Annotated in this window: 51 protein-coding genes (2 of these 51 running past the window's edge); 17 read left to right on the forward strand and 34 right to left on the reverse strand. The window is 67.4% G+C overall.

Translation table 11 applies throughout. The features are described 5' to 3' along the window. Positions 1-116 carry the 3' end of a methyl-accepting chemotaxis protein gene (locus tag AC1RRP_RS05425; RefSeq protein WP_493034008.1) on the forward strand. The gene continues 1480 nt to the left of window position 1, outside the view, so 116 of the gene's 1596 nt are visible here — the last part of the coding sequence; the start codon falls outside the window, past its left edge; its stop codon occupies positions 114-116. Between the two features lie 25 nt (positions 117-141). On the opposite strand, the gene AC1RRP_RS05430 is transcribed toward AC1RRP_RS05425, so the two are convergent. From AC1RRP_RS05430 to AC1RRP_RS05450, 5 genes are all read right to left on the reverse strand, one after another. Beyond that, entirely contained in the window at positions 142-771 is a 630-nt protein-coding gene (locus AC1RRP_RS05430; RefSeq protein ID WP_493034011.1) for a hypothetical protein, read from the reverse strand. A 214-nt stretch (positions 772-985) separates the two neighbouring features. Beyond that, a complete protein-coding gene (locus tag AC1RRP_RS05435) occupies positions 986-3697 on the reverse strand; it encodes a hypothetical protein (RefSeq protein ID WP_493034013.1) in 2712 nt (903 codons plus the stop codon). A gap of 24 nt (positions 3698-3721) precedes the next feature. Next, on the reverse strand, positions 3722-5032 hold the full coding sequence (locus AC1RRP_RS05440; protein ID WP_493034015.1) for a hypothetical protein: 1311 nt from the start codon (positions 5030-5032) through the stop codon (positions 3722-3724). Further along, a complete protein-coding gene (locus AC1RRP_RS05445) occupies positions 5033-6634 on the reverse strand; it encodes a hypothetical protein (protein WP_493034017.1) in 1602 nt (533 codons plus the stop codon). It abuts the gene before it with no gap. Between the two features lie 307 nt (positions 6635-6941). After that, positions 6942-7874 (reverse strand): LysR family transcriptional regulator, encoded by a 933-nt coding sequence (locus AC1RRP_RS05450; protein WP_493034019.1) that lies wholly within the window; start codon positions 7872-7874, stop codon positions 6942-6944. A gap of 210 nt (positions 7875-8084) precedes the next feature. Here AC1RRP_RS05450 and AC1RRP_RS05455 point away from each other — a divergent pair, with 210 nt between their 5' ends. Then, entirely contained in the window at positions 8085-8585 is a 501-nt protein-coding gene (locus tag AC1RRP_RS05455; RefSeq protein ID WP_493034021.1) for a DUF4148 domain-containing protein, read from the forward strand. Between the two features lie 109 nt (positions 8586-8694). Here the strand turns inward: AC1RRP_RS05455 and AC1RRP_RS05460 are convergent, their stop codons facing one another. The 8 genes from AC1RRP_RS05460 to AC1RRP_RS05495 form a co-directional block, all read right to left on the reverse strand. Next, on the reverse strand, positions 8695-9840 hold the full coding sequence (locus AC1RRP_RS05460) for a GGDEF domain-containing protein (RefSeq protein WP_493034023.1): 1146 nt from the start codon (positions 9838-9840) through the stop codon (positions 8695-8697). A 43-nt stretch (positions 9841-9883) separates the two neighbouring features. Beyond that, a complete protein-coding gene (locus AC1RRP_RS05465) occupies positions 9884-11869 on the reverse strand; it encodes a diguanylate cyclase domain-containing protein (RefSeq protein ID WP_493034025.1) in 1986 nt (661 codons plus the stop codon). Positions 11870-11986: 117 nt separating this feature from the next. Then, complete coding sequence (locus tag AC1RRP_RS05470; RefSeq protein ID WP_493034028.1) at positions 11987-12961, reverse strand: Bug family tripartite tricarboxylate transporter substrate binding protein; 975 nt, start codon at positions 12959-12961, stop codon at positions 11987-11989. Positions 12962-13002: 41 nt separating this feature from the next. Then, positions 13003-14616 (reverse strand): bifunctional 3-(3-hydroxy-phenyl)propionate/3-hydroxycinnamic acid hydroxylase, encoded by a 1614-nt coding sequence (locus AC1RRP_RS05475; protein WP_493034029.1) that lies wholly within the window; start codon positions 14614-14616, stop codon positions 13003-13005. Next, positions 14613-15473: a fumarylacetoacetate hydrolase family protein gene (locus AC1RRP_RS05480; protein WP_493034031.1), complete on the reverse strand. Its 861-nt coding sequence runs from the start codon at positions 15471-15473 to the stop codon at positions 14613-14615. Before AC1RRP_RS05480 ends, AC1RRP_RS05475 begins: the two co-directional genes overlap by 4 nt. A gap of 19 nt (positions 15474-15492) precedes the next feature. Beyond that, positions 15493-16395: a VOC family protein gene (locus AC1RRP_RS05485; RefSeq protein ID WP_493034033.1), complete on the reverse strand. Its 903-nt coding sequence runs from the start codon at positions 16393-16395 to the stop codon at positions 15493-15495. Beyond that, the gene (locus tag AC1RRP_RS05490) at positions 16392-17420 is read right to left on the reverse strand and encodes an amidohydrolase family protein (protein WP_493034035.1); all 1029 of its coding nucleotides are present in this window, start codon (positions 17418-17420) and stop codon (positions 16392-16394) included. The genes AC1RRP_RS05485 and AC1RRP_RS05490 overlap by 4 nt, the downstream gene beginning before the upstream one ends. A gap of 11 nt (positions 17421-17431) precedes the next feature. Beyond that, positions 17432-17692, reverse strand: coding sequence for a heme-binding protein (locus AC1RRP_RS05495; protein WP_493034039.1), 261 nt, complete (start codon positions 17690-17692; stop codon positions 17432-17434). A gap of 76 nt (positions 17693-17768) precedes the next feature. Between AC1RRP_RS05495 and AC1RRP_RS05500 the strand changes: the two genes are divergently transcribed. Continuing rightward, on the forward strand, positions 17769-18674 hold the full coding sequence (locus tag AC1RRP_RS05500; protein WP_493034041.1) for a LysR family transcriptional regulator: 906 nt from the start codon (positions 17769-17771) through the stop codon (positions 18672-18674). Here the strand turns inward: AC1RRP_RS05500 and AC1RRP_RS05505 are convergent. The 5 genes from AC1RRP_RS05505 to AC1RRP_RS05525 all read right to left on the reverse strand — a co-directional run bounded on the left by AC1RRP_RS05505 (position 18671) and on the right by AC1RRP_RS05525 (position 22377). Continuing rightward, a complete protein-coding gene (locus AC1RRP_RS05505; protein WP_493034043.1) occupies positions 18671-19171 on the reverse strand; it encodes a molybdopterin-dependent oxidoreductase in 501 nt (166 codons plus the stop codon). The genes AC1RRP_RS05500 and AC1RRP_RS05505 overlap by 4 nt on opposite strands. Continuing rightward, positions 19168-19971 carry a molybdate ABC transporter substrate-binding protein gene (locus AC1RRP_RS05510; RefSeq protein WP_493034044.1) on the reverse strand — a complete coding sequence of 268 codons (804 nt, stop codon included), beginning with the start codon at positions 19969-19971 and terminating at the stop codon, positions 19168-19170. The genes AC1RRP_RS05505 and AC1RRP_RS05510 overlap by 4 nt, the downstream gene beginning before the upstream one ends. 15 nt (positions 19972-19986) lie before the next feature. Further along, the gene (locus tag AC1RRP_RS05515) at positions 19987-20799 is read right to left on the reverse strand and encodes an ABC transporter substrate-binding protein (RefSeq protein WP_493034046.1); all 813 of its coding nucleotides are present in this window, start codon (positions 20797-20799) and stop codon (positions 19987-19989) included. Then, positions 20796-21563, reverse strand: a complete 768-nt coding sequence (locus AC1RRP_RS05520) for an ATP-binding cassette domain-containing protein (protein WP_493034047.1) — start codon at positions 21561-21563, stop codon at positions 20796-20798. The genes AC1RRP_RS05515 and AC1RRP_RS05520 overlap by 4 nt, the downstream gene beginning before the upstream one ends. A 70-nt stretch (positions 21564-21633) precedes the next feature. Continuing rightward, complete coding sequence (locus AC1RRP_RS05525) at positions 21634-22377, reverse strand: ABC transporter permease (RefSeq protein ID WP_493034049.1); 744 nt, start codon at positions 22375-22377, stop codon at positions 21634-21636. Between the two features lie 317 nt (positions 22378-22694). Here AC1RRP_RS05525 and AC1RRP_RS05530 point away from each other — a divergent pair, with 317 nt between their 5' ends. Further along, positions 22695-23891, forward strand: coding sequence for a substrate-binding domain-containing protein (locus AC1RRP_RS05530; RefSeq protein WP_493034051.1), 1197 nt, complete (start codon positions 22695-22697; stop codon positions 23889-23891). Here the strand turns inward: AC1RRP_RS05530 and senA are convergent. Beyond that, positions 23837-25117 carry a selenoneine synthase SenA gene (senA, locus tag AC1RRP_RS05535; protein WP_493034053.1) on the reverse strand — a complete coding sequence of 427 codons (1281 nt, stop codon included), beginning with the start codon at positions 25115-25117 and terminating at the stop codon, positions 23837-23839. The two genes, AC1RRP_RS05530 and senA, sit on opposite strands and share 55 nt — an antisense overlap. Before the next feature lie 217 nt (positions 25118-25334). Between senA and AC1RRP_RS05540 the strand changes: the two genes are divergently transcribed. Beyond that, positions 25335-25937 (forward strand): TRAP transporter small permease subunit, encoded by a 603-nt coding sequence (locus tag AC1RRP_RS05540; RefSeq protein WP_493034056.1) that lies wholly within the window; start codon positions 25335-25337, stop codon positions 25935-25937. Further along, positions 25938-27740, forward strand: a complete 1803-nt coding sequence (locus AC1RRP_RS05545) for a TRAP transporter large permease (RefSeq protein ID WP_493034058.1) — start codon at positions 25938-25940, stop codon at positions 27738-27740. It abuts the gene before it with no gap. Positions 27741-27919: 179 nt separating this feature from the next. On the opposite strand, the gene AC1RRP_RS05550 is transcribed toward AC1RRP_RS05545, so the two are convergent. Continuing rightward, the gene (locus AC1RRP_RS05550) at positions 27920-28999 is read right to left on the reverse strand and encodes a TRAP transporter substrate-binding protein (RefSeq protein ID WP_493034060.1); all 1080 of its coding nucleotides are present in this window, start codon (positions 28997-28999) and stop codon (positions 27920-27922) included. 144 nt (positions 29000-29143) lie between these two features. Next, the gene (locus AC1RRP_RS05555) at positions 29144-30226 is read right to left on the reverse strand and encodes a TRAP transporter substrate-binding protein (protein WP_493034062.1); all 1083 of its coding nucleotides are present in this window, start codon (positions 30224-30226) and stop codon (positions 29144-29146) included. A 255-nt stretch (positions 30227-30481) separates the two neighbouring features. On the opposite strand from AC1RRP_RS05555, the gene AC1RRP_RS05560 reads away from it, so the two are divergent. Both AC1RRP_RS05560 and AC1RRP_RS05565 read left to right on the forward strand, forming a co-directional pair. Further along, positions 30482-31381 (forward strand): adenylate/guanylate cyclase domain-containing protein, encoded by a 900-nt coding sequence (locus AC1RRP_RS05560; RefSeq protein WP_493034063.1) that lies wholly within the window; start codon positions 30482-30484, stop codon positions 31379-31381. A 2-nt stretch (positions 31382-31383) separates the two neighbouring features. After that, on the forward strand, positions 31384-33168 hold the full coding sequence (locus AC1RRP_RS05565) for a serine/threonine-protein kinase (protein ID WP_493034066.1): 1785 nt from the start codon (positions 31384-31386) through the stop codon (positions 33166-33168). 36 nt (positions 33169-33204) lie between these two features. Here AC1RRP_RS05565 and dxs read toward each other — a convergent pair whose 3' ends face one another. From dxs to AC1RRP_RS05580, 3 genes are all read right to left on the reverse strand, one after another. Then, positions 33205-35103: a 1-deoxy-D-xylulose-5-phosphate synthase gene (gene dxs, locus AC1RRP_RS05570; protein ID WP_493034068.1), complete on the reverse strand. Its 1899-nt coding sequence runs from the start codon at positions 35101-35103 to the stop codon at positions 33205-33207. Between the two features lie 8 nt (positions 35104-35111). Next, a complete protein-coding gene (locus tag AC1RRP_RS05575; RefSeq protein ID WP_493034070.1) occupies positions 35112-36002 on the reverse strand; it encodes a polyprenyl synthetase family protein in 891 nt (296 codons plus the stop codon). 89 nt (positions 36003-36091) lie between these two features. Further along, positions 36092-36334 (reverse strand): exodeoxyribonuclease VII small subunit, encoded by a 243-nt coding sequence (locus AC1RRP_RS05580; RefSeq protein ID WP_493034072.1) that lies wholly within the window; start codon positions 36332-36334, stop codon positions 36092-36094. 510 nt (positions 36335-36844) lie between these two features. Here AC1RRP_RS05580 and AC1RRP_RS05585 point away from each other — a divergent pair. The 3 genes from AC1RRP_RS05585 to AC1RRP_RS05595 all read left to right on the forward strand — a co-directional run bounded on the left by AC1RRP_RS05585 (position 36845) and on the right by AC1RRP_RS05595 (position 40512). Further along, positions 36845-37966: an aromatic ring-hydroxylating oxygenase subunit alpha gene (locus tag AC1RRP_RS05585; RefSeq protein WP_493034074.1), complete on the forward strand. Its 1122-nt coding sequence runs from the start codon at positions 36845-36847 to the stop codon at positions 37964-37966. Between the two features lie 637 nt (positions 37967-38603). Then, a complete protein-coding gene (locus AC1RRP_RS05590; protein WP_493034076.1) occupies positions 38604-39491 on the forward strand; it encodes a DMT family transporter in 888 nt (295 codons plus the stop codon). A 163-nt stretch (positions 39492-39654) separates the two neighbouring features. Further along, complete coding sequence (locus AC1RRP_RS05595; protein ID WP_493034078.1) at positions 39655-40512, forward strand: sulfurtransferase; 858 nt, start codon at positions 39655-39657, stop codon at positions 40510-40512. Positions 40513-40521: 9 nt separating this feature from the next. Here the strand turns inward: AC1RRP_RS05595 and AC1RRP_RS05600 are convergent, their stop codons facing one another. Further along, on the reverse strand, positions 40522-41316 hold the full coding sequence (locus AC1RRP_RS05600; protein ID WP_493034080.1) for a MipA/OmpV family protein: 795 nt from the start codon (positions 41314-41316) through the stop codon (positions 40522-40524). Between the two features lie 144 nt (positions 41317-41460). Between AC1RRP_RS05600 and AC1RRP_RS05605 the strand changes: the two genes are divergently transcribed. Both AC1RRP_RS05605 and AC1RRP_RS05610 read left to right on the forward strand, forming a co-directional pair. After that, complete coding sequence (locus AC1RRP_RS05605) at positions 41461-42720, forward strand: putative Na+/H+ antiporter (RefSeq protein WP_493034082.1); 1260 nt, start codon at positions 41461-41463, stop codon at positions 42718-42720. 20 nt (positions 42721-42740) lie between these two features. After that, a complete protein-coding gene (locus AC1RRP_RS05610; protein ID WP_493034083.1) occupies positions 42741-43157 on the forward strand; it encodes a VOC family protein in 417 nt (138 codons plus the stop codon). Position 43158: 1 nt separating this feature from the next. On the opposite strand, the gene AC1RRP_RS05615 is transcribed toward AC1RRP_RS05610, so the two are convergent. The 4 genes from AC1RRP_RS05615 to AC1RRP_RS05630 form a co-directional block, all read right to left on the reverse strand. Next, positions 43159-43455, reverse strand: coding sequence for a hypothetical protein (locus AC1RRP_RS05615; RefSeq protein ID WP_493034085.1), 297 nt, complete (start codon positions 43453-43455; stop codon positions 43159-43161). 66 nt (positions 43456-43521) lie between these two features. Continuing rightward, positions 43522-44088, reverse strand: a complete 567-nt coding sequence (locus tag AC1RRP_RS05620; protein WP_493034087.1) for a restriction endonuclease — start codon at positions 44086-44088, stop codon at positions 43522-43524. 8 nt (positions 44089-44096) lie between these two features. After that, positions 44097-44918 carry a ZIP family metal transporter gene (locus AC1RRP_RS05625; protein ID WP_493034091.1) on the reverse strand — a complete coding sequence of 274 codons (822 nt, stop codon included), beginning with the start codon at positions 44916-44918 and terminating at the stop codon, positions 44097-44099. A 91-nt stretch (positions 44919-45009) separates the two neighbouring features. Further along, positions 45010-45909, reverse strand: coding sequence for a dienelactone hydrolase family protein (locus AC1RRP_RS05630; protein WP_493034092.1), 900 nt, complete (start codon positions 45907-45909; stop codon positions 45010-45012). Between the two features lie 107 nt (positions 45910-46016). On the opposite strand from AC1RRP_RS05630, the gene dbpA reads away from it, so the two are divergent. Then, the gene (gene dbpA, locus AC1RRP_RS05635; protein WP_493034094.1) at positions 46017-47408 is read left to right on the forward strand and encodes an ATP-dependent RNA helicase DbpA; all 1392 of its coding nucleotides are present in this window, start codon (positions 46017-46019) and stop codon (positions 47406-47408) included. 69 nt (positions 47409-47477) lie between these two features. Here the strand turns inward: dbpA and AC1RRP_RS05640 are convergent, their stop codons facing one another. From AC1RRP_RS05640 to AC1RRP_RS05655, 4 genes are all read right to left on the reverse strand, one after another. Continuing rightward, positions 47478-47720, reverse strand: coding sequence for a hypothetical protein (locus tag AC1RRP_RS05640; RefSeq protein ID WP_493034096.1), 243 nt, complete (start codon positions 47718-47720; stop codon positions 47478-47480). A 103-nt stretch (positions 47721-47823) separates the two neighbouring features. Beyond that, the gene (locus tag AC1RRP_RS05645; RefSeq protein ID WP_493034097.1) at positions 47824-48072 is read right to left on the reverse strand and encodes a DUF3297 family protein; all 249 of its coding nucleotides are present in this window, start codon (positions 48070-48072) and stop codon (positions 47824-47826) included. A 28-nt stretch (positions 48073-48100) separates the two neighbouring features. Further along, positions 48101-49117: an LLM class flavin-dependent oxidoreductase gene (locus AC1RRP_RS05650; RefSeq protein WP_493034099.1), complete on the reverse strand. Its 1017-nt coding sequence runs from the start codon at positions 49115-49117 to the stop codon at positions 48101-48103. Positions 49118-49174: 57 nt separating this feature from the next. Beyond that, positions 49175-49852, reverse strand: a complete 678-nt coding sequence (locus AC1RRP_RS05655; RefSeq protein WP_493034100.1) for a lytic transglycosylase domain-containing protein — start codon at positions 49850-49852, stop codon at positions 49175-49177. A gap of 218 nt (positions 49853-50070) precedes the next feature. Between AC1RRP_RS05655 and AC1RRP_RS05660 the strand changes: the two genes are divergently transcribed. Next, a complete protein-coding gene (locus AC1RRP_RS05660) occupies positions 50071-51051 on the forward strand; it encodes a Bug family tripartite tricarboxylate transporter substrate binding protein (protein WP_493034102.1) in 981 nt (326 codons plus the stop codon). 60 nt (positions 51052-51111) lie between these two features. Here AC1RRP_RS05660 and polA read toward each other — a convergent pair whose 3' ends face one another. Next, positions 51112-53892 carry a DNA polymerase I gene (polA, locus tag AC1RRP_RS05665; RefSeq protein ID WP_493034104.1) on the reverse strand — a complete coding sequence of 927 codons (2781 nt, stop codon included), beginning with the start codon at positions 53890-53892 and terminating at the stop codon, positions 51112-51114. Between the two features lie 74 nt (positions 53893-53966). On the opposite strand from polA, the gene AC1RRP_RS05670 reads away from it, so the two are divergent. Continuing rightward, entirely contained in the window at positions 53967-54308 is a 342-nt protein-coding gene (locus AC1RRP_RS05670; RefSeq protein ID WP_493034106.1) for a hypothetical protein, read from the forward strand. A 3-nt stretch (positions 54309-54311) separates the two neighbouring features. Beyond that, positions 54312-54967: the 5' portion of a homoserine kinase gene (locus AC1RRP_RS05675; RefSeq protein ID WP_493034108.1), read on the forward strand. 334 nt of this gene lie beyond the right edge of the window; only the first 656 of its 990 coding nucleotides appear in the window; its start codon is at positions 54312-54314; its stop codon lies beyond the right edge, outside the window.

Raw genomic sequence — 54967 nt, forward strand, 5'->3', positions numbered from 1 at the left:
GCAGCCTGAACTCGCAGGCGCAGGAACTGGTGCAGGGCGTGGCGGTGTTCAAGCTGGGCCAGGGCGCCGAATTCAGCACCGCTCAGCGTGCAGGTGACACCCGCCTGCTGGGCTGAGCGTCGCACGCCACCCAGGCCGGCCTCAGAAGAAGCGCCGGTAACCGATGGCGAAGAAATCCTGCCCGTTGGCGCCGTAGTTGTTGAGCAGGTCGTAGATGGTGCAGCGGTGGTGCAGGCGCAGGAAGACCTCGTGCTCGCGTGCCCGGGGCGAGGAAAAGGTCAGCTCCAGCATCAGGAAGTTCAGGTGGCGGCTGCCCTCGCCTTTTTCGCTGCGCTCCAGCGGGCTCACGATGGTGGTGTAGGAATACCCCAGGGGACCGGCGCGGATGCTGGTGGGCAGCGCCCGGCTCCAGGGGAAACCGCTCCAGCGCAGAACGGGCGCGACGGCGAATTCCTGCAGAGTGGCGGTGCCGAACTGGTGGCCGACCATGCCATCCACTTCCAGCGACAGGGGCCACGCCTGGGCGCGCCACAGCGTCTTGCTGGCGGTCAGGGCCACGATGTATTGGTTGAGGTAGTTGGCCCGGCCCTGCGAGAAACCGGCGGGCTCGGAGTCGTAATACTGGCCGCCGTAGAAACCAAGGCTCCAGTCCTTTTCCTCGCACCACGCAGCAGCCGACCACAGCAGGCCCGCCACCAGGGCCAGCCCAGGGCCTGGCCTGCAGCGGCGCGGGTGAACTGGCGGGGCGGCCGGGGTGTGGGCAGACTCCATGCAATGCAGCTTAGTCCACCGGGCGGCCCGCCGCAATTAACCACGCACAGGCGTGGGAGATCAAGCCCGGGCCGCCTGGACTTGACGTAGAGGGCCATGCGCAGGCCGATCAGCACGCTTTCCATCGCCAAGGCCGTGGGCAGCGAAACGAAGAGCTTGCGCCCGAAGCGATGCATGACAGGAAGGCGCCTGTTCACCAGCCGCTCCAGCGGGCTCAGTCCACGATAACGGGGATCATGGGCGCAGTCGTCGCGGTCTCGCCGATCCGGGGACGTTCATTCTGCGGTAGCGCCGTGGGCTCGTCGAGCCAGACAAACTGGGTGGCGGTCTTGACGTCCCACGCCCGGCCGACGGGCACACCCTCGACGCTGGATTCGGTGAGGTTGCGGATCTCGTCGGCCAGGGCCACGAACAGGGGGTGACCCGGCAATGGCAGGCCCCGCCCCAGAAAAGGCTGACGGTAGACCAGCCAGTGCTTGACCGCGTCTTCGAAGGACTTGCGCACCGGCACCAGGACACGGGCCGAGCCGGCCCGCAGGAAAGCCTCCATCTCCGGGTCGTTGGCCTCCAGCGAGGCCAGGTCGGTCCAGTTGCTCTTGTCGGCCCAGTAGTAGGCGTAAAAGAGCCAGGCCATGCTGGGCCAGTCGAAGGCCTGCTCGAAGAACTGGATGATGGGGGCATTCGCCACGGTCTGGTTGACGTCGACGTCGCGCCAGGCTTCGTTGCCTGCGAGCGGCTTGAGCGACCCCCGCCCGGCGAACGGTGATTCCTCCAGCAACCACGCGATGATCTGGCGCTTGAGTTCCTCGACGATCAGCTTGCGGTTCTTGAGAGGCGAGCGTTCGCCGGTGGGCGCCAGGCCGAACATGGTGGATGTCTGGCGCGAAGACTCGTAGTCACGGTTCCAGCGCGACCAGGCGTTGTAAAGCACATCGTGGACCTGCTGGCGCCAGATCGCGTAGCTTTCGGCGGTGCGGCGGCAGTGCACACGCACCGTGGCCTGCAGGTGCGATGCACCCACGGCGCGGAAGCCGACCACGAGCCGCGTGCGTACCGGCGCGTCCGTGGGGCTCTCGGTGCCCGGGGCCAGGCCAATGCTGCGTACGCCGCTGGAGCGGGCGAAAGCGTTGCCGAAGTTGGGGCTGCGGTTGAAGGCACTGCCCTGCGTCGTGAACAGGTCCTCCAGATTCTGGTCCTCGGGCCGCCAGTCCGTGACGTACTCGACACGGCCGCCGATGAAGGCCTCGGCCACGATGGAGTGGAAGACGTGCATTTCCGTGACGTCGTGGCCCGGCGCACTGGCCGCGTTGTTGCTCTTCTCCCGAACCCACTTCCCCTTGGCGGGCGTAGCCGACATGAAGTACTGCACCGTGTAGGCCTCGTAGCCCTCGGGAATGACCAGTTCCTGGCGGGCTGAGGCCAGCGGAGCCAGCAGATCAATTCCCTGGTCATCCGCCGGCGTTCCGTCAGCCTTCACCGTGATGACCTCCGTCATCGACAGCAGGTCCTTGGGCATGGGGGGAAGCTCGGTGGCGTGGTACAGGCTGGCCAGCTTGTCGGCGCTTCGCTGGTCGATGATCTTGTGCAGCGTGTTGTCGGTGGCTGTCATGTCCAGGGTGACCTTCCACTGCGGGGGAGCGCCCTTCTCCGCCAGGGCCGCAGCCGCGCGCTGGCGCGCCTTGAAGAACTCGGCCGGCTGGGGCAGCTGGAACTCCAGTTGCAGCCGGTCGGGGATCTTGTAGATCTGGAATCGCTCGACCCGATCCACCCAGCGGTAGACGCCACGTACGTGCGTGCTGCCCTCGTTGTCAAGTTCGTATTCCTGGCCGCTGATGTTGCGCACCAGTTCGCGGGTGGATCGCTGCGTCCGCACGCTGGACTCCACACGCGAGACGGCCTTGGAAACGGCCTCCTGCGCGGTGCGCGTGGCCAGGCGCTCGGCGTGCGAAATGCCGATGCTGCCCTGGGCGTTGGCACCGACGCGATAGGTGCCACCAGGGAAGACACCGGTCACGTCTGCGTTCGCACCGGCCTGCAGGGACGCGGTCAGCGAGGTGGCCACCTCCTTGCTCAGCTCGCTGCTGTTGCGCGTTTCCTGAGACGTTTCCTGCTCGGAAGACTGCATGGAATCGGTAGATTCGATGCGCTCGGTTTCGCGCGTCTCGGAGACCTCCTGCTTGAGGCGCTCCTTGGCCATGACGGATTTCAGCGCCGCGATCTCGCCGCGTACATACCCCCGCCATTCGCTGCGCAGCAGGTAGAGGTCTGAAACACCAGCGGTCCGCACCATCGGGATACTGGCCTGGGGGAAAAGCAGCTCCAGCCGGGACGGCAGCAGCACTGCGCGCATCAGCAGGGCCCGCACGGTCTTGACCTGGGAATGACCGGCTGTGTCGAGCAGATCCATGACCAGGGCCAGGACGGAGTAAAGACGGGTGACGTCCGCCAGCACATCGAAGCGCTGCAGCTGCAGGCCGGCCAGCGCGACCAGCACGTCGCCGACATCACGCAGCAGCATCTCGAGGGCCTTGGGATTGATCTCGCCATCGGGCAGGAGCCCCAGCTCCTTGAGCCGGGTCCGGATGGCCATCTCGCCGGCCTCGTCGGACTGATCCGCCAGCCAGTCGGACAGCTGGATCAGGCGCATGAGGATGGAGATATCGCCCTCACTCACGTCGCGGCCCTGAGGCAGATCGAAGGCCGGCTCGTTGGCCCGGGACCGGGCCACGGCCAGGATGACGGCATTCATGCGGGCTGCCGCCATGGCCCCGACGGTCTCCAGCAGGTCCTGCATCGTGACGTCGGTCGCGACCAGGTTGTCCACCTGCTGCTGCAGGGGTGAGCTGACGCGCAGCAGCTTGCGGGACTCGTCGAGGGGCGCGACGGGGTCGCGCAGCAGGGAAAATTCAGCGACTCGTTTTTCCATGATCGTCTCCTCCTTGATGGCTTGCTAAAGTGACTCGAACGCATCCCAGAAGATCTCGCGCCACAGCGTGCGCAACTCCTGGTTCTTGATATCGGCCTTGATGTTGGTGACCAAGGCGCCGCGCGACGCCAGCTCCGCGCGCTCGGCGATCCGGGCCTGCTCGGTGCCGACACCGAAGAAACTCAGGCCGGCCTTGGGATCGGGCGGCTCCAGCAGGAAGATGCGCTGCACGATGTCGCCCTTCTCGTCGCGCACCAGTGCCGCCGCATAGACCGGCTCACCCTGCGCCCAGGCGTCGAGCGTGCGCTTGAGGTCATTGGCCTGCTGGGCTGGAATCCCACTCTGACGCAGCTCTGATTCGGCCTTGAACTGGAACAGCGCGCTGGGCTGGGCCGGGCCATGCACGGGCAGGTTCCCGGCCGTCACCTGCTGCGCACCGGTGGCGGGGGTCTTGGGATAACTCAGCACTGCTTCATCCGCAAACTTGGACCAGCTGCCCACCTTCTGGTCGGCGCGGCCGAGCCGCATCTCGCCGATGGTGAGGTCGGCCGTCCAGTCCGGCCCGCGCGTCGCGGCCCGCTGGCGGGCTGCACGCAAGGCGTCGTTGGCGGCGTCCGCCGTGGCACGGTAGCGCTTGCCATAGAACTCGAACATTTCCCCCTTGCCATGCCAGGTGTAGGACATCTCGATGATCCAGTTGGCAACCGGATTCTTCTGCAAAGCCTTGCGGTCCAGTCCGGGAAACTTCTCCCGCATGCGGCGGGCCCGGTCCAGCGCGATGTGCGCAATGGCGGCCCAGCCGGGATCGTGCAGGGGAACCACGCTGACGAACTTTCGGAACGCCTGGGCCGCCGCATGGCCCGAAGGCAGTTCCCCCAGACGATCGGCCACACGAAGCAGCAGGCGGCAATGCTCCTCGGTCAGCTGGATCGCCCTCAGGCTGGAGGGGTGCGCTTCCTTGGCGAGGTTCGTGACGGCGTGCACGAAGGCATCACTGCGCAGGACTTCCTGCTCGAACGCCTCGCCGAGCTGCCGCATCTCGCCGGAACCGGCATTGAGACCACGAACCTCTGCCGTGAGCGTGTCGCGAATCATCGTGTAGGCATGCACGGAAATCTGGCTGCGGCTGGAGGCCACCAGCTCACGGGCGGTACGGAAGGCATGGACCTGGCTGGAGATCTTCTCCGAGAGACAGGCGATCTTGAGCAGCACGCCCGAGCTTTCAAGCCATTTCACCAGCTCAGCCGGAAAGTCCGAGGCGATGGCGGCCTCGACGGCCTGCCTGTAAGCCACAGGGCTCTCGGCGATCACATGGCTTGCCGTGCCGCTGCCCATTTACATGGCTCCTTGCAATGCGATCTGCCGCGCCTTGCGCGCCTGGGTGGCTTTCGCGCCCTCCTCGACCCACTCCTTGGCCAGTCCCTTGACGGGCAGCAGTCCCAGTCCGAGAAAGGCGGTCTGCAGCATGGTGCTGGCATAAGAAGCATCGGGCCCCAGGGCCCGCGACGGATCGATGGCAGCCCGGAACCCCATGCGCTGCTCTACGGTATGGAAATAGCTCTCGACGAGTTCGGCCGTGTCACCGATCACCGTGGCCAGCAGCATGGCCACCTTGACGTGCGGGCTGGGCACGAGCGTGAGCGTGCTGTCGAGCAACTGGATCCCGCCGTTGAGCCGGGCAAAGAACGGGGTGGCGTTTTCCTTGAGCAGCCGGTTGGCGGCCACGCGTTGGGCAAACGGGAGATCCGTGCGAAACCCCCGCTCCAGGGAACGGTTGATCAGGCCGGGGAAGCGCCAGACTTTCACGGGGTCCTGGGCCAGCACCGCGCCAAGTTCGGCCGAGGCCTCCAGCGCGTCCTGGAGCGCGTCGACCACGCGGCGGGTGAACGGGCCTTCCCCCAGCTTGCCGGCCGCCTCGTCCACATGCTCGCCGACCTTGTTCAGGATGGGGAACGCTGCCGCGTAGGCGGTATAGATCTCCTGGAAAGCCGCGCTTTTCTGGGCGAGCGCTGCGGCGGCAGCGGCTCGCTCGGTGGGGGGTGTCATGGCGCTTTTGGCCAGGCGCGCATGGCGCTGAATCTGGAGCGGCAGCGAAAGCGGCCCGAGCATCGCCATCCAGAGGTTGCCCATGAGCATCTCCTTCGTGCTCTCGGGCAAGGTCTTCTTGTAGCTCTCCTGCGCGGCGCGCAGCTGCTGCAGCGGCGGCGCCAGCGCCCGCACGGCCACCATCAGGGCCCGCCCGTCAGGGCCGGTCAGGGCCTGGGTCAGGTTGGAGGTGGGTTTCAGGGCCGCGCGCACGCGTGCATCGCTCTGCCCGGACAGGGAGAGATAGCGACGGGCCTCGTCCAGCGTGGCGCGATCGCAGGCGGGAAGCTCTTCGCGCAGGGCTCGGCACTGGGCGTAACTCTCGATCAGTTGCTCATGGACCTGCGCCTTGTGTCGCAAGGCCTGCCGGGCTGCCGTGTAGGCATCCCAGAGCGGTCTTCGCTCCTGGGCCACCCGCGCATCGAGAAATTTCTCGAGCTCGTCGCCGGACAGGCCGCCATGGAGCTTTCCGCCCGGCCCGAACTCGCTCAGACTATCGTACCGCTGCAGTCCGAAAACCCCCACACCGAACTGATCGACCTGGTTCCAGCTTCCCAGAACGAAGGCCGATTGGACCTCGCGTGCCAGCGCGCAGGGCAGGCCTTCGGGCTTCTTGTCTATCCAGATCGTGATGGGCTTGTTCGATGCGCTGTTGCCCCAGGCCTTGGGGTTCAGGACGAAGTCGATCCGATAGGACTTGTCTTCGTCGTATTCGGGATGGAGAGTGGCAGGCTCGCCGGTTTCCGCAGGCAACTGGGCCAATTGGCGCTCGAGCTGCCGGTCGCAGGGCGTCAGGGAGCGCTCCTCCTCATCGGACGCAATCTCAAGAAACGTGGCACGAAGTGGAAACACCTGCTGTCGCTCCTGGCATTGGACTCCCGCTTTGCCCGCGGGAGGATGGAAGACCAAGGCTGGCTGAGGACACCGGAGCTAGCGCTTGATGATCTAAGGCGATGCTACGCAATTACAGGACGATAGACATCCCATGAACAAGGGATGTCTGATGCCATCCCAATGCACGATCGCGACCGAAGTCACCTCAACCCAGGCCGGGCAGACTGGTATCAAGTCCCGCGCATCTCCGCCAAGGCGGGCAATCCGCATGGCAACCATGGAGGCCTGGGGCGTGGTGATCGCGACGCCGGCCGAGCGCGGCAGCTCAACAGGCGGCGCAGGCCTCCAGCGCGCGCAGGCTCTGCTCGCGCGTCTGCTCCATCAGGTAGTCCAGAAAGACACGGCTGCGCTGGGGAATGAACTTGCGGCTGGGCAGGGCGGCGTACATGACCAGGCGCCCGGTGATCCAGGGCGAGAGCACGCGCACCAGATCACCGCGGGCAAGATAGGGCGCCACCATCTCCAGCGTGACCGAGGTGATGCCGGTGCCGTCCAGCGCAGCGCGCAGCAGGGTGTCGGTATGGTTGGCCAGCAGCACGGGCTGGATCTCCACCTCCTCGGCCAGCTCGGGCTGACCCTCGCGCCACATGCGCAGCTGGCGCACGCGTCCATGGGGTGTCTTGAGGCGCAGGCATTCGTGCTGCGCGAGTTCGGCCGGGACCTGCGGCAGGCCGCGGCGCTGCACATAGGCGGGCGAGGCCACAAGGATGGCGTTGGACTCGATGACCTTGCGCGCCACGAGATCGGCGTCGAAGCTGACGTCGGCCGGGATCAGCGTGATGTCGAAGTCCTCCACCGGGGGTTCGCGCACGGTCCCGACCTCGATGTCGATCAGGATGTTGGGATAACGCTGGCGAAAGCCCGCCAGCAGGGGCGCGATGACGTAGGAGGCCAGCACCGGCGGCGCATGCAGGCGCAGGAGGCCACCGAGTTCGCGGGTGTGGGCGCCAACGGTTTCGTCGGCCTCCTCGATGTCCTGCAGGATGTTGCGCACGCGATTCAGGTAGAGCTGGCCGGCGTCGGTGAGCGCGAGGCGGCGCGTCGTGCGCTGCAGCAGCCGCGAGCCCAGGTGCTCTTCCAGATCGGCCACCAGCCGGGTCACGACGGGGGCGGACATGTCCAGCGCGCGGGCGGCGGCGGAAAAACTGCCCTCGTCGGCCACCCGCTGGAACACCCTCATAGAAAGCAGACGATCCATGGCGACTCCGGCGTTTTCAAGGACTCTATTATTTCTGAAACAGAAACACCGTAGTCCAGCGAAGGCTATTTATTGTTTATTTCAGGGTCTATAAAGTTCATCCCATCGATGCAGCAACGTTACGCAAATAGCGGCATCGACGGGATCCCGGCCCGGCCCACCAGGCCAGACGGGGGTCAGTTTCCATGTTTATCTGAAGGTAATGTCATCATGAACCGCACCACTGTTTCGATCCTGGCCCTGTCTGTGGCCGCCCTGTCCGCCGGTCAAGCCCTGGCCGCCGAACCCGCCGGCAAGACCCGCGCCCAGGTGCAGGCCGAACTGGCCGACGCCGTCCGCAATGGCGACATCGTGTCCGACAACGAAGCCTACGCCGGCAAGAAGCTCAACGAAGTCTTCCCCGCCAACTACCCCGCCAAGGCCCAGGCCGCCGGCAAGACCCGTGCGCAGGTCCAGGCCGAGCTGGCCGAGGCCATCCGCACCGGCGACATCGCGCCGCTCAGCCCCGACACCCGTGGTCGCAAGATGAACGAAATCATTCCGGGCAACTACCCCGCCAAGGCCCAGGTGGCCGGCAAGAGCCGTGAGCAGGTGAAGGCCGAGCTGATCGAAGCCCAGCGCAACGGCGACATCGCCACCGACAGCGAAAGCTTCGGCGGCGGCAAGAAGCTGAGCGAAGTGATGCCGGGCCGGTACGCCCGCCAGTCCTGATCCAGGACGGATCGCACCGCGGCCCCTGCGGCCGCTGACCCGCAAAGGCTGCCCACGAGGCGGCCTTTGTCGTTTCCAGGGGCTTGTGCGCGGTGACGGCAGCGGCCGTTCAGTCCGCCGCCAGCACCCGGTTGCGCCCGCCCTGCTTGGCGGCATACAGCGCCTGGTCGGCGCGCTGCACCAGGGCCGCGGCCAGGACGGCGGCGTCCGCCTCGCCCTCGCCGGGCAGCAATGCGGCGCCGATGGAGACCGTGATGCGCAGCGGCTCGGCCACCTGCACCGGCATGCTCTGCGCGGCGATGACACGGCGGATACGCTCGGCGGTGTCCAGCGCGGCAGCGAGCGGCGTGGCCGGCAGCAGCATGATGAACTCTTCGCCGCCGTAGCGGGCCACCACGTCGCTGCCGCGCAGCTGCGCGCGGATCAGGCGGGCCACGTAGCGCAGCACGGCGTCGCCAGCGGGGTGGCCGTGGGTGTCGTTGATGCGCTTGAAGTGGTCCACGTCCAGCAGCAGGCAGACCAGGGGCAGCTTGCTGCGACGCACGGACTGCACTTCTTCCAGGCAGCGCGCTTCGAAATAACGGCGGTTGTGCACGCCGGTCAGGCCGTCGGTCAGGCCGGCGAGCTTGAGGCGTTCGGTGGCCAGCGCGCTGTCCAGGCAGACGGCCACCAGCGCGGCCAGACGCTCCAGGAAGTCGGTACTGCTGCCCGTGGCGAAACGCGCGGCGTCGCGGCTGCCCAGGTTGAGGCTGCCGATGAAGGCACCGCGGTGCACCAGGGGCAGCAGGGCCACGCTGCCCGGCGTGGCGGATGCCCCGTCAAACAGGAAATCGTGCGCTGCCGTCGGCGCGCCCAGCAGCGGGCGGGTGCCGGCCCCATAGAGTTGCTGGAGCGGCTGCTCACCCTGCAGCAGGAGCAGTTGGGCGGGCTGGGCCACGCCGCCTTCGCCCAGGATGCGCGCCGCTTCGTACTGCGCGTCCACCAGCGCCAGGGTGACGCAATCGAGTTCGAAGAGTGCGGGGTAGTCCACCAGCAGGGTCTGCACCAGATCGACCAGCGAGGCCGCGCCGATGACCTTGCGTTCGAGCTGGTCGAAGCGGCGCAGCTTGTCCTGGTTGAGGCGGGCCTCGGCGATCAGGCCGTCGAGCTGCTCGCGCAGGCGCCGGTTCTCGGCCTGCAACAAGGCCACGGAAAAGCGCGGGCTGCCGCCTTCGGCCTCCTGCGTCACCGTGCTCGCTGCCCCGCTCGTGTTCATGTGTCGATGGTAACGCGCCGGCCCGGCGGCAGGCGCGGCCGCGTCAGCAGAAATGCATGCGGTTGCGGCCGGCACGCTTGGCCCGGTACATGGCGGCGTCGGCATCGGCCATGAGCTGATCGGCTGTTCGTCCGTTGTCCGGACAGAGGGCGATGCCGATGCTGGCCGACACCCGGGCCTCGGCACCGCCGGGCAGGGGCACCGGTTCGCTCACCACGGCGAGCGCCCGTTCCAGGATGAGGCGGCATTCGTCGCGCTGCTGCAGGTTGGCCAGCAGCAGGACGAACTCGTCACCGCCCAAGCGGGCCACGGTGTCGTTGCCGCGCACGCAGGTCTGCAAGCGGGCCGCGACCACGCGCAGCAGGTGGTCGCCAGCGTCGTGCCCGTATTCGTCGTTCACGACCTTGAAACCGTCCAGGTCGATGAAACAGACGGCCAGGTGGTTGCGCAGCCGTTCGCTGTGCAGGATGCCCTGGCGCAGGCGGTCGGCCAGCAGCAGGCGGTTGGGCAGGCCCGTGAGCGGATCGGAGGAAGCCTGCTTCTCGATCCGGGCCTCGTGGTGCTTCATCTCCGTGATGTCGAGCATCATCCACATCGTTTCGCCGGTGTCCCCGGACAGCTGGGTACCGCTGATGTCCACCCAGATCGGCTCGCCACCCTTGCGCGCCATCTGCAGCTGGCCACGGTAGCTGTCACCCTGGCGCAGCACCTCGTAGGCCGCCTGGCCGAAGGCCTGGTGCGAGGCGTCGTCCAGGTAGAGCAGCCGCGTGGGCTGGCCGATGATTTCCTCGGGCCGGTAGTGGAACATGCGGGCCAGCTCCTTGTTGGCCCAGACGGTGGTGCGATCGCGTGCCTTGGCGATGCCGATCAGGTCGCTGTTGAGCATGGCGGCCTGCTCGCGGTTGGCGCTCTCCAGTTCATGACGGACGCGGGCGAGTTCGGTCACGTCGTACATCACGGAGCGGCTCATGAGGAATTCGCCCTTGTCGTCGCGCAGCGCCGTCGCCTGCGTGCTGATACGGCGCACGACACCGTTGCGCGAGACGATATCGAACTCGATGGGCCCGATCTTCCCTTCGGACATGAAGCGCGGGAAACTGGCCGCGAACAGCGCTGCCCCCTCGGGGGTGAAGAAGTCGCGCGGCCCGAGCTTGCCCACCACCTCGTCGCGGGTGCAGCCCAGCCAGGCCAGGCCGGTGTCATTGATCTGCAGGTAGCGGCCCCGGGCATCGAGCGAGTAATAGCCGCACGGCGCGTTGTCGTAGAGGTCCTGCATGCGCTCACCGGCCTCCTGCAGCTGCCGCTCCAGGGCCTTGCGCTCGGTCGTGTCGCGGCCCACGCTCTGGACTTCGCGCAACCGTCCCTCGGCGTCGAAGATGCCGGTGTTGGTGAACTCGGCCCAGCGCCAGGCGCCCGAGGCCAGGCGGATGCGGTTTTCGGTACGCACCATGGGCAGGGTCGGGCTGAGCCTGCGGATCTGCTGCTGCACGGCGGGCAGGTCCTCGGGCCAGACGATGGAGGACCAGGACGTGCGGTGCAGATCCAGGGCCATCGGGCCGAACAGGCGCTGGCATGCTTCGTTGGCAAAGAGCACTCGACCCTGCACATCGAAGCGGCAGACGATGTCGGACTGCGTGTTGACGATGGCGTCGAGCCGCTTCTCGCTGGTCGCGTAATGGTCGGCCGCAGCGCGCTGCGCCATCACCACCCAGGCCACCAGCAGCGACGAGACGACGTAGCTCACCACCGAAAGGATGCCCGGCAGGGTGATCTCCCACGACCAGACGGGTGGGGTGAAGATGTAGAAGCCGGTCAGGGCGCTCAGCACCACGACCAGCAGGCCGGGGCCGACGCCGCACAGCCAGAAGGCCAGGGCCGTGGCGGGATAGAACAGTGTGTAGGGCAAACGCGCTTCAACCGGCAGGACGGCAAAGCGCAAACCCAGGGCCAGCACGAAAATCAGCAGCGCCAGCGCGTAGCGCAGCAAGGCCGGGCGCGGCAACCGTTCGTGAATGGTTCTGTAGGGCATGCGAGATGATAGTCAGGACGATCGCCCGGCCCCCAGCCATTTGCCGTCAGGCCGCGCCCCTGACACCGCATGATAGGCCAGCCCCCCGGGCTGGCTGGTCGATGCCGCCGGCCGTGCCTATTCGGGCAGCAGGCCGATTTCCTGCGCCGCGCGGCTCCAGCGCTGGTGCTCGAGCGCGAGGAAAGCGCCGGTCTGCTCGGGCGCGCCCATGGACTCGGCGATGGGGCCGATCGTGGCCATGCGCTGCGCCACATCGGCGTCACCCAGCAGGGTGTTGATTTCCTTGTTCATGCGCTGGATGGCAGCGGCCGGCGTGCCGACAGGTGCCACCAGGGCGAACCAGCCCACCATCTCGAAGCCCGGCAGCAGCTCGGACAGCGCGGGCACCTGCTCCCAGCCGGCCACGCGCTTGGCCGCGGTGACGGCGAGGTAACGCAGGCGCCCCTGGCGTACCAGCGCGGCGGTGGAGGCCACGTCGGCCACGGCCACGTCGGCATGCCCGCCGATCAGGTTCTGCACCGCCACGCCGACCGAGGCATAACCGACCAGGTTGGCCTGCATCTGGGTGCGCGCGTTGATGACACGCGCGATGATGCCGCCGAAGGTGCGCGGGCCTTCGTTGGCCAGCGAGACCTTGCCGGGCTCGGCCTTGGAGCGGGAGATCAGGTCCTGCAGGGAGGTGATGGGCGACTCGGCCTTCACGACCACGGCAAAGGGGCTCTTGGCGATGAAGGCCACGGGCACGAAATCCTTCTCGGGGTCGTAGGGCATGGTCTTGAACAGGTACTTGTTCGTGACCAGCGCGGCGGTGGTGGCGAAGTACAGGCTGTAGCCGTCGGCGGGCGAGCGCGCCGCGGCCTGCGCGCCGATGATGTTCTGGCCGCCGGGCTTGTTCTCGATGACGATGGGCTGGCCCAGCGCGCGGGCCAGGCGGTCACCCAGCAGGCGAGCCACGTTGTCCGGTCCCGAGCCCGGCGGCTGGGAGAGGATGAACTTGACCGGCTTGTCGGGCCAGGCGCCATTGGGCTGGGCCCAGGCGGCGGGAACGGCGGTGGCCAGCAGGCTGGCCTGGATGAAATGTCTGCGTTGCATGTCGGTCTCCTCGTTTGCTGTCGTTGTAAAACCTGTTGTCGTCAGAAGGCGGCCAGCGCTTCCAGCTGCGCGGCCAGTTCCGGCGCACTGGACACCACGCCATAGACGTAATGGTCGGGCCGCACCAGGGCGGCGCTGCAACCCTGGCGTTCAAACCAGCGGGCCAGCACGCCCTCGGCCTCGGTGCAGCCGGGGGTGCCGAGTTGCACGATGGTGAGGCCGGGGTGTGCCAACACACGCGCCTGCTGGCGCAGGGCCGCGTCGGCATGGCGGTCGAGCACCAGGCGCCAGCCGCTGCCGAGCACATCGTCCATGCGCTGTTTTTCACCACCGACCATCAGCCAGGGCTGCGGGAAGATGGTGCCGCGCGCCGGGTGCTGCTGTGCGGCGAGCAGGCCCGCGCGCAGGGCGGGCTGCACGTCCTGGCGCGGCGTGGGCTGCACGACGCCACCGCATTCGGCGAGCAACTTCGCGTCACGCGCGCGGGCGCGCACGGGGTCGCGCTCGCAGATGATCTGGCCGATGCCCTTGATGCGTGTGGTCAGGTCGGTGACGTGGGCCTTGCGTTCGGAGCCATAGGTGTCGAGCAGGCGCTCGGGCGCGCCGGCCTTGAGCACGGCGCCCAGTTTCCAGCAGAGGTTGGCCACGTCGCGCACGCCCTGGCACATGCCCTGGCCCAGAAAGGGCGGCTGCTGGTGGGCAGCGTCGCCTGCCACGAAAACGCGGCCACTGCGCCACTGGCTGGCGACCAGCGCGTGGAAGCGATAGCTGGCCTGGCGCCAGAGCGTGGCGTCGGCCGGCGTGAGCCAGGGGGCCAGCAGCTTCCAGGTGCCTTCGGGCGTGGCGACCTGCTTCGGGTCTTCGCCGGGGTTGATGGAGATCTCCCAGCGGCGATGCTTGCCGGGGCAGATCAGGTAGGTGCTGGGACGCTCGGGGTTGCAGTACTGCACGCTGGTGGTGGGCAGCTTGGCCAGGCCTTTTTCATTGACCAGCACATCGACCACGAGCCAGGGTTCGTCGAAGTCCAGGTCTTCCAGCGTGATGCCCACCTGAGCGCGCACGGTGCTCGACGCCCCGTCGCAGGCGATCACGTAGCGGGCCTGCACGCTGGAGGTCTGGCCATCGTCGCCCTGGAGCGTGAGCGTGGCGCCTTGATCGTCCTGCGTGATCTGCGTGAGCGTCTGGCCCAGCTGCACCGTCACGCAGGGAAAGGACAGCGCGTGCTCGCGCAGGATGCGCTCGGCTGGCGGCTGGGTGAAGACCACCGAAGGCGTGTGGCCCAGCGGGTACGGCGGCGCCACGGTGGACATGCGCTTGATGACCTGGCCGTCCACCCCGTAGTAGACCGAATCGGTGAAGGGCTCCAGGTAGGGCTTGATCTTTTTCGCCACGCCCATCTGCTGGAACAGGCGGATGATCTCGTGGTCCAGCGCGATGGCGCGCGGTTTGTCGTAGACCGCGTGCAGCTTGTCGCACACATAGGTGCGGATGCCCAACGCGCCCAGCAGGCCCGCGGCCACCGCGCCCGAGGGGCCGAAGCCCACGATGGCGACGTCATACGGCGCCGCCGCTTTCACGTTCCCCATGGTCACTGAAGTACCTGCGCCCTGACGGGCTGCGGTGCGAGCACCTTCGGGCGGCCGGGCGGTGCTCATGCCTCGTCCTCGATGGTGTTGCGCAGCAGGCCGATGTTCTCGATCTCGATCTCGACCACGTCGCCGTGTTTCATCCAGACCGGGGGCGTGCGCGCCTGGCCTACGCCGGCGGGCGTGCCCATGACGATGACGTCGCCGGGCTCCAGCGTCATGCACTCGGTGAGCAGCTGGATGGTCTCGGCCACGCCCCAGATCATGTCGCGGGTGTTGGCGTCCTGCATGACCTGGCCGTTCAGGCGCGCCTGGATGCGCAGGTCGGTGGCACCCGGGGGCAGTTCGTCGGCCGTGACCAGCGCCGGGCCGAAGGGGCCGGTGCGGTCGAAGTTCTTGCCGATGCTCCACTGCGGTGTCTTCTTCTGGTAGTCGCGCACCGAGATGTCGTTGAAGACGGAATAGCCGAACACCGCATCGAGCGCGTTCTCCATCGTGCAGTGCTTCACGGTCTTGCCGATCACCACGGCAAGTTCAGCCTCCCAGTCCAGGCGCTCGGAGACCTTGGGGCGCAGGGCCTTGGCGTCAGGCGCCAGCAGCGAGGAGGCACAGCGCAGGAAGAACCAGGGGTAGACCGGCTTCTCGCGCCCGCCTTCCTTGGCGTGGTCGTAGTAGTTCAGGCCCAGGCAGACAATCTTGCCGGGCTCGGGCAGCACGGGGGCCAGCGTCACGCTGGCCAGCGGCACGCGCCTGGCGCCGGAAGCGATGGCGGCTTTCGCGGCACCCTTCAGGTCCTGCCCCGCGCGCAGCGCGGTGCGCAGGTCGGCGCTGATCTGGGGCTGGGCCTGGTTGAGGTCGATGACCTCGTTGCCAGTGACGACGCCCAGACGCTGTTCTTTGCCTTGGGTGTAAGTGATGAAACGCATGAAAACTCCTGGGGAAATATCAAGAAACGAAAACGATGGCCTTTTGCGCCTGCTTCAGGCGTGCGCTGGGCGGTTGGGAAATGCCCCATTGGTCGACGCGGCCGGGCGGCCAGGTCCAGTCCGAGGGCTGGCCGGCCTGGTAGCTGTCGTCGATCTGCTCGACTTCGGCCGTGTATTCGATGACCACGTCTAAGGGGCCGACGAAGTAGTTGAAGGCGTTGTCGCCGGGGCCATGGCGCCCCGGGCCCCACTCGATGCCGTAACCCGCATCCTTCATGCGGCCACCGCCGCGCATGACGGACTCCAGGTCGGGCATGAGGAAGGCGATGTGGTTGAGCGCGTCGTTGTCGGTGTCGCCCAGCGCGATGCTGTGGTGGTCGTCGCCGCAGCGCATGAAGGCCATGATGCGGGTGCGGTCCGAAAGTGAGAAGTCAAAGACCTGCTCCATGAAGGCACGCGTGGCTTCCACAGCGTGGCTGTTGAGCACGGCGTGGGCCAGGCGCACGGGGCGGTCCTTGGTTTCGTGCGCATCGGCATGTTGGGTGTCGCCGTGCACCAGGCGGAAGATGCGGCCATCGGCATCGGCCACGGTGAGGGCGATGCCGCCGCCGGGTTCCTGCACCGGACCCACCGGATCCAGCACACGGCCGCCCGCTGCGACGACAGACTGTGCCACCTCGTCCAGCGCCGCACGGCTGCGCGCGCGCAGCGTCACGTTACGGATACGCGCCGGACCCGGGGCCTGGTGCAGGGCCAGCAGGTGGTGGTCGGCACCGGTGCCACGCAGGTAAATGGCATCACTCGTGCGCGCGGCCACGTCCAGGTGCCAGATCTGCGTGTAGAACTGTTCGGCTTCCTGCAGGTCGGGCACGTTCAGGGCCACGCTGCGCAGGGCGGCCACACGTGAGGAGGCATGGGTCATGTTGTTCCTTTTGGAGCTGACGTAAGGCCCAGGAAACGCCGGGCGTTGGCGTGGGCCAGTTGTTCGAGCACGGCCTCGTCGAAACCGGCGGCGCGGATGCGCTCCAGCGGGCGGGCCTCGTGGAAGTTGAAGGGGTAGTCGGTGCCCACCATGAGCTGGCTGGCGCCGAAGGTTCGCACCAGGTGCTGCAAGGTGGGCGTATCGAAGACCAGGGTGTCGTAATAGAGTTCGCGCGCCTGCTCGGCGGGTGACTTCAGCACGCTGTCCTTCAGCGCCGGGAACACGTCCATGGCCTGCTGCAGGCGCGGCAGCAGCATGGCCAGCGTGCCGCCGCCATGGCTGAAGGCCAGGCGCAGGCCGGGCACACGGACCAGCAGGTTGCCGGTGAGCACCGAGGCCGCGGCCAGGCCCACGTCGGTAGGATAGGCCAGCACCTGCTGCAGCGGCGGCGGGCCGACCAGGCGGTCCATGCCGGCCGGGCGCAGGGCGTGCACGAAAACCGGCAGATCCAGCGCAGCGCAGGCCTCGAAAAAGGGCAGCCAGCGCGGATCTCCCATCACCACACCGTTGATGTTGCTGCCGATCTCCACCCCCTTGAGCCCCAGCGCGGTCTTGATGTAAGTCAGTTCGCGCAGGGCCAGGTCCAGGTCCTGCAGCGGCACCGCGCCCAGGCCGATGAGCTGGCCGCCGGACTCGGCCACCATGCCGGCGATCTGCTCGTTGAGGTAACGCACCAGCTGCGCACCGGCGGCCGGTGCCAGCCAGTAGGACAGCAGCTCCGGCATGGGCGAGATGACCTGCAGTTCCAGACCCATGTCAGCGAAGTCGGCGAGGCGGCGCGAGGTGGTCCAGCTCTTGTCGGACACCGTGCGGTAGTTCTTGCCGTCGATCATCACGCTGCGGTGATGGCAGTCCTGGGCCGGCGCCATGGAGGGCCAGCCAGCCGGCGTGGTGCCGCCCAGGTAGGCGGGAAATTCACCGGGGATGACGTGGGCGTGCACGTCCACGCCGCAACAGCTGTGCATAAGCGGCCCGATCAGCTGACGACCAGGCCGGCCGACACCACACCCGCGATACCGATGGCTTCGTCCTCGTCCCCGGTGCCGCCGCTGGCACCGACGGCGCCCAGCAGTTCACCGGCCGCATTGCGGATGGGCACGGCGATGCCCATGGGCTTGTAGCCTGCGGCTATGGAATGCGCCAGGGCAGCCGCAATGATCTGCTGCGTCCGGGCGAGCGTGAGTGTCTGCACCTTGTCGGTCTCCTCGTGGGTCGGATCCGTCTTGACGCGGATCAATTCAGTGATGGACGCGAGTCTAGGGAGAGCCCCATCATTGATCTAGTCGATTCCATAAATACATAGAATCCATGGCATGGATATACGATCGGTCGACCTGAACCTGCTGGTGGTGTTCGACGCCATGCTGCAGCACCGCAACGTGACACGCGCTGGCGAGGCCCTGGGCCTGAGCCAGCCGGCCATGAGCGCGGCGGTCGCCCGGCTGCGCGTGCTCTTCAACGACCCGCTCTTCGTGCGCGCCGGCGCCATGATGAACCCCACACCGCGCGCCGAGAGCCTGGGTGCGGTGATCCGGCCCGTCGTGCTGACCATCCAGTCCGAGATCCTGCAGCCCTCGGCCTTCGAGCCGGCCAGCAGCCAGCGCGCCTACACCCTGCTGACGCCGGACATCGCCGAGATGAACTTCCTGCCGCGCCTGCTGGCCCACCTGGCCGAACACGCGCCCCAGGTCAACCTCAAGACCCTGGCCATGCCGCGCCATGCCGCGGCCTCGGCACTGGAGTCCGGCGCGGCCGAACTCGCCATCGGCTATTTCCCCGACCTGCAGAAGGCGGGCTTCTACCAGCAGCGCCTGATCCGCAGCTCGCATGTCTGCCTGCTGCGCAAGGGCCACCCGCTGGGCCGGGGCAAGCTGACCCTGGCGCAGTTCCTCAAGGCCTCGCACGCGGTGGTCAAGCCCGACGGGCGCGAACACGTGTTCGAGCAGTTCCTGCAGGCCAGGGGCATCCAGCGCCGCGTGGTGGTGGAGCTTTCGCACTTCATGAGCCTGCTGCCCATCGTCGAGACTTCGGACCTGATCGCCACCGTGCCGCGCGACCTGGCGGAGTTCTTCGTACAGCACGGAGAGGTGCACCACGTCGACACCCCGATGAAGTCACCGGTGATCGACGTGCACCTGTTCTGGCACCAGCGTTTCCAGAAGGACTCTGCGCACGTCTGGCTGCGCAAGCAGATCCACGAACTGTTCCGGCAGGGTTAACGTGCCGGCGGCAACAGGACATCGACCGAGTTCAGCCAGCGCACGTGGCGCGGGCCGGGGCGCACATCCTGCAAGGAGCGCAGGGAGGGAAAGCCGTCGCGCGCCAGCAGGTCGTCGTCACCATGGCGGAGCAGCACCAGCACGTCCTCGCCCCCGCGGCTGTTGTAGAGTTCGCCCCACGAGAAAACCGTCTGGTAACCGTCATGGGCCGTGAGCAGCACGTAGCTGCGGCGCAGCGCGTGGCGGTCCGGGGCCAGGCCCGCCTGGTCCAGCAGCGCGCGCAGCGGGATGCCACGCATGAGCACCGTCTGCGTGACCTCGCGACCGTCGACGATGACACTGCGTTTCTCGGTGTAGTCCTTCTGCGGCAGGGCCTGCAGGTCCTGCGCGGTGAGTGCGAGCTTGTGCTGCACCAGGCCGCCGACCTGCAGCCGCACGGGCTCGGCCGCGTGGGCCAGGCCGGCCCAGCAGGCGAGCAGGACCAGCAGGGCTCTCATGGGCGGCCGAAGCCGTAGCGTTGCAGCACGGCCTGCCCCGGCTCGGAAAGCAGATAGGTGACGAAGTCGCGCGCGGCGCGTGGGGCATCGCTGCGTACCGTGAGGCCGTAGGCCGCGCCCACCTGCAACTCGGGCGGCACCTGCACGATCTTCAGGCGCGGCACTTCGCGTTGCGCAGCCACGGCATTGGTGCAATAGGTGAGGAAGACGTCGGCCTGGCCTTCGTCCATGACCCAGGCATAGGTACCGCGGCCGGCCGGCGGCTTGGGTGAATCGGCGCCGCCGGTGAGCTGGAGCGCCTTGGTCTCCAGCAGCGCGTAACTGCCGGCGCGCACGGCCTCGGCCTTGCGGAACAGGGCCCAGGCGTAGTCGCCCGAAGGATCGGCCTTGGGCGTGGACGTGCCCAGGCGTACATCGGGGCGCAACATCGTGGCCAGCAGCGTGTCGGGCGTGGCGTGGAGGTGGGCCGCGGTCAGCGCGCACAGGCTGTTGCGCGTGAAAACCTGCGGTGCCGCCCAGCCCCCGCGCGCCGCCAGGCGCTGCGGGTGCTCGGTATCGGCCGAGGCGAAGACCAGTGCGCCCTCGCCTTGTTCGATGCGCTGGCGCAGCAGACCCGAGGCACCGAAGCTCAGTGCGATCTTCTGGCCGCTGCGCGCCTCATGGTCGGCGGCGATGGCGGTCAGCGCTTCGCGCAGGCTGCCGGCGGCATAGACCGGCAGCGGTGCGGCGGCCTGCTCAGTCATGGCGCAGCCCGTGAGCGCCAGTGCGACGGCGCCGAGGAGGAAGGTGACGCGCTTCATGCAGCACGGCCCGCTTTACTGGCCGGCATTCGGGAAGAAGAGCTGTTCGCCGCCGATCTTGTAACCGGCGATGGCACTCTGACCGGCGGATGAGACGATCCAGTCGACGAAAGCCTGCGCCTCCTTGAGCTTGACCTGCGGGTGCTTGGCGGGGTTGACCACCATCACGCCGTACTGGTTGAAGAGACGCTTGTCGCCCTCGACCAGCACGGCCAGGTCGGCGCGGTTCTTGAAGTTGAGCCAGGTGCCGCGGTCGGCCAGCACATAGGCGCCGCTGGAGGCGGCGATATTGAGCGCCGGGCCCATGCCGCAGCCGCACTCCTTGTAGCCGCTGCCCTTGGCTTCCAGGCCGGCCATCTTCCAGAAGCGCAGCTCGGCGGCGTGCGTGCCGCTCTTGTCGCCGCGCGAGATGAAGGCCGCATGGGCGGCGGCGACTTTCTTCATGGCCTCGACGATGTCCTTGCCCTTGGTGCCCACCGGGTCGGCCTTGGGGCCGATCAGCACGAAGTCGTTGTACATGACGGCCTGGCGCTTGAGGCCGAAGCCGTCGGCGACGAACTTCTCCTCGGCCACCTGGTCGTGCACGAAGACCACGTCGGCATCGCCGCGGCGCGCCATGTCCAGCGCCTGGCCGGTGCCCAGGGCCACGACCTTGATGTCGATGCCGCTGGCGGCCTTGAAGGCGGGCAGCAGGTAGGTGAACAGGCCGGACTGCTCGGTGGAGGTGGTGGACGACATGACGATGGTCTGCGCCGAGCTCGCCAGCGCAGCGACCGCCAGCGTGGCACCCAGCGCGGCCTTGAGGACGGCGGATCTGAAAATGTTCATACGAGTTCTCCTTTGACAAACAATGCGGCGGATGGCGAGACGGCCTGCAGCCGTTCGGCGTCGAAAAATGCCTGCACCGGCAGATCGGCCAGCACGCGGCCCGCCTCCAGGTAGATGACGCGGGTGGCCAGGCGCTTGACCTGGCCCAGGTTGTGGCTGGCGAAGACGACGGTGACGGGCCGGCCCTGGGCGCCGACGGCGAAGTCGGCGATGAGCTGCTCGACCTCGCGCTTGGCGTGCGGGTCCAGGCTGGCGGTAGGTTCGTCCAGCAGCAGGACCTCAGGGCTCAGTGCCCAGGCGCGGGCCAGCGCCAGGCGCTGCTGCTGGCCGCCCGAGAGCGTGCGCGCCGGCTGGCCGGCCTGGGGCAGCAGGCCCACGCGTTCGAGCGCAAGCAGCGCGCGGCTGCGGGCCTCGAGCCAGGGCGTGCCGCGCAGCCACAGGGCCAGGGCCACGTTGTTCTGCGCCGTGGTGCGCAGCATGAAGGGGCGCTGGAACAGCATGGCCTGGCGCAGACCGGGATCGGCCAGGCAGCGGCCGGCCGTGGGCCGCAGCAGACCGTGCAGCAGGCGCAGCAGCGTGCTCTTGCCGCTGCCATTGGCGCCCAGCAGGGCCACGGACTCGCCAGGTGCGATGCTGAGGTTCAACTCGCGCAGGGCCTGCAAGGCGCCAAAGGCGAGACCGGCGGACTGCAGCTCGAAGACGGGCCGGGCCGAACGTTCGATGGTGGCGCCCCGCTCGTGCAGCGCGACGACCTGAGATGACATCACGGCGCTCACCTGGCAAGCTCCGTGCCATGCACTGCGGTGCGCGCGCCTGCTGGCGGCCGTGCGGCGCTCATGCCACGGCCTCCACCCCGGTCACCACGCCGCGGCCGCTGCCCTCGACACGTTCGCGCCAGCGGCGCACCAGGGCGATCAGGCTGTTGAGGGCCAGCACCACGCCCAGCAGGACCAGCCCCAGGGCCAGGGCCAGCGGCAGGTCGCCCTTGCTGGTCTCCAGGGCAATGGCGGTGGTCATGACGCGGGTGAAGCCGTCGATGTTGCCGCCGACGATCATCACGGCCCCGACCTCGGAGATGGCACGGCCGAAGGAGGCCATGAGCATGGTGAGCAGGGCATAGCGTTCGTCCCAGGCCAGCAGCAGGCCGCGCAAGCCCGCGCCCGCGCCCAGGGAGCGCAGCTGCTCGCCGTGCTGGACCTCGGCGTCCTCGATGACCTGGCGCGTGAGCGCGGTGGCCACGGGCAGCACCAGGATGGCCTGGGCCAGCACCATGGCCTCGAAGTTGAAGAGCCAGCCCAGATGGCCCAGCGGGCCGGAGCGCGAGAGCAGCAGGTAGACCACCAGGCCAACCACCACCGAGGGCACGGCCAGCAGGGTATTGAGCAGCGTGAGCACGACGTCGCGCCCGGCAAAACGCGCCACGCCCAGCCAGGCCCCCAGCACCACGCCCAGCACGCAGGCGATGGCGCAGGCCGTGGCGCTGACGCCCAGCGAGCGGCCGACAATGGCCAGCAGGGTCGGATCGAAGGAGGAGATGAGCTGCAGCGCTGTGCTCGCGCTTTCGGTGAACGTCGACATTAGGAGAGCCTGGTCATCCTGTTTTGCAAGTGCGAATGCGGTTAAAACCGCGCCAATCTAGGCGCGCGACGATGCCCAGGCTGACCGCCTGGGCGAGGAGTGCAACAACGAGTGGCGCGGTTTTAACCACATTCCCTTCGGGTTGTGGCCAAAAATGCCATGCGGGGTGCTGCGAAGCCTTGCCGGAGGAAGACTCCGGCGGCGTTTCGCGCCTACCGCATGACATTTTTGATCCACAACGCATCTTGTAAAACAGGGTGACCAGGCTCTCACTGGTATCGTACGGATGGCCCCAAAACCCCACCATATGAACCGCCGTGCATAGGTTGCAGTTTCACTACACATTCGTCCCGCAGGCGCAGCAGCAGCCCGCCCTGATCCGCAACCCCCTGCTGGACCTGCTGCACGCAGTACAGGAGTCGGGTTCCATCTCCGGCGCAGCCCGCCAGCTGGCGCTCTCCTACCGCCACGTCTGGGGCGAGCTCAAGCGCTGGGAAAACGAGCTGGGCAATGAGTTGCTGATCTGGGAGAAGGGCCAGTCCGCACGCCTGAGCGAGTTCGGCACCAAGCTGTTGTGGGCCGAGCGCCAGGCGCAGGCGCGCCTGTCACCGCAGATCGAGGCGCTGCGCGCCGACCTGGAACGCGCCTACGCCGTAGCCTTCGACGACTCGGTGCACGTGCTCACGCTCTACGCCAGCCACGACGACGCCCTGAGCGCGCTGCGCGCGCACGCGGCGCAGACCCAGCAGTTGCACCTGGACGTGCGTTTCACCGGCAGCGTCGATGCGATCCGCGCGCTCAACGAGGGGCGTTGCGTGATGGCCGGCTTTCACACGCTGCAGCAGCCCGGCGCGGGCTCGCTGGCCGAACAGACCTACAAGCCCCTGCTCAAGCCCGGCCTGCACAAGATCATCGGTTTTGCGCGGCGCAGTCAGGGCCTGATGGTGGCCAGGGGCAACCCGCTGGGCCTGCACGGCCTGCAGCAGCTGGCCGGCAGCGGCGCGCGCTTCGTGAACCGCGCCCTGGGCACGGGCACACGCGTGCTGCTGGACGAACTGCTCCGGCAGCAGGGCATCGCGGCCAGCCGCATCAAGGGCTACCGCCACACCGAACCCTCGCATGCGGCGGTGGCGCAGGCCATCGCCGCAGGCCAGGCCGATGCGGGCCTGGGCATCGAGGCAGCGGCACGCGCACGCGGGCTGGATTTCGTGCCCCTGGTCGAGGAGGACTACCACCTGGTGTGCCTGAAGTCGGCGCTGGACGAGCCGGCGGTGCAGGCCCTGTGCCAGGTGTTGCAGGGCGAGGGCTGGTTGCAGCAGTTGCAGCAGCTGCCGGGCTACCACCCGGCCGCCCGCATGGGCGAGGTCCTGGCCATGAGCCGACTGCTGCCCTGGTGGAACTACCGCACGCCCAAGGAAAAACCCGTGGCCACGAAAAAACGCGCCGCGGGGTCTGCCCCTCAGAGGGCGCAGGAACGGAAACCGCTGAAGACGTCGTCGCGCCCGGGCAGGTAGTAGTTGCGGTACTTGGGCGATTTCAGGCGCCGGCGCGTGGCCAGCGAGGCGCCGCGCAGCACCTTGTGGGTGCCGAACCAGGGCTCGGAGTAATCGCGGTAGGGGTCGGCACTGAAACCCGGGTAGCCATAGAAGGTGCTGGCCGTCCACTCCCAGACGTCGCCCCAGCGGAAACCCCGGCCCGCCACCTGGTGCGCTGCCACTTCCCACTCCACTTCGGTGGGCAGGCGCCGGCCGGCCCAGCGGCACCAGGCGTCGGCCTCCCACCAGCTCACGTGCATCACGGGCGACCAGCCGGCCAGGCGCACGGTCTGGCCGAACCAGCGCTGCAACACCCCGCCCTGCCCGCCCCCCTTCAAGCCGGCACGCGCCACGCCGATCTGCTCCACGTGGCGCGGGGCGCGCCGGCCCTCGCGCCGGACCTGGTCCTGCAACCATTCCCAGCCGGCCGGCAGCCAGAGTTCGGGGCGGTCGTAGCCGCCATCGGCCACGAATTCGACGTACTGCGTCCAGCTCACGGGCTGGGCGTCGATCTCGAACTCGGGCACCGCCACCTCGTGCGCCGGGCGCTCGTTGTCGAAGGTGAAACCGGCCCCGGCATCGGCGCCCAGGCGCCAGCGCGTGGCCGGCACCCACAAGGGCTCGCGCGCCAGGGCCGGGGCCGGCAGGGCCAGCTGCAGGCGCAGGCCCAGGGTCTGGGCCATGTAGACGAAGGCCTCGCCGTGCATGTCCTCGTGGAACAGGGCCAGTCGGTAGAAGTAGAGCGCGTCGTCCTCGTCCGGGGTCTTGGCCAGCAGCTCCAGGGACGATTCCAGGGTGGCCAGCAGATAGGACTTGAGGTCGGAGAGCGGGGGCAGTTCGAGGGCCCAGCGCCGGTCATGCGGCATGCGGCTGGAATCCCACCAGAAATCGGCCTGGGGCAGCAGCGAGGCCAGGAGGGTGGCCTGCGGGTCGGCGCGCGGGCCCTGGTGGCGCTGCAGATTGCGCCCGATCCAGCGTTCCTGGAACCAGCCCACGTGGCCGAACTCCCAGAGGGGCGGGTTGAGTTCGGGCAGCAGGGGCACCTGCAGGCCCTGGGCACGCAAGCCCTGCTCGTACTGCTCGATCAGGAACAGGGTGTGGTTGCGTGCATCCATCAGCGCCAGGCTCAGCAAGTCCCGCCCGGCGCCGCGCAGGTCGGCGCTGTCGAGCCGGGCGAAAGCAGGGGCGGGGATTTCGAAGGGCATGGCCCATTATTCCGCATCGCGGCGTCGGTCGACCTGACCGCGCCCTGACGGCCGCCCCCGGGTCCGCAGCAACGCCACTAGTGAATACACCCGTAAGCCCGTAAGGGCGCGCCCTATAAAATCAGACGATTTGCCAGTTGCAGCGGCCGCCAACCATGCACCCACCGGTGGAGCAGGCCCGCTGGCAAGCACCGGACCACCCTTTCCTGGAGCGCACATGCCATTTCTCATCAAACTATCGGGACTGATCGACAGCCTGAGCAGCCGGATCGGCAGGCTCACCATGTGGCTGATCCTGGCCACCACCGTGATCAGTGCCGGCAACGCCATCGTGCGCAAGGCCTTCGGCACCAGCTCGAACAGCCTGCTCGAAATCCAGTGGTACCTGTTCGCCGCCGTGTTCATGCTCGGCGCCGGCTACGGCTTCCTGAAGAACTCGCATGTGCGCATCGACTTCGTGTCCTCGCGGCTGAGCCCGCGGGCACGCAACTGGATCGACGTGGGCGGCATCGTCCTGGTGCTGATCCCCTTCTGCGGCATCGCCATCGCCCTGAGCTGGCCGATGTTCACGCAGGCCTACACCTCGGGCGAGATGTCGCAGAACGCCGGCGGCCTGATCCGCTGGCCGGTAATCGGACTGATGCCGCTGGGTTTTGCCCTGCTGCTGCTGCAGGCCCTGTCCGAACTGCTCAAGCGCGTGCTCTTCCTCGGTGGCCGGGGACCGGACAGCCTGGCCGATGCCGTGCACAAGAGCGACGAGCAGAAGCACCTGGAAGAACTTGAAGCACTTGCCGAGCGCAAGCTGGCCGGAGAAAAATAAATGGAATTCCTCGCACAACAGTTCGTGCCCGTCATGTTCACGGGCCTGCTGCTCCTGCTGCTGACCGGCTTTCCGGTCGCCTTCGCGCTGGCCGCCACCGGCCTGGGCTTCGGTTTTGTCGGCATGGAGCTGGGGCTGTTCCCGGCCACCATGTTCCAGGCCCTGCCCTTGCGCATCTTCGGCATCATGCAGAACGACACGCTGCTGGCCATCCCCTTCTTCACCTTCATGGGCATCATCCTGGAGCGCTCCGGCATGGCCGAGGACCTGCTGGAGACCGTGGGCCAGGTGTTCGGCCCGCTGCGCGGCGGCCTGGCCATCGCGGTGATCCTGGTCGGCGCGCTGCTGGCCGCCACCACCGGCGTGGTGGCCGCTGCCGTGATCTCCATGGGCCTGATCTCCCTGCCCATCATGCTGCGCTACGGCTACAGCCGCACCATCGCCATGGGCGCCATCACCGCCTCGGGCACGCTGGCGCAGGCCATCCCGCCCTCGCTGGTGCTGATCGTGCTGGCCGACCAGCTGGGCCGCTCGGTGGGCGACATGTACGCCGGCGCGCTGATTCCGGGCCTGCTGCTGGTGGCCGCCTATCTGGTGTTCGTGATGATCGTGGCGCTGGTGCGCCCGTCCATGGTGCCGGCCCTGCCACCCGAGGCGCGCATCTACCGCGAGCCCAACGGCCGTTCGGGCCACCGCTCCCTGCTGGCGCTGGTGCTGATCTGTGCCGGCGTGGGCCTGGCCTGGGCCCAGGTGCACGACAAGCTGCTGACGGCCTGGCTGGAACGCAACACGCCCTCGCCGGGCGACGAGGTCCTGATCCTGTCCATGACCCTGGCCTCGCTGACCGGGCTGGCGCTGGCCATCGTCAACCGCGTCACCCGCATGGGCCTGCTGTCGCGGCTGGCAGAGCAGGTGACCTTCGTGCTGATGCCCCCGCTGATCCTGATCTTCCTGGTGCTGGGCACGATCTTTCTCGGCGTGGCCACCCCCACCGAAGGCGGCGCCATGGGCGCGGTCGGCGCGCTGGTGCTGGCCCTGGGCAAACGCCGTCTGGACATGGGCCTGCTCAAGCAGGCGCTGGACAACACGGCCAAGCTGGCGTCCTTCGTGCTGTTCATCCTGATCGGCTCCACGGTCTTCAGCTTCACCTTCAATGCGGCCGACGGCCACATCTGGGTCGAGCACCTGTTTGCCGACATGCCCGGCGGCGCCTGGGGTTTCCTGATCGTGGTGAACATCCTGGTCTTCATCCTGGGCATGTTCATCGACTTCTTCGAGATCGCCTTCATCGTGATCCCGCTGCTGGCCCCGGTGGCCGAAAAGATACTGCCCGGCCTGTTCCCCGGCATGACGGCCGACGTGGCCATGATCTGGTTCGGCGTGATCATCGCCATGAACCTGCAGACGTCCTTCCTCACGCCGCCCTTCGGCTTCGCGCTGTTCTACCTGCGCAGTGTGGCACCCAAGCACGACTACAAGGACCGCGTCACCGGCCAGACCATCCCGGCCGTGACCACGGGCCAGATCTACAAAGGCTCGATCGCCTTCATCTGCATCCAGCTCTTCATGGTCGGCATCATCATGGCCTTCCCCAACCTGGTCACGGGCAATATCGACAAGGTACAGAACCTCTCCGATACCGAGGTGATGCAGCAACTCGACATCCGCGGCACCGAGGACGACCAGCAGGCCGAAGCCGACCGGGACCTCAAGCCCGAGGAGGAGAATGAGAGCGAGGCCAGCACCGTCGGCGAGGACCCCATGAAGGCGCTGCAGGATGCCATGAAAAAAGACGGCAAGTGAGCCCGGCGCCGGTGGCGCCCGCGGGCGCCACCCCGGCCACAGCCCCGCCGAGGCGGGGCTTTTTCATTCCGTAGCCTCCGGTCCATCCGGCGACGGGTCGGGACGACCGCCCCTGTTCCGCCCTGGGTGGACGAAAAAAACCGCGCCGGAGCGCGGTTTTGTCGAGGCGGAGAAGCCGATTACAGCTTCTGCGACTGCATGTAGCTGTCGAATCGCGCTTCGGTGAAGCGGAACCAGAGGTTGGACTCGCGACGGAAGTTGCTGTAGTCGGTGTAGACCTTCTTCCAGTTCGGGTTCTTGGCCGAGAGTTCGCTGTACAGGGCCATGGACTCCTTGAAGGCAGCGTCGAGCACCGGCTTGGGGAAGGACACCAGCTTGGCCTTGTTGGCGACCAGCTGCTTGAGGGCCGCCGGGTTGCGGGCGTCGTACTTGGCCTGCATCTCGGTGTGGGCATACGCCGCAGCACCTTCGATGATGGCCTTCTGCTCGGCGTTCAGGCTGTCAAAGGCCTTGTTGTTGACGAACAGGTCCAGTTGCGGACCACCTTCCCACCAGCCGGGGTAATGGTAGAAGGGGGCGACCTTGTAGAAGCCCAGTTTCTGGTCGTCGTAGGGACCCACCCACTCGGCGGCGTCGATGGTGCCCTTCTCCAGCGCCTGGTAGATCTCGCCACCGGGGATGTTCTGCGGCACACCGCCCAGGCGGGCAATCACCTTGCCGGCGAAACCGCCGACACGGAACTTCAGGCCCTTGTAGTCGGCGACCGTCTTGATTTCCTTGCGGAACCAGCCCCCCATCTGGGCACCGGTGTTGCCCATGGGAAAGCTGGTCATGTTGTAGTTGCTGTAGAACTCGCGCATCAGCTTGAGGCCGTTGCCGTCGTACTGCCAGGCAGTCATCTGGCGGCTGTTGAGGCCGAAGGGGATGGCGCAACCCAGGGCGAAGGTCTCATCCTTGCCGAAATAGTAGTAGGGGGCGGTGTGGCCCATCTCGACGGTCCCGTTCTGCACCGCATCCACGAGGCCGGCGGTCGGCACGAGTTCACCGGCCGCATGCACCGAGATCTCGATCTTGCCGCCCGACATGTCCTTGACCTTGCGCGAGAAAGTCTCGGCAGCGCCATAGATGGTGTCCAGGGCCTTGGGGAAGGCCGAGGTCAGGCGCCAGCGGATGGCGGCCTGGGCGTGCACGGCAGGGGCGGCGCCGGCAGCCAGTACGCCGGCAATGCCCGCGTGCTTGATGAGGGAACGACGGTCCATGAATGTCTCCAGCGGATGATTGAGGTGGGCCGATTCTAGGAACGGCGTTCAGCGGCGAGCATAGGGAGTTACCCCCGACCACCCCTCGCCGCAAAAAGAAAACGGGCCCCTGGGGCCCGTTCCTTATGCTTATTGTCGCCCTGCTTACAGTTTGGCGGAGGACATGAAGCCGTCGTAGCGGAACTCGGAGAAGCGTGCCCACAGGATCTGGTCGCGCTGGAAGGCGCGCATGTCCTGGTGGATCTTCTTGAACTCGGGCGACTTGGCCTCGTGCTCGGCGAAGACCTCCATGGCGGCCTTGTAGCCGGCGTCCATGATCTCCTTGGAGAAAGGCTTGAGCTGGGTCTTGGCCGCGACCAGGCGCTTGAGGGCCAGCGGGTTCATGGCGTCGTACTTGGCCGTCATGTCACGTGCGGCCACGGCGGTGGCGGCATCGACGATGGCCTGGTTCTCGGACGACAGGGCGGCATAGGCCTTCTTGCTGATGAAGAACTCGAGCTCGGCGCCGCCTTCCCACCAGCCGGGGTAGTAGTAGAAGGGCGCGACCTTGTTGAAGCCCAGCTTCTCATCGTCGTAGGGACCCACGAACTCGGTGGCGTCCAGCGTACCCTTCTCCAGCGCCTGGTAGACCTCGCCAGCCGGCATGTTCTGGGCCACGACACCCAGCTTCTGCATGGTCTCGCCGAACAGGCCGCCACCCATGCGCATCTTCAGGCCCTTGAGGTCCTTGACGGTCTTGATTTCCTTGCGGTACCAGCCACCCATCTGGGTGCCGGTGTTGCCGGCGCTGCGGCTCTTGATGTTGTACTGGTCGAAGAAGGCGTCCATCAGCTTGCGGCCATTGCCATGCTCCATCCAGGCGTCCATCTGGCGCGCGGTCAGGCCGAAGGGCACGGCGCAGCCGAAGGCGAAGATGGGGCTCTTGCCGGTGAAGTAGTAGGGCGCGGTCTGCGCCATCTCGATGGTGTTGTTCTGGATGGCATCCACCACGCCGAAGGCGGGCATCAGTTCGCCGGCCGGATGCACGGAGACTTCGAACTTGCCGCCCGAAAGGGCCTTGACGGTCTGCGAGAACTTCTCGGCGCTGCCGAAGATGGTGTCGAGCGACTTGGGGAAGCTCGAAGCGAGGCGCCAGCGCACTGCGGCTTGCGCGTGAACGGCGGGGGCGGCACCAGCGGCCAGTACGCCGGCAATGCCGGCCTGCTTGATGAGGGAACGACGATCCATGTTCTTGACTCCAGTTCAATGGTACGAATCTCCGCGCATCGCGCGCGGGGAACCTGCAAGTGTAGCCGCCTGCGACGGGGAACCCCGGGTCGGCGCCGCCAACGACCTCGCAGGGCTGCGCCCATCCTCGACGCCCCGGCGCACGGGAGGGGGCCGGGCAGCGCTTTTCGAGTACCATTCCTCGGAGGTGGAGGGCGTCAGCACGGCTTCGACGGTTGAGTGATGTCCCCCGCTGACAACCAACCCGGGCGTTCGATGGCCACCGTCGTATTTGCAGATCTCGTAGGCAGCACCAGTCTTTTCGAGCGGCTGGGAGATGAAGCAGCCTCCAGGTTTGTCACCCAGCTGGTCAGCATGCTCAGCGAGATCTTTGGGCAACACCAGGGCCGGGTCGTCAAGGTACTGGGCGATGGCCTGTTTGTCGTCTTCCAGCATGAAGGCGCCGCCCTGGCCGCCTGCATCCAGGTACAGAACCACCTGCTGGAAAAACAGATCCGTCCCGGTGACAGCGGCGCCCCCGTGGAACTGCAGATCGGCATCGACAGCGGCGAAGTCGTCGAGATCGAAGGCGACTGCTTCGGCGATACCGTCAACTCCGCCGCCCGCCTGGCCGACCTGGCCGGCGCCTCGCAGATCCTGACGACCGACAACGTGTGGAAGGCCATCTTCCCGGTGCAACGCGCCGCACTGCGCAGCATGGGCCCCATGTACCTGCGCGGCAAGGCCGAGTCCAGCCACGTCTACCGGGTTGAATGGCAGGCCGGCCGCGATGGCGAGGCGACCATGATCGGACGCTCGACCATCCCGCCCCGGCGCGAGGAATCGCTGGAACTCTCCCATGGGGACAAACGGCTGCAACTGAAAGCCAAGGGCGACCGCATCTCCCTGGGCCGCGCAAGCGATACGGCCCTGCATGTGAACGACCCCCGGGTCTCGCGCCTGCACGCGACGCTGGAGTGGCGCGGCGGCCAGTTTGTGCTGACCGACGCCTCCAGCTTCGGCACCTGGGTCTACCTGGGCAACCAGAACGAGGCCGTGGTGCTGCGGCGTACCGAATGCACCCTGGTGGGCAGCGGCCAGATCGTGCTGGGCTGCGCCCGTGAAGACGAGGATGCCCCCTTGATCGCCTTCTCCATCAAGAGCCAGGTGACCTGACCATGAGCCAGAAGACACTGGGTCGCTACGAACTGATCCGGGTCCTGGGCAAGGGGGCCATGGGGCTGGTCTACGAGGGCCGCGACCCGAATCTGGACCGGCGCGTGGCGATCAAGACCATCAAGGTCGAGAACCTCACGAGCGAGGAAGCCGCCGAATACGAGATCCGCTTCCGCACGGAGGCGCGCTCCGCTGCGCGCCTGCAGCACCCCAACATCGTCAGCGTCTACGATTCCGACCGCGATGGCGACATCGCCTACCTCGTGATGGAATACATCCAGGGCGAGGACCTCAAGCACCACCTCGACCAGGGGGTGCGCTACACCCTGCAGCAGGCGACCAGCATCATGAGCGATCTGCTCTCGGCGCTGGACTATGCGCACCAGCAGAACATCGTGCACCGCGACATCAAGCCGGCCAACCTGCTGATCGAGGCCAGCGGGCGTATCAAGCTCACGGACTTCGGCGTCGCGCGGATCCAGGATTCGGGCGAGGCCACCCGCACCAAGGGCACCATGGTCGGAACGCTCAAGTACATGTCGCCGGAACAGCTGCACGGCCTGCCCATCGACGCCCGATCCGACCTCTTCTCGGCCGGCATCGTGCTGTACCAGCTGCTGACCGGGACCCGGCCCTTCGACGGCACGGGCGACTACGAAATCATCCAGAAGATCGTCGGGCAGGAGGTGGCAGCGCCATCGACCATCAACCCCCTGCTGCCCCCGGCCATCGACCAGCTCATGGCGCGCGCGCTGGAAAAGTCGCGCGACGACCGCTACCCGAACGCCCAGGAATTCAGCGCCGCGCTGCAGGCCGCGGCCAGCTCGGCGGCCGATCCCACGATCACGCCCCCCAAGAGCCCGCCCCGCCCCGGTGAAAGCTCGACCTGGACCTCCACGGTGATCAAGGGCGAATCGCTGGTCAGCACCAGTTCGGGCAGCCTGTCCGGCCTGCCCAGTTCCACCGTGACGCAGGAGGTGGAGCTGGTCTACTGGAAGGAGATCAAGGACTCGGTCGATGTCGAGGAGTTCAGGGATTTCCTGCTCAAGTTCCCGGCCGGCATCTATGCCGATCTGGCGCGCCGCCGCATCAAGCGGCTGAGCAACCCGGGCGGCGAGCATGGCGGCTCGCGGTCCGGCACCGGAACGCGCACGGTCGTCCCCCAGGCGACGACCGTTCCGAACGAGCCCACGATGAAGATGGCCGCGGCGCCAGCCCCGGTGGAGGAAGACCCGGAAGCCACCCGCATGCTCCCGCCACGCAAGGCAGCCGCAGCGCAGGCTGGTACCGAGGCGCCCGCCCGCAGCCGGCGCGGCTGGCTACTGGGCGGAGCCGGCCTGGCGATCGTGGCTGCCATCTTCCTCGCTTACCTGGGCCTGTCGAGCAAGCCCGCACCCACGCCCGCAGCCGCCATCGTCGACAAAGAAACAGATGAAACGCCCAAGGCCAAACCCGCGTCGGTGGCGCCCCCTGCCAAGACGCCCCCCGCACAACGTGCCGACGTGAAACCCCGGGCCGCCGAACCGAAACCAGCCCCCAAGGCGGCAGCCGCGCCCCCACCCCAGGACAAGCCCCGAGCCCCGGACAGCCCGAAAACGGCGAGCAAGGCGCCCGCGCCAGCCGCCGCTGCGACGGCGCCACCGGACCCGAACGCGGCCTGCGAGGGACGCATCCTGCTCGGGTACCTCACGTGCATGAAAGAGCAGTGTGACAAGGCCCTTTACGCGCAGCACCCGGTGTGTGTGGAACGGCGTGAAATGGAACGGCGCAACCAGCAGCCCCAGTGAGGCCGGCCGCCGGCCCGCCAACAGCCGGCGAGTGCCTCAGCCCACGACCTTGAGTGCCGGTTTGGCCTGGGGCACCAGCGCGGGGTAACGCTTTTCGATCGCGGTCTGGATGCCGGCGGCGTCCAGCCCCTGCAGGGCCAGCAGCTTGGCCGGATCCCCATGCTCGATGAAGGCGTCGGGCAAGCCCAACTGCAATACCGGCTTGAGCACGCCCGCAGCCTGCAGCGCTTCGCCCACCGCGCTGCCAGCGCCGCCCATGACGGCGCCCTCCTCCAGCGTGACCAGGGCCTCGTGCGTCGCAGCCACCTTGAGCAGCAGTTCCACATCGAGCGGCTTGGCCCAGCGCATGTTCACCACCGTGGCACCGAGCTTCTCGGCGGCGGCCAGGGCCGGGTAGAGCAGCGTGCCAAAGGCCAGGATGGCGATGCCCTTGCCTTCGCGCTTCACCTCACCCTTGCCATAGGGCAGGGATTCCAGACCCGGCAGTGGGCTCACGCCCGCACCGGCGCCGCGGGGGTAACGCACAGCCACGGGATGGTCCTGCTCGAAAGCGGTGCTCAGCAGCTGGCGACATTCGCGCTCGTCGGCCGGGCAGGCCACGGCCATGTTGGGAATGCAGCGCAGGTAGGCGATGTCGTAGTTGCCGGCGTGCGTGGCGCCGTCGGCCCCCACCAGGCCCGCGCGGTCCAGCGCGAACACCACGGGCAGCTTCTGCAGGGCCACGTCATGGATCAGCTGGTCGTAACCGCGCTGCAGGAAGGTGGAGTAGATCGCCAGCACCGGCTTGAGCCCTTCGCAGGCCAGGCCGGCGGCGAAGGTCACGGCGTGCTGCTCGGCGATGCCGACGTCGTAATAACGGCCCGGGAAACGCTGGTGGAACTCCACCATGCCCGAGCCCTCGCGCATGGCCGGCGTGATGCCGACCAGGCGCGGGTCCTTGTCGGCCATGTCGCACAGCCACTGGCCGAAGACCTGGGTGAAGGTCTGCTTCGGGGGCGTGGCGGGCTTGACCAGGCCCACGGCCGGGTCGAACTTGCCGGGGCCGTGGTAGGCCACGGGGTCGGCTTCGGCCAGCTTGTAGCCCTGGCCCTTCTTGGTGACCACGTGCAGGAACTGCGGCCCCTGCAGGTGCCTGATGTTCTCCAGCGTGGGGATCAGCGAGTCGAGGTCATGGCCGTCGATGGGACCGATGTAGTTGAAACCGAACTTCTCGAACAGCGTGGCCGGCACCACCATGCCCTTGGCGTGCTCCTCAAAACGCTTGGCCAGCTCGAACAGCGGCGGCGCGCCCTTGAGCACGGTCTTGCCCACCTGCTTGGCGGCCGCATAAAAGCGCCCGCTCATGAGCTGGGCCAGGTAGCGGTTGAGCGCGCCCACCGGCGGGCTGATCGACATGTCGTTGTCGTTGAGGATGACCAGCAGCTTGCAGTCTTCGACGCCGCCGTGGTTGAGCGCCTCGAAAGCCATGCCGGCCGTCATGGCGCCGTCGCCGATCACGGCAATGGCGTGGCGGTCCTCGCCCTTCTGGCGCGCCGCCAGGGCCATGCCCAGGGCGGCGGAGATGGAGGTGCTGCTGTGCGCGGTGCCGAAGGCATCAAAAGGGCTCTCGCTGCGCAGCGGAAAACCGCTGAGGCCGCCGAGCTGGCGCAAGGTGTGCATGCGCTCGCGCCGGCCCGTCAGGATCTTGTGCGGGTAGGTCTGGTGGCCCACGTCCCAGACCAGGCGGTCGTGCGGGGTGTTGAAGACGTAGTGCAGCGCCACCGTGAGTTCCACGGTGCCCAGGTTGGAGCTGAGGTGGCCGCCGGTCTTGGAGACGCTGTCGAGCACATAGGCCCGCAGCTCGTCGGCCAGGGTGCGCAGTTCGGCCCGCGGCAGCTGGCGCAGCTCGGCCGGGTCGTTGATCGTCTGCAGCAGGGGATAGGAGGTATCGGACATGCTCTTGCTCAATGGACCCGGTTCACCACCATGTCGGCCAGGGCGCGCAGGGCGCGCGTCTCGGCCAGGCCGCTGGTCTCCAGTGCCTGCAAGGCCTGGGCATACAGCTCCTGCGCGTAGGCGCGTGAACGCACCAGCCCCAGCAGGGACACGTAGGTGGGCTTGTCCTGCTCGGCGTCCTTGCCGGCCGTCTTGCCCAGCGTGGCGGAATCGGCGGTCACGTCGAGGATGTCGTCCACCACCTGGAAGGCCAGGCCGAGGGCGGCACCGTAATCGCTCAAGGCCTGGCGCTCACCCGCGCTCACCTCACCGCAGGCCGCGCCCATCAGCACGCTGCCTTGCAGCAGGGCGCCGGTCTTGAGACGGTGCATCTGGCGCAGCTGTGTTTCGTCGAGCTTCACCCCGACGCTGGCCAGGTCGATGGCCTGGCCGCCAGCCATGCCCGCGCTGCCGGCCGCGTGCGCAAGCAGGCGGCACAGGCGCGCCTGCATGGCCTCGGGCACGCCGTCGTTCTCGGGCGTGAGCAGTTCGAAAGCCAGGGCCTGCAGTGCGTCACCGGCCAGCAGGGCACCGGCCTCGCCAAACTTCACGTGCACCGTGGGCTTGCCCCGGCGCAGCACGTCGTTGTCCATGCAAGGCATGTCGTCGTGCACCAGGGAATAGGCGTGGATCAGTTCCGTCGCGCAGGCCGCGCGCAGCGCGGCGCGCTCATTGCCGCCCACGGCTTCGGATGCAGCCAGCACCAGCAAGGGGCGCAGGCGCTTGCCGCCGTCGAGCACCGAATAGCGCATGGCCTCGCCCAGCCCGGCCGGGGCATCGATGCCGACCCAGGCCTCCAGCGCACGCTCCACGCGCGCCAGCCGCTCGCTGCTCCAGGTACGCAGCTCGAATTCCGTCATATGGGCCCCCGCGCTTGCCACTGCGTGTGCTGCGCTGCCCCCCGGAGGGGCCTTCGCGCCTTGGGGCGGCCCTGCGTCGCTCATTACTTTCACTCGGGTGTCCATGTCTTGAGGGTGCCTTCGTCCAGCACCTTGATCTGGCCTTCGACGGCTTCCAGCTTGTCGCGGCAAAACTTGAGCAGCTCGGCGCCGCGCTGGTAGCCCGTGAGCAGTTGCTCCAGCGGCAGTTCGCCGGACTCCAGCCGGCTGACCAGCTGTTCAAGTTCCTGCAAGGCCGCCTCGTAGCTGACGGGGGTGCCGGGTGCGGACGTGGATGTGGAAGCCTTGGCCATGGAAACAGGACGTTGTAAACGCAGCATTTTAGGCCGTGCGCCGCCTCGGGGCCGGGCCGACACCGCCGCAGGCCCCTGAAATTCGGTCACGGCACGCAAAATAGCGCGCTGCAGCCGGTCCCTGGCGCCCCCCGGGGTACAATCCCTGGCTCTCCTGGCCTGCCGTACTGGCAACGCCTTTTTTCCTTTGTCACGCCTTTGGGCGTACCTCCCTGTGGGGAGTCTGTGGGGCCTGTTCACGTCATTTTTGCACGATGCGTTGTGGATCAAAAATGTCATGCGGTAGGCGCGAAACGCCGCCGGAGTTTTTCTCCGGCAAGGCTTCGCAACACCCCGCATGGCATTTTTGGCCACAACCCGAAGGGAACGCCGTGAAAACCGCGCCACTCGTTGTTGCACTCCTCGCCCAGACGCGCAGTCTGGGCTTCGTCGTGCGCCTAGATTGGCGCGGTTTTCACGGCGTTCGCATGTGCAAAAATGACGCGAACAGGCCCCGTGGTCAGGTCACCCATGTCTGATTTAAGTCTTCAACTGCAGCAGGCGCACAGCCAACTACCAGTTTCAAGCTACTTCGACGAAGCGCTGTTCCAGCGCGAGATGGCACTCATTTTCGGGCGCGGCCCGCGTTATGTGGGCCATGCCGCCAGCGTCCCCGAAGTAGGCGACTACTACGCCCTCCCCCAGGAAAAGGAAGGGCGGGCCCTGGTGCGCACGCCCGAAGGGGTGGTGCTGGTCTCCAACGTCTGCCGTCACCGCCAGGCCGTCATGCTCAAGGGTCGCGGCTCGCTCCAGGCCACCGCACCCGGCAGTGCCGGAGGCAATATCGTCTGCCCCATCCATCGCTGGACCTATGCGCCCGAAGGCCAGCTGATCGGCGCGCCGCACTTTGCGCACGACCCCTGCCTGAACCTGAACAACTACAAGCTGCAGGAGTGGAACGGCCTGCTCTTCGAGGACAACGGCCGCGACATCGCCGCCGACCTGTCCGGCATGGGCCCGCGCGCCGAACTCGACTTCACGGGCTACACCCTGGACCGCGTGGAACTGCACGAGTGCAACTACAACTGGAAGACCTTCATCGAGGTCTATCTGGAGGACTACCACGTGGGCCCCTTCCACCCGGGCCTGGGCCACTTCGTGACCTGCGAGGACCTGAACTGGGAGTTCAAGGACAACTACTCGGTGCAGACCGTGGGCGTGTCCAGCGCCTTCCAGCGCCCCGGCTCGCCGGTCTACCAGCGCTGGCACGATGCCCTGCTGAAATACCGCAACGGCCAGCTGCCCGAGCGCGGCGCGATCTGGCTGACCTACTACCCGCACATCATGGTCGAGTGGTACCCGCACGTGCTGACCGTCTCCACCCTGCACCCGGTCAGCCCCGGCAAGACGCTGAACATGGTGGAGTTCTACTACCCCGAGGAGATCACCGCCTTCGAACGCGAGTTCGTCGCTGCCCAGCAGGCCGCCTATATGGAGACCTGCATCGAGGACGACGAGATCGGCGAGCGCATGGACGCGGGCCGTCGGGCGCTTTTCGAGCGCGGCGACAACGAGGTCGGTCCCTACCAGAGCCCCATGGAGGATGGCATGCAGCATTTTCATGAGTGGTACAGGCGGCAAATGGGGATTTGATTCCCCAAGGCCCCTCTTCTTGTGATTCGTCTCCCTGACGGGGCACCTATCTACCCCCCACTCTCCCCCCCGCCCCTCTCTACCCCCGCCGGGGTAGAGAGGGGAGCTTCGATTTGGTTACTGCGCGCCGGCTACGCTTCTACGGCGCGTGGTGTTGCCACCGCAATCGAGTTCCTTCATTGGTACGCAATCGGTCGTAGAGAACTCGCACGGACTAGCACGCCACCGCTGACGGCTGCGCCAGCCAGCAACGAGACCCACCACGCCCATGGCCCCAACTGTCTCGCCCACGGCAGGCCGCAAAGCGGCCGCCGTCGTTGGCGCGCGAAGATGCCGCCCTTTACTACGACCGAGAACCAGCCATCTAGGCTGACCTCAAGCGGTGGCGACGCCTCTTTCCATAGAAGCCTGTCCAGACCACCAGAAACCAAATCCAGGCTCCCTTCTTTGCCCCCGGCGGGGTGCACTAAGCAACGGCTTTGCCGTTGCGTGCCCATACGGGGCAATACGGCCCGCACGCGCGACCGCGCGTGCTCGGGGCGGGGGGATGACTGGGGGGTTGTTCAAAGCCTCGCCAGAGAAGACACAAGAACAACGAAACAAGAATCCCCGGTGGGGAAAATGGGGAGTCACTGAATTGCAAGCCCTCTGGATGGTCCTGGGCGCCTTCTTCTTCGCCACCATGGGCGTGGCGGTGAAATACGCCTCGGCCTCCTTCAACACCTTCGAACTCGTCTTCTACCGCGGCCTCATCAGCATTGCCTTCCTGGCCCTGATCCTGCGCGGCCGCGGCATCGGGCTCAAGACCCCCGTGCCCTATATGCACGCCTGGCGCAGCATCATCGGCGGGGCCTCGCTGACAGCCTGGTTCTATGCCATCGCCTGGCTGCCGCTGGCCACGGCCATGACGCTGAACTACATGAGCGGCATCTGGGTCTCGGCCTTCATCGTGGGCGGCGCCATCCTCTATGGCAAGACCGAGCGGCAGGGGCCGCTGCTGGCCACGGTGCTGCTGGGCTTTGCGGGCGTGGTGCTCACGCTGCGCCCCACCATCGACCAGAACCAGCTCTTCGCCGGCCTGATCGGCCTGCTCTCGGGCATGAGTGCCTCGCTGGCCTATCTGCAGGTCACGGCCCTGGCCCGCGCGGGTGAGCCCGAGGGCCGCACGGTGTTCTATTTCGCCGTCGGCACCGCGGTCACCGGCCTGGTGGGCATCCTGTTCACGGGCTTCACCCCACCCGAGCAGATCCACTGGCAGGCTGCGGCCTGGCTGCTGCCCATCGGCGTGTTGGCCTCCCTGGGCCAGTGGTGCATGACACGCGCCTACAGCCGCGGCCACACCCTGGTGGTCGCCAGTCTTCAGTATTCGGGCATCGTCTTCGCTTCGCTCTACAGTCTGGTGCTCTTCGGCGACCAGATCCCGCTCTACGGCTGGCTGGGCATCACGCTCATCGTCGGCAGCGGCGTGGCCGCCACCTTCCTGCGCGAACGCGCGATCCCCAACACCCCGGCTGAAGAGCATTAATCCCCCCCGACTCTCGCCCACTGCGTGTGGCTCGCATCCCCCCTCAAGGGGGCGCACCCAGCGGCCTGGCAAAGCCGGTTCCGCGAGTGCCCTGTGTTGAGTCCCTTACATGCCAAATCATCAATCTTGCGCGGTACGATGTCACACCCTTGAAGGCCTTTCCATGTACACGACCCTCATCAGCGCCGAACAGCTCAAGCACCTGGTGCACGATCACAAACCCTTGATGCTCTTCGACTGCAGCTTCGAGCTCATGAAACCCGCCGAGGGCGACGCGCAGTACGAGCGCGTGCGCATCGCCGGCGCGGTACGCGCCAACGTGGACCGCCATCTCAGCGCCAAGGACAAGGCCCAGGCCGTCAACGGCGGGCGCCACCCGTTGCCCAAGCCCGAAGTGTTTGCCGCCTGGCTGGCCAGCGTGGGGTTCCAGAGTGACATGCAGGCCGTGGTCTACGACCGCCAGGGTGCCAACTACTGCGGTCGCCTCTGGTGGATGCTCAAGTGGGTGGGCCACGAGAACGTGGCCGTGCTCGATGGCGGTCTGCAGGCCTGGGAAGCCATCAACGGCCCCGTGGCCACCGGCCCCGACCTGCCGCGTGTGCCCTCGGCCTTCCAGGCCGGCGCGCCGCGCGCACAGCTGGCCACGACCGAAGACGTGCTCAAGCACCTGGAACTGCCCGACCAGACACTGATCGACGCGCGCGCGCCGGCACGCTTTCGTGGCGAGGTCGAGCCGCTGGACCCGGTGGCCGGCCACATCCCCGGTGCGCTGAACCGCCCCTTCGGCGAAAACCTGGGACCGGACGGCAAGTTCAAGTCGCCGGCACAGCTCAAGGCCGAGTTCCAGGCCCTGCTCGGCGAGCGTCGCCCGCAGAGCGTGGTCCACCACTGCGGCAGCGGCGTGAGCGCCCTGCCCAACCTGCTGGCCATGGAAATCGCCGGCCTGGGCCGTGGCGCGCTGTACGCCGGCAGCTGGAGCGAATGGTGCGCCAGCCCCGATCGCCCCGTGGCGCGCGGCTGAACCGGGCGCTCAGAAGGCGTAGGCCAGCCCCGCCACGCCCGTCAGGGCGGTGCTCCTGCGGGTCAGCGCGCTCTCGCGTGCATCACCGAGCAGCTGGTTGAAGGCGATCCCGGCAAACACCGAGGTGTCCTTGCCCAGACGCCGGCTGAGCGAGGCGTTCACCCCCACGTTGCGCCAAGCCGCCCCGGGGCTGGCCACGGCATAGCCGCTGGCGGCCGACTGCGCCGACGTGACCCCGAAGTAGTCCTGCATGTAGTCGGCATTGGCCCAGTGCGCCCCCAGGCCGAGGGACAGGCGCGTCTGCATGCCCAGCGGCACGCCATAGCTGGTGCCCAGGTCGAGCACCAGGCCGCGGCGCTGCGTGCCCGCGCCCTGGCGCAGCGAAGACGTGAAGGCCAGTCGGGGCCCCCACAGGCGATTGAAAAAAACACCCAGTTCGGGCTGGGTGTCGATGCTGCCCATGCCGCGCAGGGCCTCGGAGCGCCCCTCATCGCGCCCCAGGTCCACCGTCAGGCGCGGGCCGTACTGCAGCTCGGGCGATGCAGAGGCGTTGTAGCCCAGGCCGTTGCCCACACCGGCAAACCAGCCGTTGCTCCACTGGTAATCGATGGCGGGCAGCAGCAGGTTGCGCCGCTCGTCGGAGCCCCGGTAGGCCGTGCCGGCAATGAAGAAGACCCCTGCGCGCCCACCGTCCTGGCCCGGCGGCAGCGGCGCCAGGCGTACGGCCTCGAAACCCTGGGCGCCCACGAAAGGGCTGAGGCCGGCCAGCAGGGCGGCCATGGAACAACGGACAAGTGAGGACATGAAGGTACCGGTGGAGATGCTGGCACCAAGCTTAGCCGCAAGACCGATCCCTGCGCACGCACAAGGCCGAAAGTCCGGGGCGTGTATTCCCGAAAAGACATGGGGACATGGCACAGGAACTGCCGGCCGGGTTAAGGTCGGGGGATGAGCAACCCGACCCTGATCCAGACCATTGCTGCGGTGCTGTTCGCGCTGGCCGTGCTGCACACCTTCTCGACCAAGTTCTTCGAGCACCTGGCCCACACGCAGCCGCGCCACGCCGGCCTGTGGCACCTGCTGGGTGAGGTGGAGGTGGTGTTCGGTTTCTGGGCCATGGTGCTGGTGGTCTGCATGTTCGCCCTCAGTGGCCAGCAGGAAACCACCACCTACCTCGACACCCGCAACTACACCGAACCCATGTTCGTGTTCGTGATCATGGTGATCGCCGGCACCCGCGCCATCCTGCAGTTCGCAGGGGCCCTGGTGCGTGCCGTGGCCCGTCTGCTGCCGCTGCCGCGCGGCATGGCGATGTACTTCCTGGTGCTGGCCTTCGTACCGCTGCTGGGCTCCTTCATCACCGAGCCGGCCGCCATGACACTGGCCGCGCTGATGCTGCGCGACACCCTGTTTGCGCAGGCGATCTCGCGCCGCCTGCAGTACGCCACGGTGGGCGTGCTCTTCGTCAACATCTCCATCGGCGGCACGCTCACGCCCTTTGCCGCGCCGCCCGTGCTGATGGTGGCAGCCACCTGGAACTGGGACCTGTGGTTCATGATGACGACCTTCGGCTGGAAGGCGGCCCTCGCCGTGCTGATCAATGCCGGCGTGGCCACGCTGCTGTTCCGACGGGAGCTGGGCCACATGGACCGCAGCGATGCCGACGCCGGCCCCGCCGTGCCCTGGCCGGTGGTGGGTGTGCACCTGGCGTTCCTGCTGGGCGTCGTGCTGTTTGCCCACTATCCGCCGGTCTTCATGGGGCTCTTTCTCTTTTTCATGGGCTACGCCGCCGCCTATGAGCGGCACCAGGACCGCCTGATCCTGCGCGAGGCGCTGCTGGTGGCCTTCTTCCTGGCCGGCCTGGTGGTACTGGGCGGCCTGCAGCAATGGTGGCTGCAACCGGTGCTCATGCGCATGGATGCCACGGCTGTGTTCTATGGCGCGGTAGCACTCACCGCCATCACCGACAACGCGGCCCTGACCTACCTGGGTTCGCTGGTGCAGGGCCTGAGCGGGGAGTTCAAGATCGCGCTGGTGGCCGGCGCCGTCACCGGCGGCGGCCTGACCGTGATCGCCAATGCGCCCAACCCGGCGGGCGTGGCCATCCTGCGCGGCAAGTTTGAGGACAGCACCATCCATCCGCTGGGCCTGCTGCTGGCCGCCCTGCCGCCGACCCTGGTGGCGATACTGGCTTTCCGCATGCTGTGATCCGGGTGCATAGTGAGGTCATGCAAGCGCGCATCACCGTCATCACCCTGGCTGTCGAGGACCTGGAACGCGCGCTGCGCTTCTACCGCGACGGCCTGGGCTTCGCCACCGAAGGCATCATCGGCACCGAGTTCGAACACGGGGCTGTGGTCTTCATAGACCTGCAGCACGGCCTGAAGCTCGCGCTGTGGCCACGCAGCAGCCTGGCACGCGACAGCGGCTTGTCGCTGACCCCGCCCTGTCCCACCGGACTCTCGCTGGGCCACAACGTGGCCTCGCGCGACGAGGTGGACGCCGTGATGCAACAGGCCGCGCACGCCGGAGCCCGCATCGTCAAGCCGGCGCAGGTCACCTTCTGGGGCGGGTATGCGGGTTATTTCCAGGACCCGGACCAGCACCTGTGGGAAGTGGTCTGGAACCCGGCCTGGGCAGGCTGATTCAGCGCCCCAGCCGGTCGGAGGGCGGGCCGTCGACCTGGCGCGATTCGACGTCGATCACATCGGCGTCACGCGCCGTCTGCGCGGCTCCCGGGCGGTAAAAACGCTGCCACTGCGCGCGGCGCAGGATGGCAAACGCCAGGGGCTGCACCGGCCGGCCCGTGAGGCGGGCCCACAGCGCGCGCAGGCCCCAGAAGACCAGCAGCAAGAGGCCCGCCGCCAGCAGGCTGAGCAGAAACACCAGGCCCATGAGGGCCAGCACGAGGCGCAGCAGGAATCCGAAGAGTCTCTTGATCATCTTGTCCAGGTTCATCGGGGGCAGATGGGTCGGAATGCGGGCCTAACAAGGGCCGGCCGTATTTCTTTACTTGAGCAGCAGCAGGGCCAGCGCACGACCGTCCACCAGCTGCAGACCCTGCTCTTTCGCGTAGCGTTCGCCCGCCTCCGAGACCGGGCCCAGGCTCAGATAGACGCCGCGTGCCCCCTGCTTGTCGCACGCCGACTGCAACAGCCGCAACGCCTCCACGCCCTGGCTGGCGGCCTTCCAGCGCCGGCAACTCACCAGGCTGGCCTGGCCCTGGCGTTCGATGCGGAAATCGGCGGACTCGCCTTCCAGGCGGGTGACGCTGTAGCCCTGCTGAGCATAGGCCTGCGCCACCCAGGCCGAGAAATCGCGCCAGTTCATGGCGGCGGCACGCACCAGCGTCTCGTCCAGCCGGGTCGCACTGGGCGCGCGCCACTGGCGCCAGGCCGCCACGGCGGCCACCACCACAAAAGGAAAGGTGCCCAGCATCACGACCACGGCGTACTCGCGCGGCAGCAGGGCAAAGGCGACCACCGACATCAGCACGGAGATCAGCAGGCTGATCCACCAGGGTGAGCGCAGCAACACGGCGAAGAGCGAGCGCTCGTTCATCTTGAACTTGAACACAGGGAACCTCAATGGGTGTGCGCGAGGATGCTGGCCAAGGTGACCAGGCCGATGCCCGCCAGCAGCCAGGCGATCTGCGCCAGAGTCTCGGCCAGGCTCAGGCGCTTTTGCAGCTGGGGGATCAGGTCGGCCAGGGCCACGTAGATGAAACTGCTGGCAGCCACGACCAGGAAGTAGGTCAGGTAGTCGTGCAGCAGGTCCACCAGCCAGTAACCCACCAGCCCCCCCAGGGCGGTGATGGCGCCGGCCAGTGTGACCTTGAGCAAGGCCGCCTTGCGCGTGCCGCTGCTCAGGCGCAGCACCATGAGGTCGCCCATATGGTGCGGCACCTCGTGCGCCAGCACGGCCAGCGCGGCGATCACGCCCAGGCGCAGGTCGGCCATGAAGGCCGACGCGATCAGGATGCCGTCGCCGAAGCAATGCACGCTGTCGCCGGCCAGCACGCTCCAGCCGCCGGTCATGCGCTCGGGCGCATGCGCGTGGCCAGGGGGGTGCGCGTGATCGTGCCCATGGTCGTGCTCATCATCGTGGTCGTGCCCGGCATCGCCATGGTGGTGCTCGTGGCCGTGGTGCCAAAGCTCGGCCTTGTCGAGCAGGAAAAAGAAGACCACCCCCACCAGCAGCGTCAGGAACAGCGCCTGCGCATCGACGCCGCTCTCGAAGGCCTCGGGCAGCAGGTGGAGAAAGGCCGTGCCCAGCAGCGCGCCGGCCGCCAGGCTGAGCATGTGCTGGGTGTAACGCGCCAGCACGCCGAAGCTCAGGGCCGCGGCCAGCCAGACGCTGCCGATGCCGGCCGCCAGCGTGCCAAGGAGAATCGCAATCAGGGTCATGGCTTCGATTCTCGCAGACGTGTCAAGAGGTCCCTGTCTGCAGGCAGGAAAAAGGCCGCCCGCAGGCGGCCCCCTTCCCAGGCAGAGGCGCTCAGGCGACGCCGTTGGCCTTGAACCACGCCAGGCAGCGCTTCCAGCCGTCCTCGGCCGCTTCCTTGCGGTAGCTGGGGCGGTAGTCGGCATGGAAGGCATGCGGCGCGTCCTTGTAGACCACGAACTGCGAGGCCCTGGACTGCGCGTTGCCGGCGGCCAGTGCGGCCTTCATCTTCTCCACGCTGTCCAGCGGGATGCCGGTGTCGGCCTCGCCGTACAGGCCCAGCACCGGGCCGTTCAGCTGGCCGGCGATGTCGATCGGGTTCTTCGGTGTCAGTTCATTCTGCGCACCGACGATGCGGCCGTACCAGGCCACGCCGGCCTTGATGGACTTGTTGTGCGCGGTGTAGAGCCAGGTCTGGCGGCCGCCCCAGCAGAAACCTGTGACACCCACACGGGCCAGGTCGCCGCCGTTGGCGCCGGCCCAGGCCACGGTCGCGTCCAGGTCGGCCATGACCTGCGCGTCGGGCACCTTGGAGATCACCTCGGCGATCAGCTTGGCCATCTCGCCATAACTCTGCGCATCGCCCTGGCGCACGAACAGCTCGGGCGCGATGGCCAGGTATCCGGCGCGCGCAAAGCGGTTGGCCACGTCGGCGATGTGCTCGTGCACGCCGAAGATCTCGGACAGCACCAGCACCACGGGCAGGTTCTTGCCACCGGCGGGCATGGCGCGGTAGGCCGGCATCCTGAAGCCCTTGACGTCGATGCTGACCTCACCCGCGGTCAGGCCGTCGGTGGGCGTCTTGATGACGGTCTGCGCCATGATGGGCAAGGCCGAGGCGGCAAAGCCCACGCCCAGCGCGGTCCTGAGCGCGGTACGGCGCGTGGCGCCCAGCTCGGTGCTCTGACCCGGCAGCAGGGCCTTGAATTCGGTTTCCAGATCGCGGTTCATCATCGGGAGCTCCTCGTATCGGTTTTCGGAAGGTCGTAGTCTAGGGGGGCTCCTGTTTCATTGCACGGGACCCACGCAATCCCCCACGCTGCGAGGCCCGATAATCGGGCATGTCCTCACCCACCGCCTTCAGCACCCTGCCCCTGAGCCCCGCCATGCTGGAAAACCTCCAGCAGCTGGGTTACAGCGCGATGACCCCGATCCAGGCCGCCAGCCTGCCCATCGCGCTGCTGGGCAAGGACCTGATCGCCCAGGCCCAGACCGGCAGCGGCAAGACCGCCGCCTTCGCGCTGGTGCTGCTGAGCAACCTCAACCCGCGCCGTTTTGCCGTGCAGTCCCTGGTGCTGTGCCCCACCCGCGAGCTGGCCGACCAGGTGACGGTGGAGCTGCGCCGCCTGGCGCGCGCGCAGGACAACATCAAGATCGTCACCCTGTGCGGCGGCGTGCCGCTGCGCATGCAAAGCGCCAGCCTGGAGCACGGCGCCCACATCGTGGTGGGCACGCCGGGGCGCATCATGGACCACCTGCAGCGCGGCACCCTGGACCTGGCCGCGCTCAACACCCTGGTGCTGGACGAAGCCGACCGCATGCTGGACATGGGCTTCTTCGACGACATCGCCACCGTGGCCAGGCAATGCCCGAAGGAACGGCAGACCCTGCTGTTCTCGGCCACCTACCCCGAAGGCATAGCCAAGATCGCCAAGCAGTTCCTGCGTGAACCGCAGCAGGTCAAGGTGGAAACGAAACAGAGCGCACCGAAGATCGAGCAGCGTTTCTACGAGGTGACCCGCGCCAATCGCCTGCAGGCGGTGGCCCAGCTGCTGCTGCACTTCCGCCCCGTCAGCACCCTGGCCTTCTGCAACACCAAACAACGCTGCAAGGAACTGGTGACGCTGCTGCAGGCCCAGGGCATCAGTGCGCTGGCGCTGTACGGCGAGCTGGAGCAGCGCGAGCGCGACCAGGTGCTGGCGCAGTTTGCCAACCGCAGCTGCTCCGTGCTGGTGGCCACCGACGTGGCCTCGCGCGGGCTGGACATCACGCAACTGGAAGCCGTGATCAATGTGGACATCTCGCCCGACCCCGAGGTGCATGTGCACCGCATCGGCCGCACCGGCCGCGCCGGCGAGTCCGGCCTGGCGCTGAGCCTGGCCAGCATGGACGAGATGGGGGCGGTGGGCAAGATCGAGCAGTACCAGACGCAGGAATCCGTCTGGCACAAGCTGGACGAACTGAAACCCGCGAGCCAGGAACCTTTGCTGCCGCCCATGACGACGCTGCAGATCCTGGGCGGACGCAAGGAAAAGATCCGCCCCGGCGACGTGCTGGGCGCGCTGACGGGTGAGGCCGGCTACACCCGCGAACAGATCGGCAAGATCAACGTCACCGAGTTCTGCACCTTCGTGGCCGTGGAGCGCAGCATTGCCAGCGAAGCCGTGGCCCGGCTCAATGCCGGCAAGGTCAAGGGCAAGAGCGTGAAGGCCCGACTGGTCGGCGTGGACTGAAGCGGCGCTCTTGGCAGCACCATGAAAAAAGCCCGCCGAGGCGGGCTATCCGGTAAAAGACGGCGGCCTTTACTTGGCGGCTTCGTCCTTCATCTCGGCCTTCTTCTTGGACTTCTTGGCCTTGCTGGATTTGCTGGCCTTGGACTTTTTCTTCTTGTCGGCCCGGGCTTCGGGCTTGGTGTCGGGCTTGGCGGGGGCCACGGCCGGAGCGGGAGCGACAGCCGGGGCCGGGGCCACGGCCGGAGCGGCAGCTTGAGCAAAAGCACCTGCGGCAAACAGGCCGGCGATCAGGGCAGCGAGCAACTTGTTCATCTTCAAATTTCCTAATGTTCGACAACGTACACGACACATTCACGCGATGAGATGTGCCCTGCAACGATAACAGGTGCGGTCATCGAAACTGGTCAGCTTGCGGTCAGCGATAGAAGGCCTCGACCTTGCCCTTGAGCTTGATCATCAGCGGGTTGCCCTTGCGGTCCAGCGTCTTGCCGGCGGGCACCTTGATCCAGCCTTCGCTGACACAGTATTCCTCCACGTCCTTGCGTTCCTTGCCGTTGAAGGTGATGCCCACGTCGTGCTCGAAGACGGCCGCCACGTAGTGCGGGCTGCGCGGATCGATGGAGAGGTGGTCGGGGAGTGCGGGGCGTTGCGTGGTGTCGTTCATGGGACGCTATTGTCGTACAGACCGCGGCTCAGGCAGCCTGGGGCTCGGCGGCGCGGGCCGCCGCCGCGATGTCCAGCGAGCGCAGGCGCAGGTCGGCATCAAAGACGTCGGAGACCAGGATGAACTCATCGGCCTGCGTGGCCTGGGCCAGTTGTTCGAAGCCGGCGCGCACGGTCTGCGGCCCGCCGATCACGGCCATGGCCAGGAAGTCGGCAATCGCCGCGCGTTCCTGCGGGTGCAGCTGCGCCATGAAGTTCTCCACCGGCGGCGCCAGGCGGCCGCGCTTGCCGGTGAGGATGCCCAGCACGCGCTGGTAGGTGCTGCTGGCCAGGAACTCGGCTTCCTCGTCGGTCGGCGCGGCGATCATCGGCACGCCGATGGCCACGTAGGGCTGCGCCAGTGTGGCCGAGGGCTGGAAACGGCGGCGGTACAGCTCGATGGCCTGCAACAACAGGCGCGGCGCGAAATGCGAGGCAAAAGCATACGGCAGGCCGCGCTCGGCCGCGAGCTGGGCAGAGAACAGGCTGGAGCCCAGCAGCCAGATCGGCACGTGGGTACCCGCGCCGGGCATGGCGATCAGGCGCTGACCGGGCTGGGCCGGGCCCAGCAAGCGCTGCAGTTCGGCCACGTCGCGCGGGAAGTCTTCCTCGGTCTCCACGCGGTCGCGGCGCAGCGCGCGCATGGTCATGGGGTCGGTGCCTGGCGCGCGGCCCAGGCCCAGGTCGATGCGGCCCGGGTAGAGCTCGGCCAGGGTGCCGAAGGCCTCGGCCACCACCAGCGGCGCATGGTTGGGCAGCATGATGCCGCCCGATCCCACGCGGATGCGCTGCGTGCCGCCGGCGATGTGTCCCACCAGCACCGCCGTGGCGGAACTGGCAATGCCGGCCATGTTGTGGTGCTCGGCCAGCCAGTAGCGCGTGAAGCCCAGGGCTTCGGCGCGCTGCGCCGTGCGCAGGGCAATGCCCAGCGCGTCGGCCACCGTGCCGCCTTCGCGCACGGCCACCAGGTCCAGCATGGACAGGGCGATGTCGTTCAGTGCTTTCATGCCGCTATTGTCAGCGAGGGCCGATGCCCGTGCCGGGCAGGGTGATTCCCCAGCGCCTCAACCCTGGGGGCTGGCCTTGTAGCGCTGGTGCAGGATGCGCACGCGCTGCACATAGACCTGGGTCTCGGTGTAAGGCGGTATGCCCGCGTATTTCTGCACGGCCTGCGGGCCGGCGTTGTAGGCGGCCGTGGCCAGGCTCACGTCGTTGCGGAAACGCACCAGCATCTCGGCCAGGTAGCGTGCGCCGCCATGGATGTTCTCACGCGGATGGCGCGGGTCGGACACGCCCAGCTGCCGTGCCGTGGCCGGCATCAGCTGCATCAGGCCCACCGCCCCCTTGGGCGAGCGCGCGTGCAGGTTGAATCCCGACTCCGCATGGATCACGGCCCGCACCAGGGCCGGGTCGACGTTGTACAGGCGCGCGGCCTGTTCGATCTCGCTGGCGTAGGCATCGTGGTACAGCCGTGTCACCTTCCAGTCGACCGTGGACTTGGGGTTGCAGGCGTAGCAGCCGTAGTGCATGACGACGTAGCGGTCGTGCGCCGGCGGCCGGTCGGAGAAAGAGGTGGTGCCGCCGCCCGACAGGTAGCGGTAGACCTTGGGGCTGGGCTTGGGCAGGTCCTGGGGCGGGGTACCCGGCGTGGCCTCGCCAGCCGCCCACACCGCCGATGCCGTCAGACACAGGCAGGCCAGCACCGCGCGGACAAAACGCGCAGACCGGATGCCAGATGTCAAACGAGCCGCCATGGGTGTCAGGGATGGGAACGGATAACGGTATTGTCCCGCCAAACGGTGATGCTCGACAACCGTACAGCTGGCGAAACCCGCCCCTTATCGGCGCTTAGGGCTGCGCTGGACACAGCTCGAGGCGGCCGGCAGCAAGGGTTTACACAGAGGGGCGGTACAGGGCAAGCGTTCTAGGATGCAGTCTCTTTGACTGCTATGTCCTGTCCATGAAATACCTCGCGCCGGCCTCGTTTCTCCTCAAGCTTCTGCTCCTGCTGCCCATCGCCGGCTACGCCTGGGCAGACACCGCCTACCCGAGCAAGCCGGTGCGCATCATCGTGCCGGTGGCCGCGGGCGGCGGCGCCGACATGGTGGCGCGTCTGGTGGCCGACAAGATGGGGCAGCGCCTGGGCCAGACCTTCGTCATCGAGAACAAGGCCGGGGGCTCGGGCACCATCGCCGCCATGGAAGTGGCGCGCGCCGCGCCCGATGGCTACACCCTCATGCAGTGTTTTGTGGCCACGCACAGCACCAACCCGGCGGTGCTGAAGATCCGCTACGACCCGATCGCCGACTTCGCCCCCGTGGGCATGATGGGCCTGACCTCCAACGTGCTGGTCGTCGGCAGCAAGAACCCCGCGAAGAATTTTCAGGACTTCCTGGCCATGGCCCGCGCCAACCCTGGCAAGCTCAACTTCTCCTCGGCCGGCAGCGGCTCGGCCACGCACCTGATCATGGAGTACCTGGAGAACCAGGCCAAGGTAGACCTGGTCCACATTCCCTACAAGGGCGCGGCGCCGGCCATGCAGGATCTGCTGGGCGGCCAGGTCGATGCCATGTTCCCCAGCCTGACCGCCGCCCTGCCGCAGATCCGCGGGGGCAAGCTGCGCGCCCTGGCCGTGGCCTCACCCAAACGCGACCCGATGATCCCCGAGGTGCCCACCATCGCCGAACTCGGTTTCCCCGGCTTCAGCGCCATCCAGTGGTGGGGCCTGTGCGCGCCGGCCAGGACGCCGGAAGCCATCGTGGCCAAGCTGAACCAGGCGCTCAACGAAGCCCTGGCGCACCCGGACATCAGGCAGCGTCTGAGCGACGTGGCCGCCGAACCGACGCCGATGTCACCCCAGCAGTTCCGCGACTTCCTCGTGACCGAGGTCGACAAATGGAAACGCCTGGTCAAGGAGACCAAGCTCCAGATCGAGGAGTGAAAGCTGCGCCACCCGGCAACGCAGGCGCGCCAGGCGTGATGCCCGGTCCCCAGGTTCAGCTCAGTGCGCCTTGTCCCAGTTCGGCCCCACGCCCACCTCGGCCAGCAGGGGCACCTTGAGCTGGGCCACGCCGGCCATGATCCTGGGGATCTCGTGGCGCAGCCAGCTCACTTCGTTCTCGGGCACTTCGAACACCAGTTCGTCGTGCACCTGCATGATCATCCTGGTCTTGCGCTGCTCGGCATCCAGCACCTCCTGCACCTTGTTCATGCTGAGCTTGATCAGGTCGGCCGCTGTGCCCTGCATGGGCGCGTTGATGGCGGCGCGTTCGGCGCCGCTGCGGCGCGGGCCGTTGGGTGAGTTGATCTCGGGCAGGTAGAGGCGCCGGCCAAAGACGGTCTCCACATAACCGCGGGCCTTGGCCTGCTGGCGGGTCTCGTCCATATAACGTTTCACGCCGGGGTAACGGTCGAAATAACGCTCGATGTAGTTCTTGGCCGCGGTGTTGTCTATCCCTAAGCTCTTGGCCAGGCCGTAGGCGCTCATGCCGTAGATCAGGCCGAAGTTGATGACCTTGGCGTAACGTCGCTGCTCGCTGCTGACCTGGCTGGTGGGGACGCCGAAGACCTCGGACGCAGTGGCGCGGTGCACGTCCATGCCATCATGGAAAGCCAGCAGCAAAGCTGCATCGCCGCTGATGTGGGCCATGATGCGCAGCTCGATCTGCGAGTAGTCGGCGCTGGCGATGACACAACCCGCCGGGGCCACAAAGGCCTCGCGCACGCGCCGGCCTTCGGGCGTGCGGATGGGGATGTTCTGCAGGTTGGGGTCGTTGCTGGACAGGCGCCCGGTCACCGCCACGGCCTGCGCGTAATGCGTGTGCACCCGTCCGGTGCCCGGGTGCGCCAGCTGGGCCAGCTTGTCGGTGTAGGTGCCCTTGAGCTTGGACAGGCCGCGGTGCTCCAGGATCTTGGCCGGCAGGGGAAAGTCCTCGGCCAGTTTCTCCAGCACTTCCTCGTCGGTGCTGGGTGCGCCGGTGGCGGTCTTCTTCACCACGGGCAGGCCCAGCTTGGTGAAGAAGATCTCGCCGATCTGCTTCGGGCTGCCAAGGTTGAAGGGCTGGCCGGCCAGTTCGTAGGCTTCCTGTTCGAGCTGCAGGATGCGCTGGCCCAGCTGGTGGCTCTGCGCGGCCAGGGTGGGCGCATCGATCAGCACACCGTTGCGCTCGATGCGGTACAGCGTTTCGGAACTGGCCATCTCCAGTTCGTAGATGAACATCAGCTTCTCGTCGGCCTGCAACAGCGGCCACAGCACGCGGTGCACGTCCAGGGTCTGGTCCGAGTCCTCGCAGGAGTATTCGGCCGCCTTGTCGATCGCGACCTGGCTGAAGGGAATCTGCTTGGCGCCCTTGCCGCAGAGGTCTTCGTAGTTGATGCCGCTGCGCCCCAGGTGGCGTTCGGCCAGGCTGGCCAGGCCGTGCGGCTTGTGCACTTCCAGCACATAACTCTGCAGCATGGTGTCGTGTGCGTAGCCCTGCACCTCGATGCCGTGGTTGGCCAGGACATGGCGGTCGTACTTGATGTGCTGGCCCAGCTTCTTGTGCGCGGGGTTTTCCAGCCAGGGCTTGAGCCTGGCCAGCACCTCGTCGCGCGGCAACTGCGCGGGCGCGTCAGGGTAGTCGTGCGTGAGCGGAATGTAGGCCGCCTCGCCCGGAACCACACTGAAGGAAATGCCCACGACCTCGGCCACCATCTCGTCCAGCGAGGTGGTCTCGGTATCCAAGGCCACCAGCTCGGCAGCCTGCACTTTTTGCAACCAGCGGTCGAACGTGTCCCAGTCGAGGACGGTGTCGTACTTCAACTGGCTCACACGGGGCGCCACTGGCGCAGCCGGTTCGTCGAACAAGCCGGGGTTGCTGGCGTCAACCTTGGTCTTGGCCGCCGGCGCGGCTTGCGCCTCGCCGCCGATGGCGCGTGCCAGCCCCTTGAAGCCGTATTTCTCGTAGAAGTCCTTGAGCGCCGCCGTGTCGGGCTCACCGACCCGCACGGCATCCAGCGCCGGTAGACCAGGCACCCAGCCGTTGAGGTCGCAGTCGGTCTTGATGGTCAGCAGCTGGCGGCCGGTGGGCAACCAGTCCAGTGCCTTTTTGAGGTTTTCGCCGGTCGCGCCCTTGATGGCGTCGACGTTGGCCACGATGTTGTCCAGCGAGCCGTATTCCTGCAACCACTTGGCAGCGGTCTTGGGGCCGACCTTGGCCACGCCGGGCACGTTGTCAATCACGTCGCCCACCAGGGTCTGGAAATCGACCATGAGCCTGGGTGGCACGCCGAACTCGGCCTCCACCCCGGCCATGTCGCGGCGCTTGCCGTTCATGGTGTCGACGATGGTGATGTGCGGCGTGACCAGCTGGGCCAGGTCCTTGTCGCCGCTGCTGATGATCACATCCACCTCATGGCTGGCGCCGGCCACGGCCAGGGTGCCGATCACGTCGTCGGCTTCCACGCCGGGCACGTCCAGCACCTTCCAGCCCATCAGGCGCACCACCTCGTGGATGGGCTCGATCTGCGCGCGCAGGTCATCGGGCATGGGCGAGCGCTGGGCCTTGTAGTCGGGATAGATCGCGTCGCGGAAAGTCGGGCCCTTGGCGTCGAACACGCAGGCGGCGTAGTCAGCGGGTACTTCCTTGCGCAGGCTCTGCAGCATGTTGATCATGCCGCGGATGGCGCCCGTGGGCGGGCTGGTCGGGTCCCCCGGCACGGCGCGCAGGTCCGGCATGGCGTGGAAGGCGCGGTACAGGTAGCTGGAACCGTCGACCAGCAGCAGGGTTTTCTTGTCGCTCATGAGCAGGGTCCGTAAGGCAGACGCTGATTGTGCCTGTGCCCGGGCCCTGCAGCGGCGCCCTCTACAATTGCAGGATGCCCGCTCCCCTCCCCCGTCTCCTGCGCCCCCTGCTGGCCCTCGCCGGCCTGGCCGCCGCTGCCGCCCTGGCCCAGAAGCCGGCGGCACTGCCCCGTGACATCGCGCCGCCCCCGGCCAGCGCGACCGAGCAGAAAATCGAACGCATCCGCCACGAAGACGCTGGCTCGCGCATCGACGAACTGCGCGTGGGTGGCGAGACCAAGAGCATCACCGTCCAGCCCAAGGGCAACGCCCCGGCCTACGAGGTCGCCCCCGAAGGCAACAACCGCAATCCGGCGACGACCGACCGCAACAGCGGCAGCGAAGGCAAGTCCGGCTGGAAAATCTTCAAGTATTGATTCATGGCCGTCTTTACCGAAGTCTCTTTCGACGAGGCCAGCGCCCTGCTGCAAGACCTCAAGCTGGGCCAGCTGCAGGAACTGCGCGGCATCCAGGGCGGCATCGAGAACACCAACTACTTCGCCACCACCGACCAGGGCGCCTATGTGCTGACCCTGTTCGAGCGCCTGAGCTTCGAGCAGCTGCCCTTCTACCTGCACCTCATGAAACACCTGGCGCTGCAGGGCATCCCGGTGCCCGACCCGGCCGCCAACCGCGACGGTGACATTCTGCACCGGCTCAAGGACAAGCCGGCCGCCGTGGTGAACCGCCTGCGCGGCAAAAGCGAACTCAGCCCGACACCGGCGCATTGCGCCGCCGTGGGCGCCATGCTGGCGCGCATGCACCTGGCCGGGCGCGACTACGCGCGGCGCCAGCCCAATCTGCGCGGCCTGCCCTGGTGGAACGAGACGGTGCCCCTGGTGCTGCCGCACATCGACGCCGGGCAGGCCACCCTGCTGCGCGGCGAGCTGGCCTACCAGAACCACGTGGCCGCCTCGTCCGCCTACACCGCCCTGCCGCGCGGCCCCATCCACGCCGACCTGTTCCGCGACAACGTCATGTTCGACGGCCCGGCCGATGCGCCCGAACTCAGCGGCTTCTTCGACTTCTATTTCGC

Source organism: Hylemonella sp. GW821-FHT12C09 (assembly GCF_058807395.1).

What these genes read in the sequence shown, in the direction of transcription:
- AC1RRP_RS05660 (WP_493034102.1), top strand. Translation starts at nt 50,071, where the DNA reads ATGAAATACCTCGCGCCGGCCTCGTTTCTCCTCAAGCTTCTGCTCCTG.
- AC1RRP_RS05480 (WP_493034031.1), bottom strand. Translation starts at nt 15,473, where the DNA reads ATGCGTTTCATCACTTACACCCAAGGCAAAGAACAGCGTCTGGGCGTC.
- dbpA (WP_493034094.1), top strand. Translation starts at nt 46,017, where the DNA reads ATGTCCTCACCCACCGCCTTCAGCACCCTGCCCCTGAGCCCCGCCATG.
- AC1RRP_RS05520 (WP_493034047.1), bottom strand. Translation starts at nt 21,563, where the DNA reads ATGTCATCTCAGGTCGTCGCGCTGCACGAGCGGGGCGCCACCATCGAA.
- AC1RRP_RS05450 (WP_493034019.1), bottom strand. Translation starts at nt 7,874, where the DNA reads ATGGATCGTCTGCTTTCTATGAGGGTGTTCCAGCGGGTGGCCGACGAG.
- AC1RRP_RS05625 (WP_493034091.1), bottom strand. Translation starts at nt 44,918, where the DNA reads ATGACCCTGATTGCGATTCTCCTTGGCACGCTGGCGGCCGGCATCGGC.
- AC1RRP_RS05490 (WP_493034035.1), bottom strand. Translation starts at nt 17,420, where the DNA reads ATGCACAGCTGTTGCGGCGTGGACGTGCACGCCCACGTCATCCCCGGT.
- AC1RRP_RS05455 (WP_493034021.1), top strand. Translation starts at nt 8,085, where the DNA reads ATGAACCGCACCACTGTTTCGATCCTGGCCCTGTCTGTGGCCGCCCTG.
- senA (WP_493034053.1), bottom strand. Translation starts at nt 25,117, where the DNA reads ATGCCCTTCGAAATCCCCGCCCCTGCTTTCGCCCGGCTCGACAGCGCC.
- AC1RRP_RS05515 (WP_493034046.1), bottom strand. Translation starts at nt 20,799, where the DNA reads ATGAACATTTTCAGATCCGCCGTCCTCAAGGCCGCGCTGGGTGCCACG.
- AC1RRP_RS05595 (WP_493034078.1), top strand. Translation starts at nt 39,655, where the DNA reads ATGTACACGACCCTCATCAGCGCCGAACAGCTCAAGCACCTGGTGCAC.
- AC1RRP_RS05545 (WP_493034058.1), top strand. Translation starts at nt 25,938, where the DNA reads ATGGAATTCCTCGCACAACAGTTCGTGCCCGTCATGTTCACGGGCCTG.
- AC1RRP_RS05555 (WP_493034062.1), bottom strand. Translation starts at nt 30,226, where the DNA reads ATGGATCGTCGTTCCCTCATCAAGCAGGCCGGCATTGCCGGCGTACTG.
- AC1RRP_RS05615 (WP_493034085.1), bottom strand. Translation starts at nt 43,455, where the DNA reads ATGATCAAGAGACTCTTCGGATTCCTGCTGCGCCTCGTGCTGGCCCTC.
- AC1RRP_RS05630 (WP_493034092.1), bottom strand. Translation starts at nt 45,909, where the DNA reads ATGATGAACCGCGATCTGGAAACCGAATTCAAGGCCCTGCTGCCGGGT.
- AC1RRP_RS05600 (WP_493034080.1), bottom strand. Translation starts at nt 41,316, where the DNA reads ATGTCCTCACTTGTCCGTTGTTCCATGGCCGCCCTGCTGGCCGGCCTC.
- AC1RRP_RS05465 (WP_493034025.1), bottom strand. Translation starts at nt 11,869, where the DNA reads ATGCCCTACAGAACCATTCACGAACGGTTGCCGCGCCCGGCCTTGCTG.
- AC1RRP_RS05460 (WP_493034023.1), bottom strand. Translation starts at nt 9,840, where the DNA reads ATGAACACGAGCGGGGCAGCGAGCACGGTGACGCAGGAGGCCGAAGGC.
- AC1RRP_RS05430 (WP_493034011.1), bottom strand. Translation starts at nt 771, where the DNA reads ATGGAGTCTGCCCACACCCCGGCCGCCCCGCCAGTTCACCCGCGCCGC.
- AC1RRP_RS05650 (WP_493034099.1), bottom strand. Translation starts at nt 49,117, where the DNA reads ATGAAAGCACTGAACGACATCGCCCTGTCCATGCTGGACCTGGTGGCC.
- AC1RRP_RS05505 (WP_493034043.1), bottom strand. Translation starts at nt 19,171, where the DNA reads ATGAGAGCCCTGCTGGTCCTGCTCGCCTGCTGGGCCGGCCTGGCCCAC.
- AC1RRP_RS05470 (WP_493034028.1), bottom strand. Translation starts at nt 12,961, where the DNA reads ATGCAACGCAGACATTTCATCCAGGCCAGCCTGCTGGCCACCGCCGTT.
- AC1RRP_RS05550 (WP_493034060.1), bottom strand. Translation starts at nt 28,999, where the DNA reads ATGGACCGTCGTTCCCTCATCAAGCACGCGGGCATTGCCGGCGTACTG.
- AC1RRP_RS05575 (WP_493034070.1), bottom strand. Translation starts at nt 36,002, where the DNA reads ATGACGGAATTCGAGCTGCGTACCTGGAGCAGCGAGCGGCTGGCGCGC.
- AC1RRP_RS05485 (WP_493034033.1), bottom strand. Translation starts at nt 16,395, where the DNA reads ATGACCCATGCCTCCTCACGTGTGGCCGCCCTGCGCAGCGTGGCCCTG.
- AC1RRP_RS05560 (WP_493034063.1), top strand. Translation starts at nt 30,482, where the DNA reads ATGGCCACCGTCGTATTTGCAGATCTCGTAGGCAGCACCAGTCTTTTC.
- AC1RRP_RS05435 (WP_493034013.1), bottom strand. Translation starts at nt 3,697, where the DNA reads ATGGAAAAACGAGTCGCTGAATTTTCCCTGCTGCGCGACCCCGTCGCG.
- AC1RRP_RS05510 (WP_493034044.1), bottom strand. Translation starts at nt 19,971, where the DNA reads ATGAAGCGCGTCACCTTCCTCCTCGGCGCCGTCGCACTGGCGCTCACG.
- AC1RRP_RS05670 (WP_493034106.1), top strand. Translation starts at nt 53,967, where the DNA reads ATGCCCGCTCCCCTCCCCCGTCTCCTGCGCCCCCTGCTGGCCCTCGCC.
- AC1RRP_RS05475 (WP_493034029.1), bottom strand. Translation starts at nt 14,616, where the DNA reads ATGAGCACCGCCCGGCCGCCCGAAGGTGCTCGCACCGCAGCCCGTCAG.
- AC1RRP_RS05645 (WP_493034097.1), bottom strand. Translation starts at nt 48,072, where the DNA reads ATGAACGACACCACGCAACGCCCCGCACTCCCCGACCACCTCTCCATC.
- AC1RRP_RS05540 (WP_493034056.1), top strand. Translation starts at nt 25,335, where the DNA reads ATGCCATTTCTCATCAAACTATCGGGACTGATCGACAGCCTGAGCAGC.
- AC1RRP_RS05605 (WP_493034082.1), top strand. Translation starts at nt 41,461, where the DNA reads ATGAGCAACCCGACCCTGATCCAGACCATTGCTGCGGTGCTGTTCGCG.
- AC1RRP_RS05640 (WP_493034096.1), bottom strand. Translation starts at nt 47,720, where the DNA reads ATGAACAAGTTGCTCGCTGCCCTGATCGCCGGCCTGTTTGCCGCAGGT.
- AC1RRP_RS05585 (WP_493034074.1), top strand. Translation starts at nt 36,845, where the DNA reads ATGTCTGATTTAAGTCTTCAACTGCAGCAGGCGCACAGCCAACTACCA.
- AC1RRP_RS05565 (WP_493034066.1), top strand. Translation starts at nt 31,384, where the DNA reads ATGAGCCAGAAGACACTGGGTCGCTACGAACTGATCCGGGTCCTGGGC.
- AC1RRP_RS05610 (WP_493034083.1), top strand. Translation starts at nt 42,741, where the DNA reads ATGCAAGCGCGCATCACCGTCATCACCCTGGCTGTCGAGGACCTGGAA.
- dxs (WP_493034068.1), bottom strand. Translation starts at nt 35,103, where the DNA reads ATGTCCGATACCTCCTATCCCCTGCTGCAGACGATCAACGACCCGGCC.
- AC1RRP_RS05440 (WP_493034015.1), bottom strand. Translation starts at nt 5,032, where the DNA reads ATGGGCAGCGGCACGGCAAGCCATGTGATCGCCGAGAGCCCTGTGGCT.
- AC1RRP_RS05525 (WP_493034049.1), bottom strand. Translation starts at nt 22,377, where the DNA reads ATGTCGACGTTCACCGAAAGCGCGAGCACAGCGCTGCAGCTCATCTCC.
- polA (WP_493034104.1), bottom strand. Translation starts at nt 53,892, where the DNA reads ATGAGCGACAAGAAAACCCTGCTGCTGGTCGACGGTTCCAGCTACCTG.
- AC1RRP_RS05500 (WP_493034041.1), top strand. Translation starts at nt 17,769, where the DNA reads ATGGATATACGATCGGTCGACCTGAACCTGCTGGTGGTGTTCGACGCC.
- AC1RRP_RS05580 (WP_493034072.1), bottom strand. Translation starts at nt 36,334, where the DNA reads ATGGCCAAGGCTTCCACATCCACGTCCGCACCCGGCACCCCCGTCAGC.